The sequence below is a fragment of the Streptomyces sp. NPDC056835 genome, from assembly GCF_042789485.1.
In the GTDB taxonomy this organism is placed as follows: Bacteria; Actinomycetota; Actinomycetes; order Streptomycetales; family Streptomycetaceae; genus Streptomyces.
Map to the genome: position 1 here is coordinate 185,431 of NZ_JBHUBB010000006.1, position 57,671 is coordinate 243,101.

Here is a 57,671-nt window from a genome sequence, read left to right on the forward strand (position 1 = left end):
ACCTCGCCGCGACACTGGACGTGCCCGCCGACGCGCCGCTGACCGACGTCCTGCCCAGCCTGGCCGACTGGCGGCGCCGCAGACAGGAGCGGTCCGCCGTCGACTCGTGGCGCTACCGCGTCACCTGGCGCCCGCTCGGCGCCGCCGACGCGCCGACCCTGACCGGCACCTGGTTCGTGGTCGGCTCGCCGGCCGAGGCGGAGCACCCGTGGCACACGGCGGCCGTCGACGCGCTGCGCGCCCACGGCGCCGACGTGCTGGAGGTCGACGGCACGGCGGAATCGCTGCGCGCCGCGAGCGTCGTGCCCAGTGGTGTGCTGTCCCTGCTGGCGCTGGACGAACGGCCCGACCCCGCGTCGCCGGCCGTCCCGAGCGGACTGTCCGGCACACCGGCGCTGGTGCGGGCGCTCGGCGACGCCGGGATCGGCGCGCCGCTGTGGCTGGCCACGACGGGCGCGGTGTCCGTCGGGCGGTCCGACCCGCTGACCAACCCGGTGCAGAGCCAGATGTGGGGCCTCGGGCTGGTCGTCGGCCTGGAGCACCCGGACCGCTGGGGCGGCATCGTCGACCTCCCCCTGACCCCCGACGCCAGGACCGCGACGCGGCTCGCCGCCGTGCTGGCCGGACAGACGGACGAGGACCAGCTCGCGATCCGGGCCTCCGGAGTGTCGGCGCGGCGGATGACCCCGGCCCCCGCCCCGGCGGAGGCACCCGCCTGGCGCGCCAGTGGCACCGTACTGATCACCGGTGGCACCGGCGCCATCGGCGGCCACGTCGCCCGCTGGCTGGCGGGCAACGGCGCCGAGCACATCGTGCTGACCAGCCGCAGCGGCCCGGACGCGCCCGGCGCGCGCGAGCTGGAGGCCGAACTGACCGCGCTCGGCGTCCGGACCACCGTCGCCGCCTGCGACGCCGCCGACCGCGCCGCACTGGCCGGCCTGTTCGCCCGGCTCGACGCCGACGGCACGCCGGTCCGCTCGGTCTTCCACGCGGCGGGCACCGTCCCGTCACTCCCGCTGGCCGAGACAGACACCTCGGACCTCGCGTACGCCCTGGCGGCGAAGGCAGTTGGCGCGGCCCACCTCGACGAGCTGTGCGCCGGGCGCGAGCTGGACGCGTTCGTGCTGTTCTCCTCCGGGTCCGCGATATGGGGCAGCGGCGAGCTGGGCGCGTACGGCGCGGCCAACGCCTTCCTCGACGGCCTCGCGCAGCGCCGCCACGCCGACGGCCTGCCCGTCACCTCGGTCTCCTGGGGCATGTGGGCGGGCGGGGGAATGGGAGCGGGCGACCTGGACGACCAGTTGCGCCGCAGGGGCATGCGCCCCATGCGGCCGGAACTCGCCATCGGCGCGCTCGCCACCGCCCTCGCGGCGGGCGAGACGACCCTGACGGTCGCGGACATCGACTGGGCCCGCTTCGCCCCCGGCTTCACGGCGGCCCGCTCGCGCCCGCTGATCAGCGAGATCCCCGACGTCGTCGCGTCGGCCGAGCAGGACGAGGTGGAGCGGCCGGCCTCCGGCGGGGCGCTGGCCGACCGGCTGGCCGGGCTCACCGAGGCCGACCAGCACCGGCTCCTGCTCGACCTGGTCCGAGGCCACGCGGCGGCGGTGCTCGGCCACGAGGGCCCCGACGCCGTCACGCCCGACCGGGCGTTCCGCGAGCTGGGCTTCGACTCCCTCACCACCATCGAGGTCCGCAAGCGCCTCAACACCGCCACCGGTGTGCGGCTGCCCACGACCGTCATGTTCGACCACCCGACACCGGAGGCGCTGGCCCGTCATCTGCACTCCGTGGTCCTCGGCGAGCGGGGGACCGCCGCGTCGGTCCGGGCCGCGACCCGTGACGCCGACGAGCCGATCGCGGTGGTGGCGATGAGCTGCCGCCTGCCCGGCGGCGTGCGCGGACCCGAGGACCTGTGGTCGCTCGTCCTGGCCGGGCACGACGCCGTCGGGCCGTTCCCGGACGACCGGGGCTGGGACACCGATCGGCTGTACGCGGCCGACGCGCGGGCCCAGGGCCACAGCCGCACCCTGGAGGGCGCCTTCGTCGAGGACGCGGGCGGGTTCGACGCGGGCTTCTTCGGTATCTCGCCGCGCGAGGCGCTGGCGATGGACCCCCAGCAGCGGCAGGTACTCGAACTGGCCTGGGAGGCCTTCGAGCGGGCGGGCATCGCCCCGTCCTCGGCGCGCGACAGTCTCACCGGCGTGTTCATCGGCGCCTCGCCGCAGGGCTACGCGGGCACTCTGGGGCAGGCGACGTCCGAGATGGACGGCTACCGGGTCACCGGTGACGCGCTGAGTGTCGTGTCGGGCCGGATCGCCTACTCGCTGGGCCTGCGCGGGCCCGCCGTCACCGTGGACACCGCGTGCTCGTCCTCGCTGGTCGCCCTGAACCTCGCCGTGCAGGCGCTGCGGTCGGGGGAGTGCTCGATGGCCCTGGCGGGCGGCACGGCGATCATGGTGACGCCGACGCCCTTCGCCGAGTTCAGCCTGCAAGGCGGCCTGGCCCCCGACGGCCGGTGCAAGCCCTTCGCCGACGCCGCCGACGGCGTCGGCTGGGGCGAGGGAACGGGCCTGGTCCTGCTGGAACGGCTCTCCGACGCACGGGCCAACGGCCACCAGGTGCTCGCCGTCGTCCGGGGTTGCGCGGTCAACCAGGACGGCGCGTCGAACGGGCTGTCCGCGCCGAACGGACCCGCGCAGCAGCGGGTCATCCGCGCGGCCCTCGCGAACGCGGGCCTGTCCGCCTCGGACGTGGACGCCGTCGAGGGCCACGGCACGGGCACCCGGCTCGGCGACCCCATCGAAGCCCAGGCGCTGCTGGCCACCTACGGCCAGGACCGCCCCGCCGACCGGCCGCTCCTGCTGGGCGCGCTGAAGTCGAACATCGGCCACACCCAGGCGGCGTCGGGCATCGCGGGCGTCATCAAGATGGTGCTGGCGATGCGGCACGGCGTACTGCCGCGCACCCTGCACCTCGACCGCCCGTCCCGGCACGTGGACTGGACGACCGGCGCCGTGGAACTGCTCGCCGACCAGCGGCCGTGGCCGGAGACCGACAGGCCGAGGCGCGCAGCCGTCTCCTCGTTCGGCGTCAGCGGCACCAACAGCCACGTCATCCTCGAACAGGCCGAGCCCGTCACCCCGGCCCCGGCTGACGAGCCCGCCGGCCGGACGCTGGCGTGGACGCTGTCCGCCCGCGACACCGCTGCGCTGCGCGAGCAGGCCGCCCGCCTGGCGGCCGCCGTGGACGAGCGGCCCGAGCTGTCGCCGGTGGACATCGCCGCGACGCTCGCCGTCGGGCGGGCCGCGCTCGACCACCGCGCGGTCGTGCTCGGCACCAGCACGCCCGAGCTGCGCGCCGGTCTCGACGCGCTGGCCGAGGGCGCCGACGACCCGGCCGTGGTGCGGGGCGCCCCCGACGCCGGCAGGCTCGCCGTGCTGTTCTCCGGCCAGGGCTCCCAGCGAATCGGCATGGGCCGGGGCCTGTACGAGGCGCATGCCGTGTTCGCCGACGCGCTCGACGAGGTGTTCGCCCACCTCGACCCGCTGCTGGCCGTGCCGCTGCGCGACGTGGTCTTCGGCGACGACCAGGCCGTACTCGACCACACCGAGTACGCCCAGCCCGCGCTGTTCGCCGTCGAGGTCGCGCTGTACCGGCTGTGGGAGTCCTGGGGCCTGCGGCCCGACGCGCTCGCGGGCCACTCGATCGGCGAACTGGCCGCCGCGCACGTGGCGGGCGTGTTCTCGCTGGCCGACGCCTGCGGGATAGTCGCCGCGCGCGGCGCGCTCATGCAGGCTCTGCCCACCGGTGGCGTCATGGTCGCCGTACAGGCCACCGAGGACGAGATCGCGCCGGAGTGCTCCGAGAACGTCGGTATCGCCGCCATCAACGGTCCGAACTCGCTGGTGCTGTCCGGCAGCGAACTCGAAGTGCTCGACCTCGTCGACCGCCTCAAGGCGCAGGGCCGCAAAGTGAACAGACTGCGGGTCAGCCACGCGTTCCACTCACCGCTGATGGAGCCGATGCTGGCGGAGTTCCGCCGCGTCGTGGCCGGCGCGACCGCCAACCCGCCCACGCTGCCGATCGTGTCCACGCTGACCGGCGCGCCGGTCGACGCCGAGGAACTGGCCTCGCCGGACTACTGGGTAAGGCACGTACGCCGGCCCGTACGGTTCGCCGACGGCGTCACCGCACTCGTCGCGCAGGGCGTGACGACGATGGTGGAGGTCGGGCCCGGCAGTGTGCTCACCGCGATGGGCCAGGACAGCGCCCCCGACGCCGTGTTCGTACCGACGCTGCGCTCCGACCGGCCCGAACCGGACGCGCTGACCCACGCCGCCGCGCAGCTCCACGTCCGGGGCGCGCGGCTGGACCCGGCCACCGCGCTGGGCGGCCGGGGCAACCGCGTCGACCTGCCCACCTACGCCTTCCAGCACGACCGGTACTGGCTGACCGCGGCGGTCGCGCCCGCGGGCGACGGGGCGACGGCGGCCCTCGGTGTCGCTGCGGGCGACCACCCGCTGCTCCGCGCCGCGGTCGCGCTGCCCGACTCCGACGGCGTCGTCTTCACCGGCAGGCTGTCCACCCGGACCCAGCCGTGGCTCGCCGACCACGGTGTCGGCGACCGGGTGCTGTTCCCCGGCACGGGCTTCCTCGACCTCGCCCTGCACGCCGCCGGCCACTGCGGGCTCGACGCGGTCGAGGAACTGACCCTCCACGCCCCGCTGGTCCTGCCCGAGCGCGGCGGCGTCGCCCTGCGGGTCGCGGTCGGCGCGGAGACCGACGGCAGGCGGAACATCCGGGTCCACTCGCGGGCCGAGGACGCCGACCGGGACGCGCCGTGGACCGAACACGCGACCGGCACGCTCACGGCGGGCGACACGCCGGCGACCGAACTGGCGGCGTGGCCACCGCGGGGCGCGACGCCGATGGACGTCGACCACATCTACGACCGCCTGACCGAACTCGGCTACGACTACGGGCCCGTGTTCCGCGCGCTGCGCGCGGGCTGGCGCCTCGGCAGCGACGTATACGTCGAGGTCGCCCTGCCGGACGGGACGGGCGGCGAGGGCTTCGGTCTGCACCCCGCCCTCCTCGACGCCGCGCTGCACGCGCCCGTGCTGCGCGCGCTGGACGAGATCGGCGGCGGCCCCCGGCTGCCGTTCAGCTTCACGGGGGTGGGGCTGCACGCCGTCGGCGCGTCGGCGCTGCGGGTGCGCTGGTCGCCCAAGGGCCAGGACGAGATGTCGCTGGCCATCGCGGACTCGGCCGGCAGGCCCGTGGCGACCGTCGAGTCGCTGGTGATGCGACCGGTGGAGCTCCGGCGGGCCGCCTCCCGGGCCGCCTCCCGGACCGCCGACGCCCTGCTCGCGCTGGAGTGGACGCCCGTCGAAGGGACCGGGGACAGGCCGGTCGGGCTCGCCGTGCTCGGAGCGGACGACCTCGGCCTCGACGCGCCGACCGTCTCCGGCTTCGGCGCCCTCGACGGCGCGACCGACCTGCTCGCCCCCTGCCCCCGGCCGTCCGATGTGGACGGCAAGGCGGCGAGGGAGGCGGTGTGCTGGGCACTGGCACTGGCCCAGGACTGGCTCGCCGACGAGCGGACCGCCGACGCCCGCCTGGTGTTCGTGACCCGCGGCGCGGTCGACACCGACTCGCCCGACCCGGCGCAGGCCGCCGTATGGGGGCTGGTGCGGTCGGCGCAGACCGAGAACCCCGGCCGGTTCGCGCTGGTCGACCTCGACGACACCGAGGAGTCCACCCTCGCCGTGACCGCCGCGCTGGCCTCCGGCGAACCCCAGTCGGTCGTCCGGGCCGGCCAGGTGACGGTGCCCCGGCTCGCCCGTACCACCGCCGACGGCCCGCTCACCCCGCCCGCCGACGGCCCGTGGCGGCTGGACAGTGAGCCGCGCGGCTCGCTGGACGACCTCGCACTGGTCCCGCACCCCGACGCCACCGCCCCCCTCGCTTCCGGCGAGATACGCATCGCCGTCCGCGCGGCGGGCCTGAACCACCGGGACGTGCTGATCGCCCCCGGCGCCTACCCCGGCGCCGCCGAACTGGCCGGTGAGGTCGCGGGCGTGGTCACCGAAGTCGGCGCGGAGGTGACCGACCTGGCGGTGGGCGACCGCGTGCTGGGCCTCGTCACCAACGGCTTCGGGCCGCTCGCGGTCACCGACCGCAGGCTGGTCGCGCCGGTGCCCGCCGGGTGGTCCTTCGCGCGCGCCGCGTCGGTGCCGCTGGCATTCCTCACGGCCTACTACACCCTGCACGACCTGGGGGGCCTGCGCCGGGGCGAGTCCGTGCTGGTCCATGCCGCCGCGGGTGGTGTCGGCATGGCGGCCGTGCAACTCGCCCGGCACTGGGGCGCGGAGGTGTTCGCGACCGAGAGCCCCGCCACGTGGGACACCGTGCGGGCGGCGGGCGTGCCCGACACGCACCTGGCGTCCTCGTACGACACCGGCTTCGCGACGAAGTTCACCGCCGAGACCGGCGGTCGCGGCGTGAACGTGGTGCTGAACTCGCTGGAACGGGAGACCGCGGACGCCTCCCTGGAACTGCTGCCCGACGGCGGGCGGTTCATCGAGCTGGGCAAGGCCGACGTCCGGGAACCCGACGAACTGCCGCCCGGCGTCGAGTACACCACGTACGACCTGACGCGGCCGGGCCCCGACCGCTTCCAGGAAATGCTGCGCGAGGTGCTGGCGCTGTTCGAGGCGGGCGCGCTGAGCCCCCTGCCGGTGCGCGCCTGGGACGTCCGCCGCGCACCCGAGGCGTTCCGCCACCTCAGCCACGCCCGGCACACCGGCAAGGTCGTGCTGACCGTACCCACACCGCTCGACCCGGACCGCCCGGTCCTGGTGACCGGCGGCCTCGGCACGCTCGGCGCGCTCGTGGCCCGGCACCTGGTCGCCGACAGGGGCGTCAGGAACCTCCTGCTGGCCGGGCGCAAGGGACTCGCCACCGAGGGCGCGGAGGGACTGCGCGACGAACTGGTGGCGCTGGGCGCCGAAGTGACCGTAGCGGCGTGCGACGTGGCCGACCGCGACGCGGTGGCGGCGCTGCTGGCCTCGCTGGACCGGCCGCTCGGCGCCGTCGTGCACGCGGCGGGCGTCGTCGACGACGGCGTACTGGAGTCGCTGACGCCCGAGCGGGTCGACCGCGTGTTCGGCCCGAAGGTCGACGGCCTGCTGCACCTGGACGAACTGACCAGGGACGCCGACCTGTCCGCGTTCATCGTGTTCTCCTCGGCATCCGGCATCCTCGGCACCGCCGGCCAGGCCGGCTACGCGGCCGCGAACGCGGCGCTCGACGCGCTCGTACGCCGCCGCCACACACTCGGCCTGCCCGGCGTCTCGCTGGCGTGGGGCCTGTGGGCGGCCGCAAGCGGCATCACGGCGGGACTCGACGCGGGCGACCGGGCCCGGCTCGGCCGCTCCGGCGTCCTCGAACTGCCCACCGAGGACGCGCTCGCGCTCTTCGACGCCGCCGCACAGGACGACCGCGCCGCACTCGTACCCGTCCTGCTCGACACCTCCGCGCTGCGCGGGCAGGCGGCGGACGGCACACTGCCCCCGATGCTGCGCGGCCTGGTCCGCGCCCCCGCCCGCCGCGTCACGGCAGCGGCCCCCGCGGCGACCGTGACGTTCGCCGACACCATCGCCGGCCAGTCCGCCGCGGACCGCGAACAGACGGTGCTTGACCTGGTCTGCGCACAGGTCGCGGCGGTGCTCGGCCACTCGGCCGACACCCAGGTCGATCCCGGTCGCGCACTGCGGGACCTCGGGTTCGACTCACTGACCTCGGTGGAACTGCGCAACCGGATCACCACGGCCACCGGGCTGCGGCTGCCCTCGACACTCGTGTTCGACCACCCGTCCGCCGCCGCCATCACCCGGCACGTGCTCACACTGCTCCCGCGCACCGAGCCCGAGCCGGAGACCGGCGTGCTCGACCAGCTCGACCGGCTGGAGAACGCGCTGCTCGCCCTCACCAACGACGGCACCGCCACAGACGGCACCGCCACAAAGGTGGACCTGCGGCTGCGCGCCCTGCTCGCCAGGTGGGGCGACGCGCGGGCCGGTGACATGGGAGAGGACGCCGAGTCCGACCTCGCCTCGGCCACCGACGACGAACTCTTCGGCTACCTCGACAACGAACTTGAGACCTCGTGACCGGGCCGGACCGCGTCGATCCCGTCCGCACCGCCGTAAGGAGCACACGCCAGATGGAAAACGAGGACAGGCTCCGCGACTACCTCAAGCGGGCCACCACCGATCTGCGCACCACACGCCGCCGCCTGCACGAGGTCGAGGAGCGGGAGAACGAACCCATCGCGATCATCGGGATGAGCTGCCGCTACCCCGGTGGTGTCGAGTCGCCGGAAGACCTGTGGCGGCTGCTGGCCGACGGCCGGGACGCCGTGGTGGAATTCCCGGCCGACCGCGGCTGGGACGTCGACGCGCTCTACGACCCCGACCCGGAGCACGCGGGCACGTCGATCACCCGGCACGGCGGCTTCCTCCAGGGCGCCGCGGGCTTCGACCCGGCGTTCTTCGGGGTCAGCCCGCGCGAGGCCCTGGCGATGGACCCGCAGCAGCGGCTGCTGCTGGAGACGTCGTGGGAGGCGTTCGAGCACGCGGGCATCGACCCGACGCGGGCCAGGGACACCAGGACCGGCGTGTTCGCGGGCGTCATGTACAACGACTACGCCGCGCGGCTGCCGCAGGCGCCCGAAGGGTTCGAAGGCTTCCTCGCCAACGGCAGCGCGGGCAGCATCGCGTCCGGCCGGATCGCCTACACGCTCGGCCTCGTCGGGCCCGCGGTGACGGTGGACACGGCGTGCTCGTCCTCGTTAGTGGCGCTACACCTGGCAATGGTGGCGCTGCGCCGCGAGGAGTGCTCTCTGGCACTCGCGGGCGGCGCCACATTCATGTCCACGCCCCGCACGTTCGTCGAGTACAGCCGGCAACGCGCCCTGTCCCTGGACGGCCGCTGCAAGGCGTTCTCCGACAGCGCCGACGGCACGGGCTGGGGCGAAGGGGTCGGGATGCTGCTGGCGGAGCGGCTGTCCGACGCCCGCCGCAACGGCCACCCCGTGCTGGCGGTGATCCGCGGTTCGGCGGTGAACCAGGACGGTGCGTCCAACGGTCTGACCGCGCCGAACGGACCGTCCCAGCAGACGGTGATCACCCAGGCACTGGCGAGCGCGCGGCTCACCCCGGCACAGGTCGACGCGGTCGAGGCGCACGGCACCGGCACCACACTCGGCGACCCGATCGAGGCACAGGCCCTCATCGCGACGTACGGCGCGGAGCGGACCGCAGACCGGCCGCTGTGGCTGGGGTCGTTGAAGTCGAACATCGGCCACGCCCAGGCGGCGGCCGGGGTCGGCGGCATCATCAAGATGGTCATGGCGATGCGCCACGGTGTGCTGCCCAAGACCCTGCACGCCGACGAGCCGAGCAGCCACGTCGACTGGTCGGCGGGCACCGTCGCGCTGCTGACCGAGGGGCAGCCGTGGCCGGAGACCGGCGAACCGCGCCGCGCCGGTGTGTCCTCGTTCGGCGTCAGCGGCACGAACGCCCACATCATCCTGGAAGAGGCGCCCACCGCTGATCCGGCGTCCCCGGTGGACGCCGATCCGCCGGTCACCTCTGCCGCGCCGTGGGTGCTGTCCGCCCGGACCCCCGACGCGCTGCGCGCGCAGGCTGACCGCCTCCTGTCCGCCGTGGAGGGTTCCGCCGACTTCGACCCGGTCGGTGTCGGCTTCTCGCTGGCCACGACACGATCCGTGTTCGAGCACCGCGCCGTCCTGCTGGCCGAGGACCGGACCACCACCTGCGACCGGCTCGCCGCTCTTGCCGAAGGGCGGGGTGGTCCGGGTGTTGTGGTGGGTGAGGCGGCGTCGCACCGGGTGGGTTTCCTGTTCTCGGGTCAGGGTTCGCAGCGGCTTGGTATGGGGCGTGAGTTGGCGGAGCGGTTCCCGGTGTTCGCCGAGGCGTTGGATGAGGTGCTGTCGGAGTTCGATCCGGTGGTGCGTGAGGTGTTGTTCGGTGAGGATGCCGGGGCGTTGGACGAGACGGGGGTGACGCAGCCGGCGTTGTTCGGGGTCGAGGTGGCGTTGTTCCGGTTGTTGGAGTCGTGGGGTGTGCGGCCGGATGTGCTGGCGGGGCATTCGATCGGTGAGTTGGCGGCGGCGTATGTGGCGGGTGTGTGGTCGTTGGCTGATGCTGCCGAGGTGGTGTCGGCGCGTGCCGGGTTGATGCAGGCGTTGCCGTCGGGTGGTGCGATGGTGGCGGTGCAGGGGTCTGAGGCCGAGGTTGCGTCGGAGTTGCCTGACACGGTGGGGATCGCGGCGGTGAATGGTCCGTCGTCGGTGGTGGTTTCGGGTGTTGCCGGTGATGTGGAGGTGGTTGCGGAGCGTTGGCGTGGGGTGGGGCGGAAGGTGTCTCGTCTGCGGGTGAGTCATGCGTTCCATTCGCCGTTGATGGATCCGATGCTGGATGACTTCCGTCGGGTGCTGGAGGGTGTGTCGTTCGGGGCGCCCGAGATCCCGATCGTGTCGACGCTGACGGGTCGGTTGGCGAGTGCGGAGGAGTTGGCCTCGCCGGAGTACTGGGTGCGGCACGTACGTGAGTCCGTACGGTTCCACGACGCGATCGTCGCGATTCGCGAGCAGGGCGTCGACGTCTGCCTGGAGATCGGTCCCGGTGGTGTGCTGTCCGGTCTCGGGCAGCTCAACGCCCCGGAGGCCGCCTTCGTACCCGCCTTGCGCGGCGACCGGCCCGAGCTCGTCGCGCTGACTTCCGCCGTCGGCCAGCTGTACGTGCGTGGTGTCCGGGTGGATTGGGAGGTGTTGTTCGCCGGTCGTGGTGCGCGGCGGGTGGATTTGCCGACGTATGCGTTCCAGCGTGAGCGCTACTGGTTGGACGCTCCGGACGCTGATGAGGGCGTTGAACGGATGTCGCCGGTGGAGGCACGGTTCTGGGATGTTGTCGAGGAGGGTGACCTCTCTGATCTTGCCCGTACGCTGGGTGTGTCGTCGGATGATCCGTTGAGTGCTGTGTTGCCTCGGTTGTCCGCGTGGCGCAGGAAGCAGCGGGATCGTTCCTTGGCTGATGACTGGCGGTATCGGGTGGACTGGCGGCCGGTGGCTGCCGGGGGCCGGCTGTTGGATGGTGTGTGGCTGGTGGTCGCGCCGGCGGGTGAGGACCGTGCTGGGTGGGTTGGTGACGCGCTGGCTCGGAATGGTGCGGACGTGCGTGTGCTGTATGTGGATCTGGAGGCGGTCGATTGGGCGGGGCGGTTGGCTGGGTTGCCTGCTCTGAGTGGTGTGGTGTCGCTGCTGGGACTGGCCGAGGTGGGTGGGTCGGTGGTGCCGGTGGGTGTGGCGGGCACGATCGGTTTGTTGCGGGCGTTGGGTGATGTGGGTGTGTCGGTGCCGTTGTGGTGTGTGACGTCGGGTGCGGTGTCGGTGGGTGCGGGTGATGTGGTTGCCGGGTTTGAGCAGTCGATGGTGTGGGGTCTTGGCCGGGTGGCCGCGTTGGAGCATCCTGGCCGCTGGGGTGGCTTGGTGGACCTGCCCGGTGTGCGGGACGAGGCGACCGGTGATCTGCTGGCCTCGGTGCTCGCCGGTACGAGCGGCGAGGACCAGGTCGCGTTGCGCGGTGGCGAGGTTCTGGGGCGCAGGCTGGTGCCCGCGCCGCTGGGCGATGTCTCCGGGGAGGGCTGGACGCCGCGCGGCACGGTCCTGGTCACCGGCGGCACCGGCGCCCTGGGTGGTCGGGTGGCGCGTTGGCTGGCGGAGCACGGGGCCGAGCACATCGTGCTGGTGAGCCGTCGTGGCCGGGCCGCTGAGGGCGCCGAGGAACTGGAGGCCGAGCTCGTCGAGTTGGGCGCGCGCGTCACGTTCGCCGTCTGTGACGTAGCGGACAGGGAGTCCGTCGCGGCGCTGCTGGAGAGCGTTCCGTCGCTCAACGCGGTCGTGCATGCGGCGGGCATCGAGCGGTCGACTCCTCTCGCCGACATAGATCCCGACGATCTCGCCGATGTGCTGGCGACCAAGGCCGACAGCGCCAGGCATCTGCACGAACTGCTGGCCAACACGCCGTTGGACGCGTTCGTGCTGTTCTCCTCGATCGCCGGTGTGTGGGGCAGTGGAGGCCAGGCCGCGTACGGCGCGGCGAACGCGTACCTGGACGCCCTGGCGGAGCACCGTAGGGCGGCGGGTCTGCCCGCCACAGCTGTCGCGTGGGGTCCGTGGGGTGGTGGCGGCATGGTCGCGGACGCCGGACAGGACGCACAGCTCCAGCGCAGGGGCCTGACCACGATGGCTCCTGAGGCGGCGCTCGCCGGTTTCGGTATGGCCTTGGAGCGTGGTGACGGGAACGTTGTCGTCGCGGATGTGGACTGGGAGCGGTTCGCGGGCACGTTCATGTCGCAGCGGCCCAGCCCGCTGCTGGGTGAACTGCCGCAGGTGCGTGCCGTGTTCGAGGCGGCTCCGGTGGAGCAGGGTGTGTCGGCTCTCGCGCAGCGGCTCGCGGGTCTTGGCGTGGCTGAGCAGGAGCGGCAGCTGACCGAGTTGGTTCGGTATGAGGCTGCCGCGGTGCTGGGTCATGTGTCGGGTGACGCGTTCTCCGCGACCCGCGCCTTCAGGGAGCTGGGTTTTGACTCGCTGACGGCGATGGAGTTGCGTGGCCGGCTGAGTGAGGCGACCGGTGTCGCCCTGCCCGCGACGGTGGTGTTCGACTATCCGACGGCTGCCGTGCTGGCAGGCTTTCTGCGTGTTGAGTTGTCCGGTGCGGGTGTGGCCTCCGCCGCCTCCGTTCCTGTCGCCGTGTCGGGGGTGACGGATGAGGCGATCGCGATTGTGGCGATGGCGTGCCGGTTCCCCGGGGGTGTGTCGAGCCCGGAGGACCTGTGGGACGTACTCCTGGCGGGCGGGGACGCGGTGTCGGAGTTCCCGGCCGACCGTGGTTGGGACGTGGAGTCGCTGTACGACCCCGACCCTGACCACACGGGCACCACCTACAGCCGCATGGGCGCCTTCCTCGACCACATGGCGGACTTCGACCCGGCGTTCTTCGGGATCTCGCCGCGTGAGGCGTTGGCGATGGACCCGCAGCAGCGGCTGCTGCTGGAGACGTCGTGGGAGGCGTTCGAGCGGGCGGGCATCGACCCGAGCTCTTTGCGGGGCAGCCGGTCCGGTGTGTTTGTCGGCACCAACGGCCAGGACTACACGACGCTGATGATGGCCGTGCCGGACAGCGTCGAGGGCTACTTCGGCACGGGCAGCGCGGCGAGTGTCATCTCCGGTCGGCTGTCCTACACGTTCGGTCTTGAAGGTCCCGCGGTGACGGTGGACACGGCGTGTTCGTCATCGCTGGTGGCACTGCACCTGGCGGTACAGGCCCTGCGGTCGGGCGAGTGCGAGCTGGCGCTGGCGGGTGGCGTGACAGTGATGTCCACGCCTGCCGCGTTCGTGGAGTTCAGCAGGCAGCGCGGGCTGTCGGTGGACGGCCGGTGCAAGGCATTCGGGGCGGGCGCGGACGGCACGGGCTGGGGTGAGGGCGTCGGCATGCTGGTCGTGGAGCGGTTGTCCGACGCCCAGCGGAACGGCCATCAGGTGCTGGCGGTGGTGCGGGGTTCGGCGGTGAACCAGGACGGTGCGTCGAACGGTTTGACAGCGCCGAACGGCCCGTCGCAGCAGCGGGTGATCCGGGCCGCGCAGGCGGCTGCGGGCCTCGCTCCTTCCGATGTGGACGTGGTGGAGGCGCATGGCACCGGTACCACGCTGGGTGACCCGATCGAGGCGCAGGCGCTGCTGGCGACGTACGGCCAGGACCGGCCCGAGGGCCGGCCGCTGTGGCTGGGGTCGATCAAGTCGAACATCGGACATACCCAGGCCGCCGCGGGTGTGGCCGGTGTGATCAAGATGGTGCTGGCCATGCGGCACGGTGTGCTGCCGCGCACCCTGCATGTGGACGAGCCGTCGCCGCACGTGGACTGGTCGGCGGGTGCGGTGGAGTTGTTGACGGAGGCTCGGCCGTGGCCGGAGACGGGTCAGCCGTGGCGGGCGGGTGTGTCGTCGTTCGGGTTCAGTGGGACGAACGCGCACACCATCATCGAGCAGGCCCCCGTGGTGGAGCGCGCGGAAGCCCCGGAGCCGTTGCCTGTCGGCGCGGTCGTCCCGTGGTCGCTGTCGGCCAAGAGCCCCGAGGCGCTGCGGGAGCAGGCCGCGCGACTCAAGTCGTTCGTGGCCGAGTCGTCGGACCTGTCCGTGGCGGACGTGGGCCGTACGCTGGTGTTCTCGCGTGCGGAGTTGGAGCACAGAGCGGTGGTTGTCGCCGCGGAGCCTGCCGAGTTCCAGTCGGCTCTGGCCGCTCTCGCTGAGGGGCGGGGTGGTCCGGGTGTTGTGGTGGGTGAGGCGGCGTCGCACCGGGTGGGTTTCCTGTTCTCGGGTCAGGGTTCGCAGCGGCTTGGTATGGGGCGTGAGCTGTCCGCCCGTTTCCCGGTGTTCGCTGAGGCGTTGGATGAGGTGCTGTCGGAGTTCGACCCGGTGGTGCGCGAGGTGCTGTTCGGTGAGGACGTCGACGCGCTGAATGAGACGGGGGTGACGCAGCCGGCGTTGTTCGGGGTCGAGGTGGCGCTGTTCCGGTTGTTGGAGTCGTGGGGTGTCCATCCCGACATGCTGGCGGGGCATTCGATCGGTGAGTTGGCGGCGGCGCATGTGGCGGGTGTGTGGTCGCTGGCCGACGCCGCCGCGGTGGTCTCGGCGCGTGCCGGGCTGATGCAGGCGCTGCCCGAGGGCGGTGCGATGGTGGCGGTCCAGGCCTCTGAGGCCGAGGTCGCGCCGGACCTGCCGGAGACCGTCGGTATTGCCGCGGTGAACGGCCCGAACTCAGTAGTCGTTTCGGGTCTTGCCGCTGACGTGGAGGTGGTTGCGGAGCGTTGGCGTGGCGTGGGTCGGAAGGTGTCTCGTCTGCGGGTGAGTCATGCGTTCCATTCGCCGTTGATGGATCCGATGCTGGATGAGTTCCGTCGGGTGCTGGAGGGGGTGTCGTTCGGGGCGCCGGGGGTTCCGATCGTGTCGACGCTGACGGGTCGGTTGGCGAGTGCGGAGGAGTTGGCTTCGCCGGAGTACTGGGTGCGGCACGTACGTGAGTCCGTACGGTTCGGTGACGCCGTGGGCACGCTCGTGGATGAGGGTGTGGCGACGTTTGTCGAGGTCGGGCCGGGTGGGACGCTGTCGGCGCTGGGGCAGGAGTCCGCGCCGGAAGCGACCTTCGTACCGGTGCTGCGCGGTGATCGGCCCGAGGCCGTGGCCGCCACGACGGCTGTGGGCCAGCTGTACGTGCGTGGTGTCCGGGTGGATTGGGAGGTGTTGTTCGCCGGTCGTGGTGTGCGGCGGGTGGATTTGCCGACGTATGCGTTCCAGCGTGAGCGCTATTGGTTGGATGCTCCGGACGCTGATGAGGGCGTTGGGCGGATGTCGCCGGTGGAGGCGCGGTTCTGGGGGGTCGTGGAGGAGGGTGACCTCTCTGATCTTGCCCGTACGCTGGGTGTGTCGTCGGATGATCCGTTGAGCGCTGTGTTGCCTCGGTTGTCCGCGTGGCGCAGGGAACAGCGGAGTCGGTCCACTGCGGACGGTTGGCGGTATCGGGTGGACTGGCGGCCGGTGGCTGCTGGGGGCCGGCTGTTGGATGGTGTGTGGCTGGTGGTCGCGCCGGCGGGTGAGGACGGCGCTGGGTGGGTTGGTGACGCGCTGGCTCGGAATGGTGCGGACGTGCGTGTGCTGTATGTGGATCTGGAGGCGGTTGATTGGGCGGGGCGGTTGGCTGGGTTGCCTGCTCTGAGTGGTGTGGTGTCGCTGCTGGGGTTCGCGGGTGCGGGTGCGGGTGGGTCGGTGGTGCCGGTGGGTGTGGCGGGCACGATCGGTCTGCTGGGGGCGTTGGGTGATGTGGGTGTGTCGGTGCCGTTGTGGTGTGTGACGTCGGGTGCGGTGTCGGTGGGTGCGGGTGATGTGGTTGCCGGGTTTGAGCAGTCGATGGTGTGGGGTCTTGGCCGGGTGGCCGCGTTGGAGCATCCCGGTCGCTGGGGTGGCTTGGTGGACCTGCCCGATGTGCGGGATGAGACGACCGGTGATCTGCTGGCCTCGGTGCTCGCCGGTACGAGTGGTGAGGACCAGGTCGCGTTGCGCGGTGGCGAGGTTCTGGGGCGCAGGCTGGTGCCCGCGCCGCTGAGTGCGGACGCCTCCGGGGAGGGCTGGTCGCCGCGCGGGACAATCCTGGTGACCGGCGGCACCGGTGCGCTCGGTGCGCACGTGGCGCGTTGGTTGGCGGAGCACGGGGCCGAGCACGTCGTACTGACGGGTCGTCGCGGCCGGGCCGTTGAGGGCGCCGAGGAACTGGAGTCCGAGCTCGTCGAGTTGGGCGCGCGCGTCACGTTCGCCGTCTGCGACATGGCCGACCGGGAGTCTGTCGCGGCGCTGTTGGCGAGCGTTCCGTCGCTCAACGCGGTCGTGCATGCGGCGGGCATCGAGCGGTCGGCCCTTCTCGCCGACATAGATCCCGACGATCTCGCCGAGTTCGGTGATGTGCTGGCGGCCAAGGTCGTCGGCGCGTGGCACCTGCACGAGTTGCTGGGCGACACGCCGCTGGACGCGTTCGTGCTGTTCTCTTCGATCGCCGGTGTGTGGGGCAGTAGTGGGCAGAGCGCTTACGCGGCTGCCAATGCCTACCTGGACGCCCTGGCGGAGCACCGTAGGGCGGCGGGTCTGCCCGCCACAGCTGTCGCATGGGGTCCGTGGGGCGGTGGCGGCATGGTCGCGACCGATGAGCAGGCCGCGCTGCTGCACCGTTGGGGCTTGTCAACGATGGCTCCGGCTGGGGCGATCGCGGGTCTGGCCACGGCTCTGGAACGTGGTGACGGAAACGTTGTCGTCGCCGATGTCGACTGGGAGCGGTTCGCGGGCACGTTCATGTCGCAGCGGCCCAGCCTCCTTCTGCACGAATTGCCCGAGGTGCGCGCCGCGTTCGGGGCGGCTCCGGTGGAGCAGGGTGTGTCGGCTCTCGCGCAGCGGCTCGCGGATCTTGACGTGGCCGAGCAGGAGCGGCAACTGACCGAGCTGGTTCGGTATGAGGCTGCCGCGGTGCTCGGTCATGTGTCCGGAGACGCGTTCTCCGCGACCCGCGCCTTCAAGGAATTGGGCTTCGACTCGCTGACGGCGATGGAGTTGCGTGGCCGACTGAGTGAGGCGACCGGCGTCGCCCTGCCCGCGACGGTGGTGTTCGACTATCCGACGGCCGCCGCGCTGGCCGCCTTTCTGCGTGTCGAGTTGTCCGGCGCGGACGCCGCCACCCCGGTTGCCCCGGTCGCGGTGTCGGAGGTGACGGATGAGCCGATCGCGATTGTGGCGATGGCGTGCCGGTACCCGGGTGGTGTGTCGAGCCCGGAGGATCTGTGGGACGTGCTCCTGGCGGGCGGGGACGCGGTGGCGGAGTTCCCGGCCGACCGTGGTTGGGACGTGGAGGCGCTGTACGACCCGGACCCCGACCACGCGGGCACCACTTACAGCCGCATGGGTGCCTTCCTGGACCGTGTGGCGGATTTCGACTCGGGTTTCTTCGGGATCTCGCCGCGTGAGGCGCTGGCGATGGACCCGCAGCAGCGGCTGCTGCTGGAGACCTCCTGGGAGGTCTTCGAGCGGGCCGGCATCGACCCGAACTCGGTTCGTGGCGAGCGGGCGGGCGTGTTCGTCGGTTCGAACGTGCAGGACTACGGGATGGTGCTGGACGGGGCCGCAGAGGATGTCGGCGGGCACGTGGCGACGGGCAGCGCGGCGAGTGTCATGTCCGGTCGGCTGTCCTACACGTTCGGTCTCGAAGGCCCCGCGGTGACGGTGGACACGGCGTGCTCGTCGTCGCTGGTGGCACTGCACCTGGCGGTACAGGCCCTGCGTTCGGGCGAGTGTTCGCTGGCCCTCGCGGGCGGTGTGACGGTGATGTCGACGCCCGGCGCGTTCGTGGAGTTCAGCCGCCAGCGCGGGCTGTCGGTGGACGGCCGGTGCAAGGCGTTCTCGGACAGCGCCGACGGCACGGGCTGGGGCGAGGGCATCGGGATGCTGCTCGTCGAGCGGCTGTCCGACGCCCAGCGCAACGGGCACCAGGTCCTCGCGGTCGTCCGGGGTTCCGCGGTGAACCAGGACGGCGCGTCGAACGGTCTCACCGCGCCGAACGGGCCTTCCCAGCAGCGGGTCATCCGGCAGGCGCTCGCCAGTGCGGGTCTCGCTCCGTCCGAGGTGGACGCGGTCGAGGCACACGGCACCGGCACCACCCTGGGTGACCCGATCGAGGCTCAGGCACTGCTGGCCACCTACGGACAGGACCGCACCGGTGAGCCGCTGTGGCTCGGTTCGGTGAAGTCCAACATCGGTCACACGCAGGCGGCCGCCGGTGTGGCCGGCGTGATCAAGATGGTGCTGGCCATGCGACACGGTGTATTGCCGAAGACGCTGCACGTGGACGAGCCGTCGTCGCACGTGGACTGGTCGACGGCGGCGATGGAACTGCTTACCGACCAGCGGGAGTGGCCTGCCGTGGACCGGCCGCGGCGGGCCGGTGTGTCGTCGTTCGGATTCAGCGGGACGAACGCGCACACCATCATCGAGCAGGCCCCCGAGGTGACGTCGGTCGAGGCCGAGGCCGAGGTCGAGCCGGGTGAACCGGGTGAGGCGAGTGTCGTGCCGTGGGTGCTGTCGGCGCGGTCCGGCGAGGCATTGCGGGACCAGGCCTCCCGGCTCCGTGCGGAGTTCGAGCACGCAGCGGCCGTGTCGGTCGCCGACGTCGCCCACTCGTTGCGGTCCCGGTCGGTGTTCGACCACCGGGCCGTGGTGGTGGGGCTGGACCGGGAGGAGTTCCTCTCCGGTCTCACCGCTCTGGCCGACGGCCGTGAGACGCCGAACGTCGTGACCGGTGTGGCGGAGAACCGCGGTGCCGGTGTGGTGTTCGTGTTCCCCGGCCACGGTTCGCAGTGGGTCGGCATGGCCCTGGAGCTGCTGGAGTCCTCGCCGGTGTTCCGTGCGCGGATGGAGGAGTGCGCGGAGGCGCTGGACGAGTTCGTCGACTGGTCGCTGCTGGACGCGATCCGGGATCCCGGTCTGATGGAGCGGGTGGACGTCGTCCAGCCCGCCCTGTTCGCGGTGATGGTGTCGCTGGCCGCCACCTGGCGGTCGTGGGGCGTCGAGCCGAGCGCCGTGCTGGGGCACTCGCAGGGCGAGATCGCGGCAGCGTGCGTCGCGGGTGCCCTGTCCCTTGCGGACGCGGCGCGACTGGTCGTCCTGCGGAGCAAGGCGTTGACCACGCTGTCCGGCCAGGGCGGCATGGTGTCGGTCGCTCTCGGTGTGGACGCCGTACGGGAGTTGCTGACGCGATGGGACGGACAGCTCGCGGTCGGTGTGGTGAACGGCCCCGCCTCGGTCGTCGTGTCCGGTGACGTCGCCGCGCTGGACGAGCTGATGGAGGTCTGCGCCGAGAGGGGAGTGTGGGCGCGGCGCGTACTGGCGGACTACGCCCCGCACTCCCACCACGTCGAGCGGATCGAGGCGGAACTCCTGGAGGGGCTGGCGAGTGTGTCGCCGCGTTCCGGTGACGTGCCGTACTTCTCCCCGCTGACCGGCGGGTGGCTGGAGACCCGTGGGATGGACGCCGCCTACTGGTACCGGAGCCTGCGGCAGACAGTGGAGTTCGCGGACTCCGTCTCCACGCTGGTGGCTGAGGGCTTCAAGGCCTTCGTCGAGGTGAGCCCGCACCCGGTGCTGGTGGCCGGCCTGGGCGAACTGGCCGGCGCCGACGGTGTGGTGGTCGGCTCGTTGCGGCGCGGGGACGGGAGCCTGGCCCGGCTGATGACCTCGGCGGGCACGCTGTTCGTACGCGGTGGCCAGGTGGAGTGGGAGCTCTCCGGTGCGCGGCGGATGGACCTGCCGACGTACCCGTTCCAACGTCAGCGCTTCTGGCCCACGACGGCGCACACCGCGTCCGGCGGCGTGACCTCGGCCGGGCTGGGGCGGGTGGACCACCCCGTGCTCGTCGCCGTCACCGAACTCGCGGACTCCGAGGGCCTCGTGTTCAGCGGCAGGCTGTCCCTGCGTACCCACCCGTGGCTCACCGACTACCGCGTCCTGGGCGCCGCGGTGCTCCCCGGCGCGGCCTACACGGACCTCGCGCTGCGCGCCGGCGACCACGTCGGCTGCGCGTCGCTGGACGACCTGGTGCTCGGGGCGCCCCTGGTACTGCCCGAGCGGGACGGCGTCCAGGTACGGCTCAGCCTCGACGGGCCGGACGCGTCGGGCAGGCGGGCGTTCACCGTGGACTCCCGAACGGACGAAGGCGGGGGCTGGACCCGCCACGCCACCGGCACCCTGTCGGCCGAGGCGGAACCCGTCACCGATGACCTCGTCGCCTGGCCGCCGAGCGAGGCCGAGCCGGTCGGGCTGGACGGCCACTACGCCACCGTCGCCCCCTCCGGCCTCAGCCATGGCCCGGCCTTCCAGGGCCTGCGCGCGGCCTGGCGCAAGGGCGACGAGATGTTCGCCGAGGTGGTGCTGCCGGACGGCCTCGCGGATGAGGGCTTCGGCCTGCACCCCGCTCTCCTGGACGCCGCGCTGCACGTCATCGGGCTCGGGGTGAGTTCGGACGGGCTGCCGTTCTCGTGGGCCGGGGTGCGGCTGCTGGCGACCGGTGCGACGGCGCTGCGGGTCCGGTTGACGCCGGTCGGCGTGGACGCCGTGGCGGTGCTGGTCGCCGACGGCTACGGCGAGCCGGTCGCCGCTGTCGACGAACTGAGCCTGCGGCCCGTCTCGGCCGACCAGCTCAATCTCGCACGGTCCGCCCACCGGGACTCGCTGTTCGAGGTGAAGTGGGTTCCGATGCCGGACGCCGCTCCCGACACCGGCACGTGGGCGGTGCTCGGCGGTGACACCGCCCGGCTCGCCCACGCGCTCACCGCGGCCGGTGAGCCGGTCGACGAACACGGCGACCTGGCCGCGCTGCTGGCCGCCGTCGATGGCGGAGCGCCCGTGCCCCGGCGCGTGGCCGTGACGCCCGGCGAGGGCGCGACGACCCCCCGCGAGACGACGCACCTCACCCTCGACCTGCTCCAGAAGTGGCTCGCGGACGACAGGCTCGCCGAGTCGCGACTCGTGCTGGTGACGAGCGGCGCGGTGGCGGCCGGGCCGGACGAGGACGTCCCGGACCTGGTGCGCGCTCCCGCATGGGGCCTGGTGCGGTCGGCGCAGTCGGAGCACCCGGAGCGGTTCGTGCTGGTCGACGTGGACGAGCACGAGAAGTCGCTGCGCAGGCTGCCCGCCGCGGTGGCTACCGGGGAGCCGCAGGTCGCGGTCAGGAACGGTGCCGCCTCGGTGGCCAGGCTGGCACAGCTCTCCACTCCGGCCGACGCGCCCGAGCCGGAGGCGTTCGCCCCCGACGGCACGGTACTGATCACCGGTGGTTTCGGCATGCTCGGCGGCTTGACCGCGCGGCATCTCGTCACCCGCCACGGAGTTCGGGACCTGGTACTGACCGGCAGGCGCGGCGCTGCTGTGCCGGGTGCGGAGGAGCTGTGCCGGGAGCTGGCGGAACTGGGCGCGCGGGTCACAGCCGTGGCGTGCGACGTGAGCGATCGTGACGCGGTCGCCGCGCTGCTGGCCGAGCACCCCGTGACCGCTGTCGTGCACACCGCCGGCGTGCTGGACGACAGTGTGATCGAGTCCCTGACCCCGGAGCACATCGACACGGTGTTCCGCCCCAAGGCCGACGCCGCGCTGCACTTGCACGAACTGACCCTGGGAACTGACCTCACGGCGTTCGTGCTGTTCTCCGCCGTCGCCGGTGTGTTCGGCAGCCCCGGCCAGGGCAACTACGCGGCCGCCAACACGTTCCTGGACGCGCTCGCGCAGCACCGCCGGGCCACCGGACTGCCCGCGACATCGCTGGCGTGGGGCCTGTGGGCCGAGGCCAGCGGCATCACCGGCCACCTCGACGAGGCCGACGTACAGCGGATGGCGAGGGGCGGCATGGCCCCGCTGTCCTCCGCGGACGGCATGGCGCTGTTCGACGCGGCGCGCGCGACCGGCGCCGCGACCGCGGTGCCCGCCGCGATCGACCTGACCGCACTGCGAGGCCGCCCGGAACAGGTACGACCGCTGCTGCGCGGTCTGGTGCCCACACCCGCCCGCCGGTCCGCGCGGTCCGGCGACGGCTCCGGCGCGGTACCGCTCACCCAGCGGCTCGCGGGCCTCACCGAGGCGGAGCAGGACCGGGCGCTGGTGCACCTCGTCCGCACCCACACCGCGGCCGTGCTCGGCTTCGCGGGACCGGAGACCGTCGAGGCGGACCGGGCGTTCAAGGAACTCGGGTTCGACTCGCTCACCGCCGTGGAACTGCGCAACAGGCTCGACGCCGAGGTCGACTCGCGACTGCCCGCCACTCTGGTGTTCGACCACCCGAACCCGGCGGCACTCGCGGCCCACCTGCGGACGACGGTGCTCGCCGACCGCGGCACGCCCGCCGCCGCGGTGCTCAGCGAGCTGAACAAGCTGACGATCACCATCTCCAAGCTCGACCCCGATGACGCGCTGGTCGGGGACATCCGGCTGAGGCTTCGGTCGCTCCTGTCCACATGGGACGACAAGGAGCCCGAGGCCGCGGTGGACGACCTGAACTCGGCAACGCTGGACGACGTGTTCGACATCATCGACGAGGAACTCGGCAAGTCCTGATCCGCGAGTCCCGACTCTTACCAAGAGGGGTTAGCAAGCATATGTCGAATGACGACAAGGTCCTCGACTACCTGAAGCGCCTGACCGCGGATCTGCGGCAAACCAAGCAACGGCTTCGCGAGGTCGAGGAGAAGGCCGGCGAGCCGATCGCGATCGTCGGCATGAGCTGCCGTTTCCCTGGTGGTGTCGAGTCGCCGGAGGACTTGTGGCGGCTGGTGGCCGAAGGCGGGGACACGGTGTCAGGCTTTCCGGCCGACCGTGGTTGGGACGTGGAGTCGCTGTACGACCCGGACCCCGACCACACGGGCACCACCTACAGCCGCATGGGCGCTTTCCTGGACCGTGTGGCGGATTTCGACTCGGGTTTCTTCGGGATCTCGCCGCGTGAGGCGTTGGCGATGGATCCACAGCAGCGGCTGCTGCTGGAGACGTCGTGGGAGGCGTTCGAGCGGGCGGGCATCGACCCGAACTCGGTGCGGGGCAGCCGGTCCGGTGTGTTCGTCGGTACCAATGGCCAGGACTACGCGGCGTTATTGAGGGCCGTGCCGGAAAGTGTCGAGGGGTACGCGGGTACCGGTATCTCGGCGAGTGTCATCTCCGGTCGGCTGTCCTACACGTTCGGCCTCGAAGGTCCCGCGGTGACGGTGGACACGGCGTGTTCGTCGTCGCTGGTGGCGCTGCACCTGGCCGCGCAGGCCCTCCACAAGGGCGAATGTGAGCTGGCGCTGGTCGGCGGTGTGACGGTGATGACGACGCCGGGCTCGTTCGTGGAGTTCAGCCGCCAGCGCGGGCTGTCGGTGGACGGCCGGTGCAAGGCGTTCTCGGACAGCGCGGACGGCACTGGTTGGGGTGAGGGTGTCGGCATGCTGCTCGTGGAGCGGCTGTCGGACGCCCGCCGCAACGGGCACCAGGTGCTCGCTGTCGTACGGGGGTCCGCGGTGAACCAGGACGGCGCGTCGAACGGTCTCACCGCGCCGAACGGTCCTTCGCAGCAGCGGGTGATTCGTCAGGCGCTTGCCAGTGCGGGTCTGTCTCCGTCGGAGGTGGACGCGGTGGAGGCGCACGGCACCGGTACGACGCTGGGTGACCCGATCGAGGCGCAGGCGCTGCTGGCCACTTACGGTCAGGACCGCGCCGGTGAGCCGCTGTGGCTCGGGTCGATCAAGTCGAACATCGGCCACACGCAGGCCGCGGCCGGTGTCGCGGGTGTGATCAAGATGGTGATGGCGATGCGGCGTGGTGTGCTGCCGCAGACGCTGCATGTCACCGAGCCGTCGTCACATGTGGACTGGTCAGCCGGTGCCGTGGAGCTGTTGGCGCAGGCGCGCCCGTGGCCGGAGACGGGACAGCCGTGGCGGGCCGGTGTGTCGTCGTTCGGTGTGAGTGGCACGAACGCGCACGTCATCGTCGAGCGGGCCCCCGTGGTGGAGCGGGAGGAAGCTCCGGAGCCGGTGCGCGATGGCCTGGTGCCGTGGGTGTTGTCGGCGCGTGGCGAGGGTGCCCTGCGTGGCCAGGCTGACCGCCTCCTGTCCGCCGTGGAGGGTTCCGCCGACTTCGACCCGGTCGGTGTCGGCTTCTCGCTGGCCACGACACGATCCGTGTTCGAGCACCGCGCCGTCCTGCTGGCCGAGGACCGGACCACCACCTGCGACCGGCTCGCCGCTCTTGCCGAGGGGCGGGGTGGTCCGGGTGTTGTGGTGGGTGAGGCGGCGTCGCACCGGGTGGGTTTCCTGTTCTCGGGTCAGGGTTCGCAGCGGCTTGGTATGGGGCGTGAGTTGGCGGCGCGGTTCCCGGTGTTCGCTGCGGCGTTGGATGAGGTGCTGTCGGAGTTCGATCCGGTGGTGCGTGAGGTGTTGTTCGGTGAGGATGCCGGGGCGTTGGACGAGACGGGGGTGACGCAGCCGGCGTTGTTCGGGGTTGAGGTGGCGTTGTTCCGGTTGTTGGAGGCGTGGGGTGTGCGGCCGGATGTGCTGGCGGGGCATTCGATCGGTGAGTTGGCGGCGGCGTATGTGGCGGGTGTGTGGTCGTTGGCTGATGCGGTCAAGGTGGTGTCGGCGCGGGGTGCGTTGATGCAGGCGTTGCCGTCGGGTGGTGCGATGGTGGCGGTCCAGGCCTCTGAGGGCGAGGTCGCGTCTGAGCTGCCTGACACCGTGGGCATTGCCGCGGTGAACGGCCCGAACTCCGTGGTCATCTCCGGTGCTGCTGCCGATGTGGAGGCTGTTGCGGAGCGTTGGCGTGGGGTGGGGCGGAAGGTGTCTCGTCTGCGGGTGAGTCATGCGTTTCACTCGCCGTTGATGGATCCGATGCTGGTTGAGTTCCGTCGGGTGCTGGAGGGTGTGTCGTTCGGGGCGCCCGAGATTCCGATCGTGTCGACGCTGACGGGTCGGTTGGCGAGTGCGGAGGAGTTGGCCTCGCCGGAGTACTGGGTGCGGCACGTACGTGAGTCCGTACGGTTCCACGACGCGATCATGGCGCTCCGGGAGCAGGATGCCGATGTGTTCGTCGAGGTCGGGCCGGGTGGGACGCTGTCCGCTCTCGGTCTCGGCAGCGCGCCCGACGCGGTGTTCCTGCCCGCGTTACGGGCGGACAGACCCGAGGAGCTCGCGCTCGTCACCACGGTCGCCGCGCTGCACGCGCGGGGCGTGACGGTTGACTGGACCGCTTACTTCGCGGGCAGCGGCGCCCGGCAAGTCGACCTGCCGACCTACGCGTTCCAGCGTGAGCGCTACTGGCTGGACGTCCCCGCCCTTGAGGGCGTTGAGCGGATGTCGCCGGTGGAGGCGCGGTTCTGGGGGGTCGTGGAGGAGGGCGACCTCGCTGATCTTGCCCGTACGCTGGATGTGTCGTCGGATGATCCGCTGAGCGCGGTGTTACCTCGGTTGTCCGCGTGGCGCAGGGAACAGCGGAGTCGGTCCACTGCGGACGGTTGGCGGTATCGGGTGGACTGGCGGCCGGTGGCTGCTGGGGGCCGGCTGTTGGATGGTGTGTGGCTGGTGGTCGCGCCGGCGGGTGAGGACCGTGCTGGGTGGGTTGGTGACGCGCTGGCTCGGAATGGTGCGGACGTGCGTGTGCTGTATGTGGATCTGGAGGCGGTGGACTGGGCGGGGCGGTTGGCTGGGTTGCCTGCTCTGAGTGGTGTGGTGTCGCTGCTGGGACTGGCCGAGGTGGGTGGGTCGGTGGTGCCGGTGGGTGTGGCGGGCACGATCGGTCTGCTGGGGGCGCTTGGTGATGTGGGTGTGTCGGTGCCGTTGTGGTGTGTGACGTCGGGTGCGGTGTCGGTGGGTGCGGGTGATGTGGTTGCCGGGTTTGAGCAGTCGATGGTGTGGGGTCTTGGCCGGGTGGCCGCGTTGGAGCATCCCGGTCGCTGGGGTGGCTTGGTGGACCTGCCCGGTGTGCGGGACGAGGCGACCGGTGATCTGCTGGCCTCGGTGCTCGCCGGTACGAGTGGTGAGGACCAGGTCGCGTTGCGCGGTGGCGAGGTTCTGGGGCGCAGGCTGGTGCCCGCGCCGCTGGGCGATGTCTCGGGGGAGGGCTGGACGCCGCGCGGCACGGTCCTGGTCACCGGCGGCACCGGCGCGCTCGGTGCGCACGTCGGCAGGTGGCTGGTGGCGAAGGGTGCCGAGCACCTGCTGCTGACCAGCAGGCGCGGGCTGGAGGCCGATGGTGCGGAGGAACTGCGTGCGGAGCTGACCGCGCTCGGTGCCCGCGTCACGATCGCGGCCTGTGACGCCGCAGACCGGGACGCGCTGGCGGACGTGCTCGCCTCGGTGCCCGCCGAGTTCCCGCTCACCGCGGTCGTGCACGCGGCCGGTATCGAGCGCGCGACCCCCCTCGCCGACCTCGACCCGGCCGACCTCGCCGGATTCGGTGATGTGCTGGCAGCCAAGGTCGTCGGCGCGAGGAACCTGCACGAGCTGCTGGGCGACACGCCGTTGGACGCGTTCGTGCTGTTCTCCTCGATCGCCGGTGTCTGGGGCAGCGGTGGCCAGTCCGCGTACGCGGCTGCCAACGCCTACCTGGACGCCCTGGCGGAGCACCGTAGGGCGGCGGGTCTGCCCGCCACGGCCGTCGCGTGGGGTCCGTGGGGCGATGGCGGCATGGTCAGGGACGCCGGGCATGACGCGGCGGCCCAGTTGCGGCGCAGGGGCCTCACCACGATGGCCCCGGCTGTGGCGATCGCGGGTCTGGCCACGGCTCTGGAGCGTGGTGACGGGAACGTTGTCGTCGCGGATGTGGACTGGGAGCGGTTCGCGGGCACGTTCATGTCGCAGCGGCCCAGCCCGCTGCTGGGTGAGCTGCCGCAGGTGCGTGCCGTGTTCGAGGCGGCTCCGGTGGAGCAGGGTGTGTCGGCTTTCGCGCAGCGGCTGGTTGGTTTGGATGTGGCTGAGCAGGAGCGGCAGCTGACCGAGTTGGTTCGGTATGAGGCGGCTGCGGTGCTGGGTCATGTGTCGGGTGACGCGTTCTCCGCGACGCGTGCTTTCAGGGAGCTGGGTTTTGACTCGCTGACGGCGATGGAGTTGCGTGGCCGGCTGAGTGAGGCGACGGGTGTCGCCCTGCCCGCGACGGTGGTGTTCGACTATCCGACGGCTGCCGTGCTGGCAGGCTTTCTGCGTGTTGAGTTGTCCGGTGCGGGTGTGGCCTCCGCCGCCTCCGTTCCTGTCGCCGTGTCGGGGGTGACGGATGAGCCGATCGCGATTGTGGCGATGGCGTGCCGGTTCCCGGGGGGTGTGTCGAGCCCGGAGGACCTGTGGGACGTACTCCTGGCGGGCGGGGACGCGGTGTCGGAGTTCCCGGCCGATCGAGGTTGGGACGTGGAGGCTCTGTACGACCCCGACCCGGCGGGTGTGGGCACGTCGTACAGCCGGATGGGCGCTTTCCTCGACCGTGTGGCGGATTTCGACTCGGGTTTCTTCGGGATCTCGCCGCGTGAGGCGTTGGCGATGGACCCGCAGCAGCGGCTGCTGCTGGAGACATCGTGGGAACTGCTGGAACGGGCCGGGGTCGACCCGGCGTCGCTGCGCGGTGAGCGCGTCGGTGTGTTCGTCGGATCGAACATGCAGGACTACGGGATGGTCCTGGACGGGGCCGCCGATGACACGGGCGGCTACGCGGCGACCGGCACCGCGTCCAGCGTGGCCTCCGGCCGGCTGTCCTACACGTTCGGCTTTGAAGGTCCTGCGGTGACGGTGGACACGGCGTGCTCGTCATCGCTGGTGGCGCTGCACCTGGCGGTGCAGGCGCTGCGGTCGGGCGAGTGCTCGTTGGCGCTGGCTGGTGGCGTCACCGTGATGTCGACGCCGGGTGCCTTCATTGAGTTCAGCCGGCAGCGCGGGCTGTCGGTGGACGGGCGCTGCAAGGCGTTCTCGGCCGACGCCGACGGCACCGGTTGGGGTGAGGGCGTCGGCATGCTGTTCGTCGAGCGGCTGTCGGACGCGCGACGCAACGGGCACCAGGTGCTCGCTGTCGTACGTGGGTCCGCGGTGAACCAGGACGGTGCGTCGAATGGTCTCACCGCGCCGAACGGGCCTTCGCAGCAGCGGGTCATCCGGCAGGCGCTCGCCAGTGCGGGTCTCACTCCGTCCGAAGTGGACGCGGTCGAGGCGCACGGCACCGGCACCACGCTCGGCGACCCGATCGAGGCGCAGGCGCTGCTGGCGACGTACGGCCAGGACCGGCCCGAGGGCCGGCCGCTGTGGCTCGGATCGCTGAAGTCCAACATCGGTCACACTCAGGCCGCGGCCGGTGTGGCGGGTGTGATCAAGATGGTGATGGCGATGCGGCACGGTGTGCTGCCGCGCACCCTGCACGTGGACCAGCCGTCGCCGCACGTGGACTGGTCGGCGGGCGCCGTCGAGCTGCTGACGGAAGAACGTCCGTGGCCGGAGACCGGTGAGTCGTGGCGTGCGGGTGTGTCGTCGTTCGGGTTCAGCGGAACGAACGCGCACACCATCATCGAGCAGGCCCCCGTGGTGGAGCGGGAGGAAGCTCCGGAGCCGGTGCGTGACGGCCTGGTGCCGTGGGTGTTGTCGGCAGGCGGCGAGGGTGCCCTGCGCGGCCAGGCTGAGCGTCTGATGTCCATGGTGGACGAGCACGCGCTTGTCGATGTCGGCTATTCGCTCGCGACGTCGCGGGCGGCGTTGGATCACCGCGCGGTGATTGTGGCCGCTGACCGGTCCGAGTTCCTGGCCGCTTTGGCGGCCGTGGCCGATGGTCAGGTGACCGGCGCTGTGGTCAGGGGAGTCGCCGACGAACCCGGCCGACTGGGCTTCCTGTTCTCGGGTCAGGGTTCGCAGCGGCTCGGGATGGGGCGTGAACTGTCCGAGCGGTTCCCGGTGTTCGCCGAGGCTCTTGACGCTGTGCTGGGCGCGTTCGACCCGGCGGTTCGCGAGGTGCTGTTCGGTGAGGATGACGATGCCCTGAACGAGACGGGGGTGACGCAACCCGCGCTGTTCGCGGTCGAGGTCGCGCTGTTCCGCCTGCTGGAGTCGTGGGGTGTCCGCCCCGACATGCTGGCGGGGCACTCCATCGGCGAGTTGGCCGCGGCGCATGTGGCGGGTGTGTGGTCGCTGGCCGACGCCGCCGCGGTGGTGTCGGCGCGTGCCGGGTTGATGCAGGCGCTGCCCGAGGGTGGTGCGATGGTGGCGATCCAGGCGACCGAGGCCGAGGTCGCGCCTGGGCTTCCCGACACCGTGGGCATCGCCGCGGTCAACGGCCCGAACTCGGTGGTCATCTCTGGTGTTGCCGCCGATGTGGAGGTGGCCGCGGAACGTTGGCGTGAGGCGGGGCGGAAGGTGTCTCGTCTGCGGGTGAGTCACGCGTTCCACTCGCCGCTGATGGATCCGATGCTCGATGAGTTCCGCCGGGTGCTGGAGGGCGTGTCGTTCGAGGCGCCCCAGATCCCGATCGTGTCGACGCTGACCGGTGCGCGGGCAACCGCTGAGGAGCTTGCCTCGCCGGGGTATTGGGTGCGGCATGTGCGGGAGTCGGTGCGGTTCGCCGACGCTGTCGAGACGCTGGTCGCCGAGGGTGTGGCGACGTTCATGGAGGTGGGGCCGGGTGGGACGCTGTCGGCGCTGGGGCAGGAGTCCGCGCCGGAGGCGACCTTCGTACCGGTGATGCGGGCGGATCGGCCGGAGGTCGTGGCCGCCACGACGGCTGCGGGTCAGCTGCACGTACGCGGTGTCCGGGTGGACTGGGAGGCGTTCTTCGCCGGTCGTGGCGCGCGGCGGGTGGACCTGCCGACCTACGCGTTCCAACGTGAGCGCTACTGGCCTGACATGCTTCCGCCGACCGGCGACGTCGCGGCGGTCGGGCTCGGTTCGGCTGAGCATCCGTTGTTGGGTGCGACTGTCGCTGTGGGGGGCACGGACGGTGTGCTGCTGACGGGCCGTCTGTCGGTGCGGACCCACCCGTGGCTGGCCGACTACCTGGTCCAGGGTTCGGTCCTGTTGCCCGGTACGGCGTTCGTCGAGCTGGCGGTACGCGCGGGTGACCAGGTCGGATGTGACCTGGTCGAGGAACTGACGCTGGAGGCGCCCCTCGTCCTGGCCGAGAACGGCTCCGCGCGGATGCAGGTGTGGGTCGGTGCGGCGGACGAGTCGGGCAGGCGTGAACTGACCTTCTACTCCAGCGCGGGCGAGACCGACGACGGCCGTTCGTGGACCCGCCACGCCACCGGTGTGCTCCGTGCGGGGAACCCGTCCGGTGGGACTTCGCTGGTCGAGTGGCCGCCCGCCGGCGCGGAGACCGTCGACCTGGACGGGGCCTACGACCGGCTGGCGGAGCTGGGCTTCGGCTACGGGCCGGTGTTCCAGGGGCTGCGGGCCGCGTGGCGCAGCGGGGACGAGGTGTTCGCCGAGGTCGCGCTGCCGGACGGTGTGGATACGGACGGATTCGGTCTGCACCCGGCGCTGCTGGACGCGGCGCTGCACGCCATTGGGCTGATGGGCGATGCCGACGGGCCCGGCAGGCTGCCGGTCGCGTGGTCGGGTGTCCGGCTGCACGTCTCCGGTGCGACGGCACTGCGGGTGCGGCTGTCACCCGCGGAGTCGGACAGGGTGTCGTTGGCGGTGGCGGACGGGGCGGGAGCTCCGGTTGCCGAGATCGACTCGCTGGTGCTGCGACCGGTGTCGGAGACACTGGCGCGGCAGGACGGGGATGCGCTGTTCGGCGTCGACTGGGCGTCGGTTCCCCTGACCGACGGAGACATCCCGACGACCGAGTGGACCGACCTGGAGGCACTGACGCGGTCCGCTGAGCTGCCCGACTTCGTCGTCCTGCCGTGCCCGGTCATCTCCGCGTCCGACCCGGTCGCCGGCGCGCATGAGGCGGCGCACTGGGCGCTGAACGCACTTCAGGTCTGGCTGGCGGACGAGCGGTTCGACGCGGCGCGCCTGGCCATCGTGACCAGCGGTGCGATCGCCACTGCGGCTGATGAGGACGTGCGGAATCTCGCGCACGCCGCGATGTGGGGCCTGGTGCGGTCCGCCCAGTCGGAGAACCCGGACCGGATCGTGCTGGTCGACCTCGACGACGAGGCGGCCTCGCTCAGTGTGCTGCCTTCCGCGTTGGCCACTGGGGAACCCCAGCTGGCTGTGCGCCTGGGTGCTGCCAGTGCGCCGCGGCTGGCCAGGGTTCGGCGGTCCGTGGTCGACGACCCCGGTTTCGGCCCGGGTGCGGTGCTGGTCACGGGCGCGACGGGAACGCTGGGCGGTCTTGTCGCCCGGCACCTCGTGGCGGAGCGAGATGTGCGGAGTCTGCTGCTGGTCAGCAGGCGCGGGTTGGCGGCGGAGGGTGCCGAGGAGTTACGCGACGAACTCGTCGCGGAGGGTGCCGAGGTGACGTTCGCCGCGTGTGATGTGGCGGACCGGGACGCGGTGGCGGCGCTGCTGGCCGAGCACTCCGTGACCGCTGTCGTACACACCGCCGGTGTGCTGGACGACGGTACGATCGGCTCGCTGACGCCGGAGCGGATCGACACCGTATTCCGGCCGAAGGTCGACGCGGCGTGGCATCTGCATGAGCTGACCCGCGACCTGGACCTGACGGCGTTCGTGCTGTTCTCCTCGGTGGCGGGCACCTTGGGTGGTCCCGGCCAGGGCAATTACGCGGCGGCGAACACGTTCCTGGACGCGCTCGCGCAGCATCGCCGGGCCGCCGGTCTGCCCGCCACGTCGCTGGCGTGGGGCCTGTGGGCCGAGGCCAGCGGTATGACCGGCCGGCTGGACGAGGCCGATGTGAAGCGGATGAGCAGGGGCGGTCTGATCCCGCTCCGCTCGGCCGAGGGTCTGGCGCTGTTCGACGCGGCGGGTTCGACGGGGCGTGCCGTGCTGGCGCCGGTGCCGCTGGATCTGCCCGTGCTGCGCAGGGAAGCGCGCTCCCAGCCGGTGCCGCACATGCTGCGTGGTCTGGTGCGTGGCACCGCGCGCAGGACCGCCGAGTCCGGGGCCGTGGTCGGGTCCGGCTTCGCCCAGTCGCTGGCGCGTCTGACCGACGCGGAGCGGGAGAAGGCCCTGCTGGACCTCGTGCTCGGCCACGTGGCCGTGGTGCTCGGTCACAGCTCGGCGCAGGCCATCGCGCCCGACCGTGCCTTCAGGGAACTGGGCTTCGACTCGCTCAGCTCCGTCGAGTTACGCAACCGGCTGGGCGCGGCCACCGAGCTTGCCCTGCCCGCCACGCTGGTCTTCGACTACCCGACCCCCGCTGTTCTCGCGGCGCACCTCGGCGCCGAGCTGCTGGGCGGGGTGCTCGACGCCGTGGCCGACGTACCCGCCGCGGCCGTGACCGACGAGCCGATCGTGATCGTCGGTATGAGCTGCCGGTTCCCCGGTGGGGTCGAGTCGCCGGAGGATCTGTGGCGCCTTGTCGAGTCCGGTGCGGACGCGGTGTCCGGGTTCCCCGTCGACCGTGGGTGGGACCTGGACTCGCTCTATGACCCGGATCCCGAGCACTCGGGCACCAGCTACGCGCGTGAAGGTGGCTTCCTGCTCGACGCGGCGGAGTTCGACCCGGACTTCTTCGGGATCTCGCCGCGTGAGGCGTTGGCGATGGACCCGCAACAGCGGTTGTTGCTGGAGACCTCCTGGGAGGCGTTCGAACGGGCCGGCATCGATCCGAACTCGGTGCGGGGCAGTCGGTCCGGTGTGTTCGTCGGCACCAACGGCCAGGACTACGCGGCGTTGTTGATGGCTGCGCGGGAGAGTGTCGAGGGGCACGCGGGTACCGGTATCTCGGCGAGTGTCATCTCCGGCCGGCTCTCCTACACGTTCGGGCTCGAAGGTCCTGCGGTGACGGTGGACACGGCCTGTTCGTCGTCGTTGGTGGCGTTGCATCTGGCGGTGCAGGCGCTGCACAAGGGCGAATGTGAGCTGGCGCTGGTCGGCGGTGTGACGGTGATGTCGACGCCGGGGTCGTTCATCGAGTTCAGCAGGCAGCGTGGCCTGGCCCCGGACGGGCGTTGCAAAGCGTTCTCCGACAGCGCGGACGGCACTGGTTGGGGTGAGGGTGTCGGCATGCTGCTCGTGGAGCGGCTGTCGGACGCCCGCCGCAACGGGCACCAGGTGCTCGCTGTCGTACGTGGGTCCGCGGTGAACCAGGACGGCGCGTCGAACGGTCTCACCGCGCCGAACGGGCCTTCGCAGCAGCGGGTGATTCGGCAGGCGCTGGCGAGCGCGGGTCTGTCTCCGTCGGACGTGGACGCGGTCGAGGCGCACGGCACCGGTACGACGCTAGGTGACCCGATCGAGGCGCAGGCGCTGCTGGCCACTTACGGGCAGGACCGCGCCGGTGAGCCGCTGTGGCTGGGGTCGATCAAGTCGAACGTCGGCCACACCCAAGCTGCGGCCGGTGTGGCGGGTGTGATCAAGATGGTGATGGCGATGCGGCACGGTGTGCTGCCGCGCACCCTGCACGTGGACGAGCCGTCGCCGCACGTGGACTGGTCGGCGGGCGCCGTCGAGCTGCTGACGGAGAGTCGGCCGTGGCCGGAGACCGGTCAGCCGTGGCGAGCCGGTGTGTCGTCGTTCGGTGTGAGCGGCACGAACGCGCATGCCATCATCGAGCAGGCCCCCGTGGTCGAGCGGGAGCAGGTCTCGGAGCCGGTGCGTGACGGCCTGGTGCCGTGGGTGTTGTCGGCGCGTGGCGAGGGTGCCCTGCGTGGCCAGGCTGAGCGTCTGATGTCGATTGTCGATGAGCACGCGCTTGTTGATGTCGGCTATTCGCTCGCGACGTCGCGGGCGGCGTTGAACCATCGTGCGGCGATTGTGGCCCCTGACCGGACCGAGTTCCTGTCGGCTCTCTCCGCTCTCGCCGAGGGGCGGGATGGGCCCGGTGTCGTGGTGGGCGAGGCGGCATCGCACCGGGTGGGTTTCCTGTTCTCGGGTCAGGGTTCGCAGCGGCTCGGGATGGGTCGTGAACTGGCTGCCCGATTCCCGGTGTTCGCCGAGGCGCTGGACGAGGTGCTGGGTGAGTTCGACCCGGCGGTGCGTGAGGTGCTTTTCGGTGAGGACGCCGAGGCGCTGAACCAGACGGGGGTGACGCAGCCGGCGTTGTTCGCGGTCGAGGTGGCGTTGTTCCGGTTGTTGGAGTCGTGGGGTGTCCGTCCCGACATGCTGGCGGGGCATTCGATCGGTGAGCTGGCCGCAGCGCATGTGGCGGGCGTGTGGTCATTGGCTGATGCCGCCAAGGTGGTCTCGGCGCGTGCCGGGTTGATGCAGGCGCTGCCCGAGGGTGGTGCGATGGTGGCGGTCCAGGCCCCTGAGGCCGAGGTCGCGCCGGACCTGCCGGAGACCGTAGGTATTGCCGCGGTGAACGGCCCGAACTCGGTAGTGGTCTCGGGTGTTGCCGCCGATGTGGATGTGTTGGCGGAGCTGTGGCGTGAGATGGGGCGGAAGGTGACCCGTCTGCGGGTGAGTCACGCGTTCCACTCGCCGTTGATGGATCCGATGCTTGACGAGTTCCGCCGGGTGCTGGAGGGCGTGTCGTTCGAGGCGTCCACGATTCCGATCGTGTCGACGCTGACCGGTGCGCTGGCGAGTGCCGAGGAGTTGGGTTCGCCGGAGTATTGGGTGCGGCATGTGCGGGAGTCGGTGCGGTTCGCCGATGCCGTCGAGACGCTGGTTGCCGAGGGTGTGGCGACGTTCGTGGAGGTCGGGCCGGGCGGGACGCTGTCGGCGCTGGGCCAGGAGTCGGCGCCGGACGCGACGTTCGTACCGATGCTGCGCGGTGATCGGCCGGAGACCCTGGCCGCCACGACGGCTGTAGGACAGCTGCATGTGCGTGGTGTCCGCGTGGAGTGGGAGCCCTTCTTCGCCGACAGCGGCACCCGACGGGTGGACCTGCCCACCTACGCCTTCCAGCGTGAACGCTACTGGGTTGACGCGGCGCCGCTGGTCGGTGATGTCGCGGCGGCCGGGCTCGGTGCGGCCGAGCACCCGCTGCTGGGTGCGACCGTCGCCCTCGGTGGTACGGACGGTGTGCTGCTGACCGGTCGTCTGTCGGTCCAGACCCACCCGTGGCTGGCCGACTACGTGGTCCAGGGCTCGATTCTTCTGCCCGGCACGGCGTTCCTTGAGCTGGCGATCCGCGCCGGCGACCAGGTCGGATGTGACCTGGTCGAGGAACTGACGCTGGAGGCGCCCCTCGTCCTGCCCGAGAAGGGCACGGTGCGGGTACAGGTGTGGGTCGGCGCCGAGGACGAGGCAGGCAGGCGTGAGCTGACGCTCCACTCCAGTGCGGGCGACGACGGCGTGACGTGGACCCGGCACGCCACCGGTGTGCTCCGTGCGGGGAGCAGGTCCGGTGGGGCTTCCCTGACCGAGTGGCCGCCCCCCGGTGCCGAGGCCGTGGACCTGGACGGGTTCTACGAGCACATGGTTGACGGCGGTTTCGGCTACGGGCCGGTGTTCCGGGGGCTGCGGGCCGCGTGGCGCAGCGGGGACGACGTGTTCGCCGAGGTCGCGCTGCCTGACGACGTGGATGCGGACGGATTCGGTCTGCACCCGGCGCTGCTGGACGCGACGTTGCATGCCATCGGCCTGATGGACGACGCGGATGCTCCTGGCACGCTGCCGTCCGCGTGGTCGGGTGCCCGGCTGCACGCCTCCGGCGCGGAGATGCTGCGGGTGCGGCTGTCGCCCGCGGAGTCGGACGGGGTGTCGTTGGCGGTCGCGGATGGCACCGGTGCTCCGGTGGCCACGATCGACTCGCTGGTGCTGCGCCCGATGTCGGAGACGCTGTCGCGGCAGGACTCGGAGTCGCTGTTCGGCGTCGACTGGCTGTCGGTTCCCCTGCCCGACGGCGATCTCCCGACGACCGAGCGGATCGACCTGGATGCCCTGACCGAACCGCTGTCCGACTTCGCGGTGGTGTTGTGCCCGGTCATGTCCGCGTCTGATCCGGTGTCCGCCGCGCATGAAGCGGCGTATTGGGCGCTGAAGGCAATTCAGGTCTGGCTGGCGGACGAGCGGTTCGACGCGGCGCGTCTGGCCGTCGTGACCAGTGGTGCGATCGCCACTTCGGCTGATGAGGATGTGCGGAATCTCGCGCAGGCCGCGGTGTGGGGCCTGGTGCGGTCCGCCCAGTCGGAGAACCCGGACAGGATCGTGCTGATCGACCTCGACGACGAGGCGGCCTCGCTCGAAGCGCTGCCCGCGGCCCTGGCCACCGGGGAGCCGCAGCTCGCGGTTCGGTCCGGCGACATCCAAGTACCTCGCCTTGCCAGGGTTCGGCGGTCCGTGGTGGGCGACCCCGGTTTTGGTTCGGGTGTGGTGCTGGTCACGGGCGCGACGGGCACGCTGGGCGGTCTGGTTGCCCGTCATCTTGTGGTGGAGCGGGGTGTGCGGAGTCTGCTGCTGGTCAGCAGGCGCGGCGTCGCGGCCGAGGGCGCCGGGGAGTTGCGCGACGAACTCGTCGCGGAGGGTGCCGAGGTGGCGTTCGCGGCGTGCGATGTGGCCGACCGGGAGGCTGTCGCGGCGCTGCTGGCCGAGCACGAGGTCTCCGCTGTTGTGCACACCGCCGGTGTGCTGGACGACGGCACGATCGGTTCGCTGACGCCGGAGCGGATCGACACCGTATTCCGGCCGAAGGTCGACGCGGCATGGAACCTGCACGAGTTGACGAAGGACCTGGACCTGACGGCGTTCGTGCTGTTCTCCTCGGTGGCGGGCACCTTGGGTGGTCCCGGCCAGGGCAATTACGCGGCGGCGAACACGTTCCTGGACGCGCTCGCGCAGCACCGCCGGGCCGCCGGCCTGGCCGCGACGTCGCTGGCGTGGGGCCTGTGGGCAGATGCCGGCGGCATGGCCGGCAGCCTTGACGAGGCCAGTGTGAAGCGGATGAGCAGGGGCGGTGTGATCCCGCTCCGTTCGTCCGAGGGTCTGGCGTTGTTCGACGCGGCGGGTTCGACGGGGCGTGCCGTGCTGGCACCGGTGCCCCTCGACCTGCCCGCGTTGCGCAGGCAGGCGCGCTCCCAGCCGGTGCCGCACATGCTGCGTGGTCTGGTGCGTGGCACCGCGCGCAGGACCGTCGAGTCCGCCGCTGTGGCCGGGTCGGCGTTGGCGCGGTCGCTGGCCGGGCTGACCGACGCGGAGCGGGAGAAGGCACTGCTGGACCTTGTACTGGACCACGTGGCTGTGGTGCTGGGACACAGTTCGACGCAGGCCGTCGCGCCCGATCGCGCGTTCAAGGAGCTCGGGTTCGACTCGCTGACCGCCGTCGAACTGCGTAACCGGCTGGGCGCGGCGACCGAACTGCGTCTGCCCGCCACGCTGATCTTCGACTACCCGACCCCCACGGCGCTCGCGGCGCACCTCGGCGCCGAACTCGTGGGCGCACCCGTCGTCGCGGCGATCACCCGTACGGCCGCGGCCGTCATCGACGAACCGATCGCGATCGTCGCGATGAGCTGCCGGTTCCCCGGCGGGGTGAACTCGCCCGAGGACCTGTGGCGGCTCGTGCTGGACGGTGTCGACGCCATCGGCGAGTTCCCCGGCAACCGCGGCTGGGACTTGGCGAACCTGTACGACCCCGACCCGGACCACGCGGGCACCTCGTACGCGCGTGAAGGCGGCTTCCTCTACAACGCCGACCTGTTCGACCCGACGTTCTTCGCGATCAGCCCGCGTGAGGCGCTGGCGATGGACCCGCAGCAGCGGCTGCTGCTGGAGACCTCCTGGGAGGCGTTCGAACGAGCCGGGATCGACCCGAACTCGGTGCGGGGACAGGACATCGGCGTCTTCACCGGCTCGAACGTGCAGGACTACACCATGCTGCTGGCGGGGAGCGAGGAGACCGTCGAAGGGTTGGTCGGCACGGGCAACGCGGCGAGCGTCGTGTCCGGTCGGGTCGCCTACGCGTTCGGTCTCGAAGGTCCCGCCGTGACAGTCGACACGGCGTGCTCGTCGTCGCTGGTGGCGCTGCACATGGCGGTGCAGGCGCTGCGGACGGGTGACTGCTCGATGGCGCTGGCGGGTGGCGTGACGGTGATGTCGACGCCTGGTTCGTTCATCGAGTTCAGCCGCCAGCGAGGGCTGTCCACCGACGGTCGGTGCAGGCCGTTCTCGTCGGACGCGGACGGCACCGGCTGGGGCGAGGGCGTCGGAATGGTCGTGCTGGAGCGGCTGTCCGACGCCCAGCGCAACGGGCACCAGGTCCTCGCGGTGGTGCGGGGTTCCGCGATCAACCAGGACGGCGCGTCGAACGGTCTCACCGCGCCGAACGGGCCTTCCCAGCAGCGGGTCATCCGGCAGGCGCTCGCCAGTGCGGGTCTGTCTCCTTCGGATGTGGACGCGGTCGAGGCGCACGGCACCGGCACCACCCTGGGTGACCCGATCGAGGCGCAGGCACTGCTGGCCACCTACGGACAGGACCGCACCGGCGAGCCGCTGTGGCTCGGGTCGCTGAAGTCCAACATCGGCCACACCCAGGGCGCGGCCGGTGTCGCGGGCATCATCAAGATGGTCATGGCGATACGGCACGGCGTGCTGCCGAAGACGCTGCACGTCGCCGAACCCACCCCGAAGGTCGACTGGTCGGCCGGTGATGTCGCGCTGCTCACCGAGGCACGCTCCTGGCCGGACACCGACCACCCCCGCCGGTTCGGCGTGTCGTCGTTCGGGTTCAGCGGCACCAACGCGCACGCCATCATCGAACAGGCGCCGGTCACCGAGGCCGCCGTACGGACGGCCGAGCCGGACCTGTCCCCGGTGCCGCTGCTGGTTTCGGCCAAGGACAACGACGCGCTGCGGGCGCAGGCCGACCGGCTGCGCGCCCACCTCGTGGCGCACCCCGAGCTGAACCCGCTCGATGTCGCCACCACGCTCGCCGTGTCGCGGTCGGCCTTCGACAGCCGGGCGGTCATCGTGGGCCATGACCGCGACGGCCTGCTCGCCGGCCTCGCCGCGCTCATCGAGGGGCCGACGGCGCTGGCCCGCCGCGTCGAGTCGACCCGTGTGGCGATGGGTGTGACCCGGCCCGCGGGCAAGGTGGCGTTCGTGTTCCCCGGCCAGGGCTCGCAGTGGCTGCACATGGGCGCGGCGCTGGCCGAGTCGTCGCCGGTGTTCCGCGCCTCGCTGGACGCGTGTGCCGACGCGCTCGCCCCGCATGTGGACTGGTCGCTGCACGACGTGCTGGCCGACGCGACCGCGCTGGAGCGGGTCGACGTGGTGCAGCCGGCGTTGTGGGCGGTGATGGTGTCGTTGGCCGCGTTGTGGCGCTCCTACGGTGTGGAGCCGGACGCGGTGGTGGGGCACAGTCAGGGCGAGATCGCCGCGGCCTGTGTCGCGGGCGCGCTGTTGCCGGCCGACGCCGCCAAGGTGGTCGCGCTGCGCAGCAGGGCGATCCTGGCGCTGTCGGGCCAGGGCGGGATGGTGTCGCTGGCGGTGACGGTCGAGCAGGCCCGCGAGCGGATCGCGCGGTGGGACGGGCGGATCTCGGTCGCGGCGGTCAACGGCCCCGGCTCGGTCGTGGTGGCGGGCGACGCCGACGCGCTGGACGAGCTGATCGAGTCCTGCGCCGCCGAGGATGTGCGGGCGCGGCGGGTTCCGGTGGACTACGCGTCGCACTCACCGCACGTCGAGCGCATCCGGGAGGCGCTGGCGACCGCGCTGGCAGGGGTGGAGCCGACGCGGGCGAGCGTGCCGATGCTGTCCACGGTCACCGGGGAGTGGCTGACCGGGACGGAGGTGGGCGCGGACTACTGGTATCAGAACCTGCGGAACACCGTGCGCTTCGAGGAGGCGACGCGCGGCCTGCTCGACCGGGGTGTCGGTGTGTTCGTGGAGTGCAGTCCGCACCCGGTGCTGACCTTCGGGGTGCGTGAGACGCTGGACGTGACCGGCGCGGAGGCCGTGGTCGTGGGCACACTGCGCCGCGACGACGGTGATCTGGACCGGTTCCTGCTCTCCGCCGCCGAAGGGTACGTGCAGGGCCTGCCGTTCGACTGGCGCCACGTGGTCCCCGAGGGGCAGCACGTGGACCTGCCCACCTACGCCTTCCAGCACAAGCGGATCTGGCCGAGCATGGCCGCGGCCCCCGCGGGCGACGTCACCGGAGCCGTCGACGCGCGGTTCTGGGCAGCCGTGGCGGACGGCGACCTCGGTGAACTGGCGGACGAGCTGGACGTATCCCTCGACGACCCGATCAGCGCGGTGTTGCCCCGGCTGGCGTCGTGGCGGCAGGCGCAGTCGGAGAACTCCGAGATCGACGGCTGGCGCTACCGCGTCACCTGGCTGCCGGTGCCCGAGCCCACCGCCGCGCTCACGGGCACCTGGCTCGTGGTCAGCCGGGACGGCGCCGGTGAGGAACCCATCGCCGACGCACTGACCCGGCACGGCGCGCGGGTGCTGCCGGTCCGGGCCGGAGAAGCGGTGGACCGCGAATCGCTGACGGCCCGACTCGCGGTCGACGAGCCCGTCGCGGGCGTGCTGTCGCTGTTCGCGCTGGACCCCGAACTGCCGTCGGGCGGTGTGTACGCGGCCCTCGCTCTCGTCCAGGCCCTCGGCGACGCCGGTCTCGCCGCTCCACTGTGGTACGCGACGCGAAGCGGGGTCGCGGTCGGTCGCTCCGACACGCCCGTCTGCCCCGAGCAGGCGATGGTGTGGGGACTCGCCCGATGCGCCGGGCGCGAACAGCCCGAGCGCTGGGGCGGTCTCGTCGACCTGCCCGACACACTGGACGACCGCGCCGCCACCCGCCTCGCGGGCGTCCTCTCCGGCACGCGGGAGGAGGAACAGGTCGCGCTCCGAGCCGGCGGCGTGTTCGCCCGCCGACTCGTACAGGCCCCCTCGGGGCACGTCGGCGACTGGGACCCCACCGGCACGGTGCTGGTCACCGGCGGCACCGGCGGGATCGGTGCGCACGTGGCCAGGTGGCTGGCCACGAAGGGCGCGGAGCATCTGCTGCTGATCAGCAGGAGCGGGCCGGACGCCGACGGCGCGGAGGAACTGCGTGCGGAGCTGACCGAGTTGGGCGCGCGTGTGACGATCGCCGCCTGCGACGCCGCCGACCGGGACGCGCTGGCGGAGCTGCTGGCCTCGGTGCCGGAGGAGTTCCCGCTCACCGCGGTCATGCACACGGCGGGCATCCTGGACGACGGCGTGCTGACCGCGCTCACCCCGGAGCGGTTCGCCGCCGTGCTGCGGCCGAAGGTCGACGCCGCGATCAACCTGGACGAGCTGACCAGGGACCGGGAGCTGTCGGCGTTCGTGATGTTCTCCTCGATCTCGGGCACGTTCGGCGCGGTGGCCCAGGGCAGCTACGCGGCCGCCAACGCCTACCTCGACGCGTTCGCCGAACGGCGCGTGGCGGCGGGTCTGCCCGCCGGCTCGGTCGCGTGGGGGCCGTGGGGCGGCGGAGGCATGGTCGGAGAAAAGCTCGGCGAGATTCTGCGCGGCCGCGGCACGGCCCCGTTCGAGCCCGAGCTGGCGATCGCCGCACTGGACCGGGCCGTCCGCCAGAGCGATCCGACGGTGCTGGTCGTGGCGGACATCGACTGGGACCTGTACGCGCCTTCGCTGCCGGCCTCGCTCCTGCGGGAACTGCCCGCCGCGCGCCGCGCCCCGGCACCCGTCGAGGCGGCGCCGCTCGACCTGGCGGCCAGGCTCACCGCGATGTCCGGGCCGGACCGCGAGCGCGTCGTACTGGATCTGGTGCGCGAGCAGGTGGCCGCCGTCCTCAGCTACGAGAGTACAACGCAGGTGGAACCCGGCCGGGCGTTCAAGGACCTGGGCTTCGACTCGCTCACCGCGGTCGAGTTCCGCAACGTGTTCAACTCGGCCACCGGGTTGAGCCTGCCCTCGACGCTCGTCTTCGACCACCCCAACCCGTCCGCGCTCGCCGCACACGTGCTTGACCAGATGCCGGGAATGGGAGCGCCGACCATCGACGCCGAGCTGGACCGCCTGGAGGCCACGCTGTCCCTCCTGACGCCGGACGACCAGCGGAGCGCCGCCGTCGGCGACCGCCTCCGCACGCTCCTGACCAGGTGGGACGAAGCGCACACCCGCACGGAACCCGTCAACTCCGGACCGGACGCGCGCACCGCCTCGGCGGACGAACTGCTCGCGCTGCTCGATGAAGAACTCGGTAGGTCTTGAGCCAATGAACTCGCCTGAAGGGTCGGAACACATGTCGAACGAGGAGAAGTACCTCGACTACCTCCGGCGGGCCACCGTGGACCTGCAGGAGATGCGCGGCAAGCTGCGCGATGCCGAGGAGCGCGAGGTCGAGCCGATCGCGATCGTCGGCATGAGCTGCCGGTTCCCCGGCGGTGTGCGGTCGCCGGAGGATCTGTGGCGTCTCCTGGCCGACGGCCGGGACGCCGTCTCCGGGTTCCCCACCAACCGGGGGTGGGACCTGGAGGCCCTGTACGACGAGGACCCCGATCAGCAGGGGACCAGCTACACCCGCGAAGGCGGCTTCCTTTACGACGTCGACCAGTTCGACCCGGCGTTCTTCGGAATCTCGCCGCGCGAGGCCGCGGCGATGGACCCGCAGCAGCGGCTGCTGCTGGAGACCTCCTGGGAGGTGTTCGAGCGGGCGGGCATCGACCCGCACTCGGCGCGGGGCAGCAAGACCGGTGTCTTCATCGGCACCAACGGCCAGGGCTACCTGGCGCGCTTGGCCAAGGGCGGTGTGCCGGACGGCTACGAGGGATACTTCCTCACCGGCAACGCGGCCAGCGTTGTGTCCGGCCGCATCTCCTACGTACTCGGCCTCGAAGGCCCCGCGCTGACCATCGACACCGCCTGCTCGTCTTCCCTGGTCGCCCTGCACCTCGCGATACACGCGCTGCGGCACAGCGAGTGCGGGCTCGCCGTCGCGGGCGGTGTCACCGTAATGGCGACGCCGGACACATTCATCGAGTTCAGCCGCCAGCGCGGGCTGGCGGCTGACGGCCGCTGCAAGCCCTTCGCCGACGCCGCGGACGGCACCGGGTGGGGCGAGGGTGCGGGACTGCTGCTGCTGGAGCGGCTGTCGGACGCGCAGCGCAACGGACATCCGGTGCTGGCGGTGTTGCGGGGTTCGGCGGTGAACCAGGACGGCGCGTCCAATGGCCTGACAGCGCCGAACGGTCCGTCGCAGCAGCGGGTGATCCGGCAGGCGCTGGCCCACTCGGGACTCGTACCGTCCGACGTGGACGCGGTCGAGGCGCACGGCACGGGTACGACCCTGGGCGACCCGATCGAGGCGCAGGCGCTGCTGGCGACCTACGGCCAGGGCAGGCCCGCCGACCGGCCGCTGTGGCTGGGGGCGCTGAAGTCGAACATCGGTCACACCCAGGCGGTTTCGGGTGTGGCGGGTGTGATGAAGATGGTCCTGGCGATGCGGCACGGTGTGCTGCCGAAGACGCTGCACGTGGACAAGCCGTCGTCGCACGTGGACTGGTCGGCGGGCGCCGTGGAGCTGCTGGCGGAGGCACGGCCGTGGCCGGAGACCGGTCGGCCGTGGCGGGCCGGCGTGTCGTCGTTCGGTGTGAGCGGGACGAACGCGCACGTCATCGTCGAGCAGGCCCCCGTGGTCGAGCGGGAGGAAGCCCCGGAGCCGGTGCGCGACGGGCTGGTGCCGTGGGTGCTGTCGGCGCGTGACGAGGCTGCTCTGCGTGGCCAGGCTCAGCGGCTTATGTCCTTTGTGGGTGATCAGTCCCCTGCTGATGTGGGTTACTCGCTCGCGACGTCACGGGCGGTGCTGGAGCACCGTGCGGTGGTTGTCGCCGGTGACCGGTCCGAGTTCCTGGACGCTTTGGCGGCCGTGGCCGACGGTCGGGCGGCCGGGGCCGGGGTCGTGGTCGCGGGGGGCGTTGACGACCCCGGCCAGGTGGGTTTCCTGTTCTCGGGTCAGGGTTCGCAGCGGCTCGGGATGGGTCGTGAACTGGCTGCCCGGTTCCCGGTGTTCGCCGAGGCTCTTGACGCTGTGCTGGGTGAGTTCGAGCCGGCGGTGCGTGAGGTGCTGTTCGGTGAGGACGCCGATGCCCTGAACGAGACGGGGGTGACGCAGCCGGCGTTGTTCGCGGTCGAGGTGGCGTTGTTCCGGTTGTTGGAGTCGTGGGGTGTGCGGCCGGATGTGCTGGCGGGGCATTCGATCGGTGAGCTGGCCGCGGCCCACGTCACCGGCGTGTGGTCATTGGCTGATGCCGCCAAGGTGGTGTCGGCGCGTGCCGGGCTGATGCAGGCGCTGCCCGAGGGTGGTGCGATGGTGGCGATCCAGGCGTCCGAGGCCGAGGTGGCGTCTGAGCTTCCTGACACCGTGGGCATCGCGGCGGTCAACGGACCGAACTCCGTGGTCATCTCCGGTGCCGCTGCCGATGTGGAGGCTGTTGCCGAGCGTTGGCGTGAGGCGGGGCGGAAGGCGACCGGGCTCCGCGTCAGCCACGCGTTCCACTCGCCGTTGATGGAGCCGATGCTTGACGAGTTCCGCCGGGTGCTGGAGGGCGTGTCGTTCGAGGCGCCGGCGATTCCGATCGTGTCGACGCTGACCGGTGTGCAGGCGACGGCGGGCGAGTTGGGTTCGCCGGAGTACTGGGTGCGGCATGTGCGGGAGTCGGTGCGGTTCGCCGATGCCGTCGGCACGCTGATTGCCGAGGGTGTGGCGACGTTCGTGGAGGTCGGGCCGGGCGGGACGCTGTCGGCGCTGGGCCAGGAGTCGGCGCCCGACGCGGTCTTCATACCTGCGCTGCGCGGTGATCGGCCGGAGGCCCTGGCTGCCACGACGGCCGCGGGCCAACTGCACCTGCGCGGTGTACGGGTGGACTGGGAGCCCTTCTTCGCGGGCAGCGGCGCCCGACGGGTGGACCTGCCGACGTACGCGTTCCAGCATGATCGCTATTGGCTGGACGCGTTGCCCGCGGTCGGTGATGTGACGGCGGCCGGCCTTGGCTCGGCCGACCACCCGTTGCTGGGTGCGGCTGTCACGGTGGGTGGCACGGATGGTGTGCTGCTCACCGGCCGTCTGTCGGTTCAGACCCACCCGTGGCTGGCCGACTATGTGGTCCAGGGTTCGGTTCTGTTACCCGGTACCGCATTCGTCGAGCTGGCGGTGCGGGCGGGTGATCAGGTCGGGTGCGACCTGGTGGAGGAGCTGACGCTGGAGGTGCCGCTGGTGGTGCCCGAGCGCGGCGGTGTCCGGGTGCAGATGTGGGTGGGCGCCGAGGACGAGTCGGGCACGCGCGAGCTGACCCTCTATTCCAGTGCGGGCGACACCGACGACGATCAGCCGTGGACCCGGCACGCCACCGGCGTGCTGCGCGCGGTCGGTCGCTCCGCCGGGGCTTCCCTGGTCGAGTGGCCGCCTGCGAGCGCCAAGGTCGTCGACCTGGACGGGTTCTACGACCACGCGGCCGACACCGGCTTCGGCTACGGGCCGGTCTTCCAGGGTTTGCGGGCTGTGTGGAGGCGCGGGGACGAGGTGTTCGCCGAGGTCGTGTTGCCGGACGGCGTGGGTGTGGAGGGTTTCGGCCTGCACCCGGCGCTACTGGACGCGGCGTTGCACGCCGTCGGCCTGGCCGACGACGCCGACGGGAACGGTCGGCTGCCGTATGCGTGGTCGGGCGTGCGGCTGCACGCCTCGGGCGCGACGGTACTGCGGGTGCGCCTGGCGCCCGCGGGCGCGGACGAGGTGTCGTTGACAGTGGCGGACGGGGCGGGTGCACCGGTCGCGACCGTGGACTCGCTGGTGCTGCGCCCGGTGTCGCTGGACCAGCTCGCCGATGGTGATCGCGGCAACGCGTTGTTCGGTATCGACTGGGTGCCGGTACCGCTTTCCGACGGCGACGCCCCGACCGCCGAGTGGACCGACCTGGCGACCCTGACTCAGCCGCGGTCCGACTTCGTGGTCGTGTCATGTCCGGTCACGTCCGCGTCTGATCCGGTGTCCGCCGCGCATGAGGCGGCGCACTGGGCGCTGAGCGCGGTTCAGACGTGGCTGACGGACGAGCGGTTCGACGCGGCGCGCCTGGTCATGGTGACCGGCGGCGCCGTCGCCGCCTCGTCCGATGAACACGTGCGCGACATCGCGCAAGCGGCGGTGTGGGGTCTGACGCGGTCGGCGCAGTTGGAGAATCCGGACCGGATCGTCCTCGTGGACCTCGATGACGACGTGGCCTCGCTCGACGTGCTGCCCGCCGCGTTGGCCACCGGGGAGTCGCAGTTGGCGGTGCGCTCCGGCGTCGTCAGCGCTCCGCGACTGGCCAGGGTTCGGCGGTCCGTGGTGGACGCTCCTGGCTTTGGTTCAGGTGCGGTGCTGGTCACGGGTGCGACGGGCACGCTGGGCACTCTGGTCGCGCGGCACCTGGTCGCGGCGCGGGGTGTACGGAGCCTGCTGCTGGCGAGCAGACGGGGCGCGGCGGCCGAGGGCGCCGAGGAGTTGCGTGACGAACTGGTCGCTCTGGGGGCCGAGGTTGTCATGGTGGCCTGTGACGTGGCCGACCGGGAGGCCGTCGCGGGCCTGCTGGCCGAGCACGAGGTCTCCGCTGTTGTGCACACCGCCGGTGTGCTGGACGACGGCACGATCGGTTCACTGACGCCGGAGCGGATCGACACCGTATTCCGGCCGAAGGTCGACGCGGCGTGGAACCTGCACGAGTTGACGAAGGACCTGGACCTGTCGGCGTTTGTGCTGTTCTCGTCGGTGGCGGGCCTCCTCGGGGCCCCGGGGCAGGCCAATTACGCGGCGGCGAACACATTCCTGGACGCGCTCGCGCAGCACCGTCAGGACACCGGGCTGCCCGCCACGTCGCTGGCCTGGGGCCTGTGGGCCGAGGCCAGCGGTATGACCGGCCAGCTCGACGACGCCGACCTGAAGCGGATGAGCAGGGGCGGCCTGCTCCCCCTCCGCACGGCCGAGGGGCTGGCGCTGTTCGACGCGGCCGACTCGACCGGGCGCGCCGTGCTGGCACCGGCGCCACTCGACCTGCCCGCGTTGCAGCGGCAGGCGCGTACCCACCCCGTGGCGCACATCCTGCGCGGTCTGGTGCGCGGCACGGTACGCAGGACCGCCGAAGCCGGCTCCGTCGCCGAGTCCTCGTTCGCGCGGTCGCTGGCGGGGCTGACCGACGCGGAGCGGGAGAAGGTACTGCTGGACCTCGTACTGGGCCACGTGGCCATGGTGCTGGGACACAGCTCGGCGCAGGCCATCGCGCCCGACCGCGCGTTCAGGGAACTGGGCTTCGACTCGCTGACCGCTGTCGAGCTGCGCAACCTCCTCAACGCGGTCACCGAGCTGCGCCTGCCCACGACGCTGGTCTACGACTACCCGACCCCCGCGGCGCTGGCAGCGTTCCTCGACGCCGAACTCGCGGGCGCACCCGTCCTGACGGCGACCTCTCACACAACCGTCGCTGTCGACGAGCCGATCGCGATCGTCGGCATGAGCTGCCGGTTCCCCGGCGAGGTGAACTCGCCGGAGGACCTGTGGCGGCTGCTGGTCGGCGGCGAGGACGCCGTGGTGGAGTTCCCCGCCGACCGTGGTTGGGACCTGGACGCGCTCTACGACCCGGACCCCGCGAGTGTCGGCACGTCGTACACCCGCATGGGCGCCTTCCTCGACCGCGCCGGGGAGTTCGACCCGGACTTCTTCGGGATCTCGCCGCGTGAGGCGTTGGCGATGGACCCGCAACAGCGGTTGCTGCTGGAGACCTCCTGGGAGGCGTTCGAGCGGGCGGGCATCGACCCGAACTCGTTGCGGGGCAACCAGGCGGGCGTGTTCGTCGGCACCAACGGCCAGGACTACCCGGCGTTGCTGATGGCCGCGCCGGACAGCCTGGAAGGGGTGGAGGGGTACATGGGCACGGGCAGCGCGGCGAGTGTCATCTCCGGCCGGCTGTCCTACACGTTCGGCCTTGAAGGTCCTGCGGTCACGGTGGACACGGCCTGCTCCTCGTCGCTGGTCGCGCTGCACTGGGCGAGTCAGGCGCTGCGCTCCGGCGAGTGCTCGATGGCGCTCGCCGGTGGTGTGACGGTGATGTCGACGCCGGGTGTGTTCATCGACTTCAGCCGGCAGCGCGGGCTGTCGGAGGACGGGCGTTGCAAGGCGTTCTCCGACAGCGCGGACGGCACCGGGTGGGGCGAGGGCGTCGGCATGCTGCTGCTGGAGCGGCTGTCGGACGCGCAGCGGAACGGTCATCCGGTGTTGGCGGTGATGCGCGGTTCGGCGGTGAACCAGGACGGCGCGTCGAACGGTCTGACAGCGCCGAACGGTCCGTCGCAGCAGCGGGTGATCCGGCAGGCGCTCGCCAGTGCGGGTCTCGCGCCGTCCGAGGTGGACGCGGTGGAGGCGCACGGCACGGGTACGACGCTGGGTGACCCGATCGAGGCTCAGGCGCTGCTGGCCACCTATGGGCGGGATCGCTCCGGTGAGCCGTTGTGGTTGGGTTCGGTGAAGTCGAACATCGGTCACACGCAGGCGGCCGCGGGTGTGGCGGGCGTGATCAAGATGGTGATGGCGCTACGGCATGGTGTGCTGCCGCAGACGCTGCATGTCACCGAGCCGTCGTCGCATGTGGACTGGTCGGCGGGCGCCGTCGAGCTGCTGGCGGAGAATCGGCCGTGGCCGGAGACGGGGCGGCCGTGGCGGGCCGGTGTGTCGGCGTTCGGTGTGAGCGGGACCAACGCCCACGTCATCTTCGAGCAGGCTCCCGTGGTGGAGCGGGAGGAAGCCCCGGAGCCGGTGCGCGACGGGCTGGTGCCGTGGGTGTTGTCGGCTCGGACTCCCGAGGCGTTACGGGAGCAGGCCGCTCGACTCGGGTCCTTTGTGGACGACAACGCAGAGTTGACCGTGGCGGATGTGGGCCGTGCGCTGGTGACTTCGAGGGCGGTGCTGGAGCACCGTGCGGTGGTTGTCGCCGGTGACCGGTCCGGGTTCCTGGACGCTTTGGCGGCCGTGGCCGACGGTCGGGCGGCCGGGGCCGGGGTCGTGGTCGCGGGGGGCGTTGACGACCCCGGACAGGTGGGTTTCCTGTTCTCGGGTCAGGGTTCGCAGCGGCTCGGTATGGGGCGTGAACTGTCCGAGCGGTTCCCGGTGTTCGCCGAGGCGTTGGACGAGGTGCTGGGTGAGTTCGACCCGGTGGTGCGCGAGGTGCTGTTCGGTGAGGACGTCGACGCGCTGAACGAGACCGGGGTGACGCAGCCGGCGTTGTTCGCGGTCGAGGTCGCGCTGTTCCGCCTGCTGGAGTCGTGGGGTGTTCGGCCCACGATGCTGGCGGGGCATTCGATCGGTGAGTTGGCGGCGGCGTATGTGGCGGGTGTGTGGTCGTTGGCTGATGCTGCCGAGGTGGTGTCGGCGCGTGCGGGGTTGATGCAGGCGCTGCCCGAGGGCGGTGCGATGGTGGCGATCCAGGCGTCCGAGGCCGAGGTCGTGCCTGGGCTTCCCGACACCGTGGGCATTGCCGCGGTGAACGGCCCGAACTCGGTGGTCATCTCCGGTGCAGCCGCTGACGCGGAGGCTGTTGCCGAGCGTTGGCGTGAGGCGGGGCGGAAGGTGACCCGGCTGCGGGTGAGTCACGCGTTCCACTCGCCGTTGATGGATCCGATGCTGGACGAGTTCCGCCGGGTGTTGGAGGGCGTGTCGTTCGAGGCGCCGGCGATTCCGATCGTGTCGACGCTGACCGGTGTGCAGGCGACGGCGGGCGAGTTGGGTTCGCCGGAGTACTGGGTGCGGCATGTGCGGGAGTCGGTGCGGTTCGCCGACGCCGTCGGCACGCTGGTGGCCGACGGCGTGGTCACGTTCGTGGAGGTCGGGCCGGGCGGGACGCTGTCGGCACTGGGCCAGGAGTCCGCGCCCGACGCGACGTTCGTACCGATGCTGCGCGGTGATCGGCCGGAGGCCCTGGCCGCCACGACGGCTGTAGGACAGCTGCATGTGCGTGGTGTCCGCGTGGAGTGGGAGCCCTTCTTCGCCGGAAGCGGCACCCGATGGGTGGACCTGCCCACCTACGCCTTCCAGCGCGAGCGCTACTGGCCCAACGTGCGGCCCGCGATCGGTGATGTCACAGCGGCCGGGCTCGGCGCCGCCGAGCACCCGCTGCTGGGTGCGACCGTCGCCCTCGGTGGCACGGACGGTGTGCTGCTCACCGGCCGTCTGTCGGCCCAGACCCACCCGTGGCTGGCCGATCACGCCGTGCTCGACTCGATCCTGCTGCCCGGCACGGCGTTCCTTGAGCTGGCGATCCGCGCCGGCGACCAGGTCGGATGTGACCTGGTCGAGGAACTGACGCTGGAGGCGCCCCTCGTCCTGCCCGGGAACGGCACGGTGCGGGTACAGGTGTGGGTCGGTGCCGAGGACGAGTCGGGCAGGCGCGAGCTGACCCTCCACTCCAGCGCGGGTGACACCGACGATGGCCGTTCATGGATCCGGCACGCCACCGGTGTGCTCCGCGCGGGGAGCAGGTCCGGTGGGGCTTCCCTGACCGAGTGGCCGCCCCCCGGTGCCGAGGCCGTGGACCTGGACGGGTTCTACGAGCACATGGCCAACGGTGGTTTCGGCTACGGGCCGGTGTTCCAGGGGCTGCGGGCCGCGTGGCGGCACGGTGGCGAGGTGTTCGCCGAGGTCGCGTTGCCTGAGGGTGTGGGTGCGGACGGATTCGGTCTGCACCCGGCGTTGCTGGACGCGGCGCTGCACGCCATCGGCCTGGCCGACGATGCCGACGGGGTCGGTCGGTTGCCGTTCGCGTGGTCGGGCGTACGGCTGCACGCCTCCGGTGCGGAGATGCTGCGGGTGCGGTTGACCCCTTCCGGGGCGGACCGGGTGGCGTTGACGGTCGCGGACGGGGCGGGCGCCCCGGTGGCCACGATCGACTCGCTGGTGATCCGACCCGTCTCGCAGGAGCAGTTGGCGGGTGACGATCTCGGCGACGCGCTGTTCGGCGTGGACTGGGTGTCGGTGCCGCTGCCCGACGGCGATCTCCCGACGACCGAGTGGACCGACCTGGAGTCGCTCACGCCGTCGGCGGAACTGCCCGATTTCGTCGTCCTGGCACGTCCGATCATGTCCGCGTCCGATCCGGTGTCCTCGGCGCACGAAGCGGCGCATTGGGCGCTGAGCGCGGTTCAGACGTGGCTGGCGGACGAGCGGTTCGACGCGGCGCGCCTGGTCGTGGTGACCGGGGGCGCGGTCGCTGTCTCGGACGATGAGGACGTACGGGACGTCGCGCAGGCCGCGGTGTGGGGCCTGGTGCGGTCCGCCCAGTCGGAGAATCCGGACAGGATCGTGCTGGTCGACCTGGACGACGAAGTGGCCTCGCTCGACGTGTTGCCGGCCGCGTTGGCCACCGGCGAGCCGCAGTTGGCGGTCCGCTCCGGCGCCGTCAGCGTGCCGCGCCTTGCCAGGGTTCGGCGGTCCGTGGTGGACGACCCCGGTTTTGGTTCGGGTGCGGTGCTGGTCACGGGCGCGACGGGCACGCTGGGCGGTCTCGTGGCGCGGCATCTTGTGGTGGAGCGGGGGGTGCGGAGTCTGCTGCTGGTCAGCAGGCGCGGCGTCGCGGCCGAGGGCGCCGGGGAGTTGCGCGACGAACTCGTCGCGGAGGGTGCCGAGGTGGCGTTCGCGGCGTGCGATGTGGCTGACCGGGAGGCTGTCGCGGCGCTGCTGGCCGAGCACGAGGTCTCCGCTGTTGTGCACACCGCCGGTGTGCTGGACGACGGCACGATCGGTTCGCTGACGCCGGAGCGGATCGACACCGTATTCCGGCCGAAGGTCGACGCGGCATGGAACCTGCACGAGTTGACGAAGGACCTGGACCTGTCGGCGTTTGTACTGTTCTCTTCGGCCTCCGGTGTGTTCGGTGGCCCCGGCCAGGGCAACTACGCGGCCGCCAACATGTTCCTGGACGCGCTCGCGCAGCACCGCCGGGCCGCTGGTCTGCCCGCCACGTCGCTGGCGTGGGGCCTGTGGGCCGAGGCCAGCGGAATGAGCGGCCGGCTGGACGAGGCCGATGTGAAGCGGATGAGCAGGGGCGGCCTGATCCCGCTCCGTACGGCCCAGGGGCTCGCGCTGTTCGACGCGGCGGGCTCGACCGGGCGCGCCGTGCTGGCGCCGGTGCCCCTCGACCTGCCCGCCCTGCACCGGCAGGCGCGTTCCCACCCCGTGGCGCTCGTCCTGCGCGGTCTGGTGCGCGGCACGGTGCGCAGGACCGTCGAGCGCGCAGCCGTCGCGGGCTCGGCGCTGGCCGAGTCGCTGGCGGGGCTCACCGACGCGGAGCGGGAGAAGGTACTGCTGGACCTCGTGCTCGGCCACGTGGCCATGGTGCTGGGACACAGCTCGGCCCAGGCCATCGCGCCCGACCGCGCGTTCAGGGAACTGGGCTTCGACTCGCTCAGCGCTGTCGAGCTGCGCAACAACCTCAACGCGATCACCGAGCTGCGCCTGCCCGCGACGTTGGTCTTCGACTACCCGACGCCCGAGGCGGTGGCCGCTTTCCTCGGCACCGAGCTCGCGGGCTCCCCGGTCCTCACGGCGACCGCGCGCGTGGTGGCCGCCGTGACCGACGAGCCGATCGCGATCGTCGGCATGAGCTGCCGCTATCCCGGCGGGGTGAACTCGCCCGAGGACCTGTGGCAACTCGTACTGAACGGTGTCGACGCCATCGGCGAGTTCCCCGGCAACCGGGGCTGGGACGTGGAGAGGCTGTACCACCCGGACCCGGAACACATGGGTACCTCCTACACGCGTGAAGGCGGCTTCCTGTACGACGCCGATCAGTTCGACCCGGCGTTCTTCGGGATCTCGCCGCGTGAGGCGTTGGCGATGGACCCGCAGCAGCGGCTGCTGCTGGAGACCTCCTGGGAGGTGTTCGAACGGGCCGGGATCGCCCCGGAGTCGGTGCGGGGCAGCGCGACCGGTGTGTTCGCGGGCTTGATGTACCACGACTACGCGGCGCGGCTGCGTTCCGTTCCGGAGGACGTGGAAGGCTATCTGGGCACCGGCGCGTCCGGCAGTGTCGCGTCCGGCCGTGTCGCCTACGTGCTGGGGCTTGAGGGCCCCGCCGTCACGGTGGACACGGCGTGCTCGTCGTCGCTGGTCGCCCTGCACATGGCGGTGCAGGCGCTGCGTTCCGGGGAGTGCGATCTCGCGCTGGCGGGCGGCGTCGCCGTGATGGCCACCGCCGGCACGTTCGTGGACTTCAGCCGCCAGCGGGGACTGGCCGCCGACGGTCGCTGCAAATCGTTCTCCGACGACGCGGACGGCACCGGCTGGGGTGAGGGCGTCGGCATGCTGCTCGTGGAGCGGCTGTCGGACGCGCGACGCAACGGTCACCAGGTGCTTGCGGTGGTGCGGGGTTCCGCGATCAACCAGGACGGCGCGTCCAACGGTCTCACCGCGCCCAACGGCCCGTCGCAGCAGCGGGTCATCCGCCAGGCACTCGCGAGTGCCGGGCTGACACCGTCCGAGGTGGACGCGGTGGAGGCGCACGGTACCGGTACGACGCTGGGTGACCCGATCGAGGCGCAGGCACTGCTGGCCACGTACGGCCAGGACCGGGCCGGTGAGCCGCTGTGGCTCGGCTCGATCAAGTCGAACATCGGACACACTCAGGCGGCGGCCGGGGTCGGCGGCATCATCAAGATGGTCATGGCGCTGCGGCACGGCGTGCTGCCGCCGACCCTGCATGCCGACGAGCCCACGTCGCAGGTGGACTGGTCCGCCGGTGACGTCGAGCTGCTGACGGAGGCCCGGCCGTGGCCGGAGACCGGTCGCCTGCGTCGGGCGGGTGTGTCGTCGTTCGGCGTGAGCGGCACGAACGCGCACACCATCATCGAGCACGTACCGAGTGAGGACCACTCTGCGGCCCCGGCCGACGGCGTCACGCCGTGGGTGCTGTCGGGCCGGAGCGCGGAGGCGTTGCGGGACCAGGCGTCGCGGCTGCGGGAGCATGTCGCGGGCGAGCGGGGGATCGGCGTACTGGACGTCGCCTACTCCCTGGCGGCGACCCGCTCCGCCTTCGACCACCGGGCCGTCGTCGTGGCGGACGATCGTGCGGCACTGCTGGACGGGCTCGCCGCACTGGCCGACAAGCGGCCGTTCCCCGGCCTGGTCGTAGGGGCCGTCGCCGTGGGCGGTGTGGGTTTCCTGTTCTCGGGTCAGGGGTCGCAGCGGCTCGGTATGGGGCGTGAACTGTCCGAGCGGTTCCCGGTGTTTGCCGAGGCTCTTGACGCCGTGCTGGGCGAGTTCGACCCGGCGGTTCGCGAGGTGCTGTTCGGTGAGGATGACGATGCCCTGAACGAGACGGGGGTGACGCAACCCGCGCTGTTCGCGGTCGAGGTCGCGCTGTTCCGCCTGCTGGAGTCGTGGGGTGTCCGCCCCGACATGCTGGCGGGGCACTCGATCGGTGAGTTGGCGGCGGCGTATGTGGCGGGTGTGTGGTCGTTGGCCGACGCCGCTGCGGTGGTGTCGGCGCGTGCCGGGTTGATGCAGGCTCTGCCCGAGGGCGGTGCGATGGTGGCGATCCAGGCGTCCGAGGCCGAGGTCGCGCCTGGGCTTCCCGACACCGTGGGCATCGCCGCGGTCAACGGCCCGAACTCGGTGGTCATCTCCGGTGCAGCCGCTGACGCGGAGGCTGTTGCCGAGCGTTGGCGTGAGGCGGGGCGGAAGGTGACCCGGCTGCGGGTGAGTCACGCGTTCCACTCGCCGTTGATGGATCCGATGCTGGACGAGTTCCGCCGGGTGTTGGAGGGCGTGTCGTTCGAGGCGCCGGCGATTCCGATCGTGTCGACGCTGACCGGTGCGCAGGCGACGGCGGGCGAGTTGGGTTCGCCGGAGTACTGGGTGCGGCATGTGCGGGAGTCGGTACGGTTCGCCGACGCCGTCGGCACGCTGGTGGCCGACGGCGTGGTCACGTTCGTGGAGGTCGGGCCGGGCGGGACGCTGTCGGCACTGGGCCAGGAGTCCGCGCCCGACGCGACGTTCGTACCGATGCTGCGTGGCGACCGTCCGGAGGAGTCGGCGCTGGTCTCAGCGGTGGCGCGGATAGGCACGCGGGGCGTGCGGGTGGACTGGGAGGCGTTCTTCGCCGGTCGTGGCGCGCGGCGGGTGGACCTGCCGACCTACGCGTTCCAGCACCAGCGCTACTGGCTGGATGCCGGGGTCTCCGCCGGAGACCTGGACGCGGCGGGGCTCGGTTCGGCCGACCACCCGCTGCTCAGCGCGGTCGTCGACACGGCCGACTCGGACGGGCGGCTCTTCACGGGCCGGCTGTCCCTGGAGTCCCACCCGTGGCTGGCCGACCATGCGATCCAGGGCTCGGTCCTGCTGCCCGGCACGGCGTTCCTTGAGCTGGCGATCCGAGCGGGCGACCAGCTCGGCTGCGACCTGGTCGAGGAACTGACACTGGAAGTGCCGCTGGTGGTGCCCGAGCGCGGCGGCGTCCGGGTGCAGGTGCGGGTCGGTGTGCCGGACGAGTCCGGTCGGCGTTCGGTGACGGTGCATGCGCGGGATGATGAGGGTGAGTTGTGGGTGCGGCATGCGAGTGGTGTGCTCGCGGGTGGGGCTGGTGTGCCGTCGGTGGATGTGGGTGCTTGGCCGCCCGTCGGGGCGGAGGTTGTGGATCTGGATGGGCTTTATGACCGTATGGCTGATGGTGGTTTCGGTTATGGGCCGGTGTTTCAGGGGTTGCGTGCGGTGTGGCGTAGTGGGGAGGAGGTGTTTGCTGAGGTCGTGTTGCCTGAGGGTGTGGGTGTGGACGGTTTTGGTCTGCATCCGGCGTTGTTGGATGCGGCGCTGCATGCTATTGGGTTGATGGGCGACGCGGACGCTCCCGGCAGGTTGCCGTTCTCGTGGTCGGGTGCGCGGCTGCATGCTTCGGGTGCGACGGTGCTTCGGGTGCGATTGTCGCCTGCGGGTTCGGACGGCGTGTCGTTGATGGTGGCGGACGGGGCTGGTGCTCCGGTGGCCACGATCGACTCGCTGGTGCTGCGCCCGGTGTCGGCGACGCTGTCGCGGCAGGGCTGGGAGTCGCTGTTCCGGCTGGACTGGGTGACCGCTTCGGCGTCGGTGACGGCGTCGGAGGGGAGTGCCGGGTCGGTGGCGGAGTTCGCGGGCTGGGCCGCGGTGCGGTCGGCGTTGGACGCGGGTGAGTCGCTGCCGGAGAACGTTGTGGTGCGGTGTGCCGGGTCGCGGGATGTGGCCGTGGTGCGTCAGGAGGTGCTGGCCGTTCTGGGGCTGGTGCAGGGCTGGCTGGCTGACGAGCGCTGTGCGGCGTCGCGGTTGGTGCTGGTGACCCGTGGTGCGGTGGCGGTCGGTCATGAGGACGACGTGTTGGATCTGGCGGCGGCCGCGGTGTGGGGTCTGGTGCGGACGGCGCAGTCGGAGAACCCGGACCGCTTCGTCCTGGTCGACATCGACATCGACAACGACATCGAGGATGACTGGAAGCCGGCGCTGACGACCGGGGAACCCCAGGCCGTCGTGCGGGACGGACGGGTGTTCGTGGCCCGCCTGGCGCGGGTGCGGCCGGAGGCCGGTACCGACCCGGCGTTCGGGCCGGACAGTTCGGTGCTGGTGACGGGCGCGTCGGGTGCGCTGGGCAATCTGGTCGCCCGGCACCTCGTCGGCAGGCACGGGGTCGGGCGGCTGGTGCTGGTCAGCAGGCGAGGGACGGCGGCGGAGGGTGCCGAGGAACTGCGCGACGAACTGGTCGCGCGGGGCGCCGAGGTCACCGTGGCCGCCTGTGATGTGGCGGACCGGGACGCGGTGGCGGCGCTGCTGGCCGAGCACCCCGTGACCGCGGTCGTACACACCGCCGGCGTGCTGGACGACGGCACGATCGGCTCGCTGACCCCGGATCAGGTCGACACCGTGTTCCGGCCCAAGGTCGACGCGGCGTGGAACCTGCACGAGCTGACCCGCGACCTGGACCTGACGGCGTTCGTGCTGTTCTCCTCGGTGGCCGGCACCCTCGGTGGTCCCGGCCAGGGCAACTACGCGGCGGCCAACACGTTCCTGGACGCGCTCGCGCAGCACCGCCGGGCCACCGGCCTGGCCGCGACGTCGCTGGCATGGGGCCTGTGGGCCGACGGCATGGGTGCTCGGGTGGCGCAGTCCGCCTCCACCGGTCTGTCCGCCGAGGAGGGGGTCGCGCTGTTCGACGCCGCGGTCTCCGGGACCGATACGGTCGTCGTGCCGATGCGGCTCGACCTGAGGGCCGTACGGGAACTCCCGCTGGTCCCCCCGGTGCTCAGCGGCCTCGTACGGACAACCAGCCGCAGGGCAGCGGGGAGCGGCGCCGACCCGGCCGCCGCGCTGCGGAACCGGCTGGCACCGCTGGCCGAGGCCGAGCGCGACCGGGTGCTGCTGGACCTCGTCCGCACCCAGGCCGCCGCGGTGCTCGGCCACTCCGGGCCGGAGGCCGTCGCGCCCGGCCAGGCGTTCACGGAGCTGGGTTTCGACTCGCTGACCGCCGTCGACCTGCGCA

The 57,671-nt window shown here is 71.8% G+C and carries 4 protein-coding genes (2 of these 4 only partly in view); all 4 read left to right on the forward strand.

The window, feature by feature from the left end:
* Tightly spaced (at most 53 nt apart), the 4 genes in view from ACFRMN_RS09275 to ACFRMN_RS09290 form a layout consistent with a single transcriptional unit that may run on beyond the window.
* Positions 1 to 8,177, forward strand: partial view of a type I polyketide synthase gene (locus tag ACFRMN_RS09275; RefSeq protein WP_383015679.1) — the 3' portion only. 4,903 nt of this gene lie to the left of the window's left edge; the window shows 8,177 of its 13,080 coding nt (coding positions 4,904–13,080); its start codon lies off the left edge, out of view; it ends in the stop codon at positions 8,175 to 8,177.
* Between the two features lie 53 nt (positions 8,178 to 8,230).
* Positions 8,231 to 22,780 (forward strand): type I polyketide synthase, encoded by a 14,550-nt coding sequence (locus ACFRMN_RS09280; RefSeq protein WP_383015682.1) that lies wholly within the window; start codon positions 8,231 to 8,233, stop codon positions 22,778 to 22,780.
* A gap of 41 nt (positions 22,781 to 22,821) precedes the next feature.
* Positions 22,822 to 42,372, forward strand: a complete 19,551-nt coding sequence (locus ACFRMN_RS09285; protein ID WP_383015685.1) for a type I polyketide synthase — start codon at positions 22,822 to 22,824, stop codon at positions 42,370 to 42,372.
* Positions 42,350 to 57,671: the 5' portion of an SDR family NAD(P)-dependent oxidoreductase gene (locus tag ACFRMN_RS09290; RefSeq protein WP_383015688.1), read on the forward strand. Its footprint extends 5,399 nt past the window's final position; the window shows 15,322 of its 20,721 coding nt (coding positions 1–15,322); it begins with the start codon at positions 42,350 to 42,352; its stop codon lies beyond the right edge, outside the window. The genes ACFRMN_RS09285 and ACFRMN_RS09290 overlap by 23 nt, the downstream gene beginning before the upstream one ends.

What these genes read in the sequence shown, in the direction of transcription:
- ACFRMN_RS09280 (WP_383015682.1), top strand. Translation starts at nt 8,231, where the DNA reads ATGGAAAACGAGGACAGGCTCCGCGACTACCTCAAGCGGGCCACCACC.
- ACFRMN_RS09285 (WP_383015685.1), top strand. Translation starts at nt 22,822, where the DNA reads ATGTCGAATGACGACAAGGTCCTCGACTACCTGAAGCGCCTGACCGCG.